The organism is Pseudomonas knackmussii B13 (assembly GCF_000689415.1).
Lineage (GTDB): Bacteria > Pseudomonadota > Gammaproteobacteria > Pseudomonadales > Pseudomonadaceae > Pseudomonas > Pseudomonas knackmussii.
On record NZ_HG322950.1, the window covers coordinates 6,041,314 to 6,098,558 of the forward strand.

At 65.3% G+C, this 57,245-nt stretch carries 48 protein-coding genes and 2 pseudogenes (2 of these 50 only partly in view); 24 read left to right on the top strand and 26 right to left on the bottom strand.

The window, feature by feature from the left end; translation table 11 throughout:
* The 3 genes from PKB_RS28140 to PKB_RS28150 all read left to right on the top strand — a co-directional run.
* Positions 1-386: the 3' portion of a GNAT family N-acetyltransferase gene (locus tag PKB_RS28140; RefSeq protein ID WP_043256551.1), read on the top strand. The gene continues 64 nt to the left of window position 1, outside the view; only the last 386 of its 450 coding nucleotides appear in the window; its start codon lies beyond the left edge, outside the window; it ends in the stop codon at positions 384-386.
* A gap of 13 nt (positions 387-399) precedes the next feature.
* Positions 400-1,083 (top strand): GNAT family N-acetyltransferase, encoded by a 684-nt coding sequence (locus PKB_RS28145; RefSeq protein ID WP_043256559.1) that lies wholly within the window; start codon positions 400-402, stop codon positions 1,081-1,083.
* 82 nt (positions 1,084-1,165) lie between these two features.
* Complete coding sequence (locus PKB_RS28150) at positions 1,166-2,077, top strand: D-hexose-6-phosphate mutarotase (RefSeq protein WP_043256561.1); 912 nt, start codon at positions 1,166-1,168, stop codon at positions 2,075-2,077.
* A gap of 124 nt (positions 2,078-2,201) precedes the next feature.
* Here PKB_RS28150 and PKB_RS28155 read toward each other — a convergent pair whose 3' ends face one another.
* The 4 genes from PKB_RS28155 to purE form a co-directional block, all read right to left on the bottom strand.
* A complete protein-coding gene (locus PKB_RS28155) occupies positions 2,202-2,744 on the bottom strand; it encodes a DUF3299 domain-containing protein (RefSeq protein WP_043256562.1) in 543 nt (180 codons plus the stop codon).
* Positions 2,745-2,912: 168 nt separating this feature from the next.
* Complete coding sequence (locus PKB_RS28160) at positions 2,913-3,158, bottom strand: GlsB/YeaQ/YmgE family stress response membrane protein (RefSeq protein WP_043256563.1); 246 nt, start codon at positions 3,156-3,158, stop codon at positions 2,913-2,915.
* Positions 3,159-3,264: 106 nt separating this feature from the next.
* Positions 3,265-4,350: a 5-(carboxyamino)imidazole ribonucleotide synthase gene (locus PKB_RS28165; RefSeq protein WP_043256564.1), complete on the bottom strand. Its 1,086-nt coding sequence runs from the start codon at positions 4,348-4,350 to the stop codon at positions 3,265-3,267.
* Positions 4,351-4,406: 56 nt separating this feature from the next.
* A complete protein-coding gene (gene purE / locus PKB_RS28170) occupies positions 4,407-4,898 on the bottom strand; it encodes a 5-(carboxyamino)imidazole ribonucleotide mutase (protein WP_043256566.1) in 492 nt (163 codons plus the stop codon).
* Between the two features lie 311 nt (positions 4,899-5,209).
* Between purE and adhP the strand changes: the two genes are divergently transcribed.
* The gene (gene adhP / locus PKB_RS28175; protein WP_043256567.1) at positions 5,210-6,244 is read left to right on the top strand and encodes an alcohol dehydrogenase AdhP; all 1,035 of its coding nucleotides are present in this window, start codon (positions 5,210-5,212) and stop codon (positions 6,242-6,244) included.
* A 269-nt stretch (positions 6,245-6,513) separates the two neighbouring features.
* Here adhP and PKB_RS28180 read toward each other — a convergent pair whose 3' ends face one another.
* The 4 genes from PKB_RS28180 to PKB_RS28195 form a co-directional block, all read right to left on the bottom strand.
* Positions 6,514-8,934 (bottom strand): TonB-dependent siderophore receptor, encoded by a 2,421-nt coding sequence (locus tag PKB_RS28180; RefSeq protein WP_043256570.1) that lies wholly within the window; start codon positions 8,932-8,934, stop codon positions 6,514-6,516.
* Positions 8,935-9,048: 114 nt separating this feature from the next.
* A complete protein-coding gene (locus PKB_RS28185; protein WP_043256572.1) occupies positions 9,049-10,041 on the bottom strand; it encodes a FecR family protein in 993 nt (330 codons plus the stop codon).
* Positions 10,031-10,621: an RNA polymerase sigma factor gene (locus PKB_RS28190; RefSeq protein ID WP_043256578.1), complete on the bottom strand. Its 591-nt coding sequence runs from the start codon at positions 10,619-10,621 to the stop codon at positions 10,031-10,033. Before PKB_RS28190 ends, PKB_RS28185 begins: the two co-directional genes overlap by 11 nt.
* Positions 10,622-10,731: 110 nt before the next feature.
* Entirely contained in the window at positions 10,732-11,646 is a 915-nt protein-coding gene (locus PKB_RS28195) for a LysR substrate-binding domain-containing protein (RefSeq protein ID WP_043256579.1), read from the bottom strand.
* A 222-nt stretch (positions 11,647-11,868) separates the two neighbouring features.
* Here PKB_RS28195 and aspA point away from each other — a divergent pair, with 222 nt between their 5' ends.
* A complete protein-coding gene (aspA, locus tag PKB_RS28200) occupies positions 11,869-13,293 on the top strand; it encodes an aspartate ammonia-lyase (protein WP_043256580.1) in 1,425 nt (474 codons plus the stop codon).
* Between the two features lie 1,060 nt (positions 13,294-14,353).
* Here the strand turns inward: aspA and zapA are convergent.
* From zapA to gbcA, 9 genes are all read right to left on the bottom strand, one after another.
* Positions 14,354-14,650, bottom strand: coding sequence for a cell division protein ZapA (gene zapA, locus PKB_RS28205; RefSeq protein WP_043256581.1), 297 nt, complete (start codon positions 14,648-14,650; stop codon positions 14,354-14,356).
* The gene (locus PKB_RS28210) at positions 14,647-14,877 is read right to left on the bottom strand and encodes a hypothetical protein (RefSeq protein ID WP_043256583.1); all 231 of its coding nucleotides are present in this window, start codon (positions 14,875-14,877) and stop codon (positions 14,647-14,649) included. The genes zapA and PKB_RS28210 overlap by 4 nt, the downstream gene beginning before the upstream one ends.
* Before the next feature lie 309 nt (positions 14,878-15,186).
* Positions 15,187-15,960, bottom strand: a complete 774-nt coding sequence (gene etfB / locus PKB_RS28215) for an electron transfer flavoprotein subunit beta (protein ID WP_043256587.1) — start codon at positions 15,958-15,960, stop codon at positions 15,187-15,189.
* A 108-nt stretch (positions 15,961-16,068) separates the two neighbouring features.
* A complete protein-coding gene (etfA, locus tag PKB_RS28220; RefSeq protein ID WP_043256588.1) occupies positions 16,069-17,301 on the bottom strand; it encodes an electron transfer flavoprotein subunit alpha in 1,233 nt (410 codons plus the stop codon).
* 133 nt (positions 17,302-17,434) lie between these two features.
* A complete protein-coding gene (gene dgcB / locus PKB_RS28225; RefSeq protein WP_043256590.1) occupies positions 17,435-19,399 on the bottom strand; it encodes a dimethylglycine demethylation protein DgcB in 1,965 nt (654 codons plus the stop codon).
* Between the two features lie 151 nt (positions 19,400-19,550).
* Entirely contained in the window at positions 19,551-21,611 is a 2,061-nt protein-coding gene (gene dgcA, locus PKB_RS28230; protein ID WP_043256594.1) for a dimethylglycine demethylation protein DgcA, read from the bottom strand.
* A gap of 84 nt (positions 21,612-21,695) precedes the next feature.
* Positions 21,696-22,226, bottom strand: coding sequence for a DUF5943 domain-containing protein (locus PKB_RS28235; RefSeq protein ID WP_043256596.1), 531 nt, complete (start codon positions 22,224-22,226; stop codon positions 21,696-21,698).
* 92 nt (positions 22,227-22,318) lie between these two features.
* Entirely contained in the window at positions 22,319-23,296 is a 978-nt protein-coding gene (locus PKB_RS28240) for a dipeptidase (protein WP_043256598.1), read from the bottom strand.
* 461 nt (positions 23,297-23,757) lie between these two features.
* Complete coding sequence (gene gbcA, locus PKB_RS28245; protein ID WP_043256600.1) at positions 23,758-25,047, bottom strand: glycine-betaine demethylase subunit GbcA; 1,290 nt, start codon at positions 25,045-25,047, stop codon at positions 23,758-23,760.
* Between the two features lie 424 nt (positions 25,048-25,471).
* Between gbcA and gbcB the strand changes: the two genes are divergently transcribed.
* The 9 genes from gbcB to PKB_RS29815 all read left to right on the top strand — a co-directional run bounded on the left by gbcB (position 25,472) and on the right by PKB_RS29815 (position 35,588).
* Positions 25,472-26,572 (top strand): glycine-betaine demethylase subunit GbcB, encoded by a 1,101-nt coding sequence (gene gbcB, locus PKB_RS28250; RefSeq protein ID WP_043256602.1) that lies wholly within the window; start codon positions 25,472-25,474, stop codon positions 26,570-26,572.
* 205 nt (positions 26,573-26,777) lie between these two features.
* Positions 26,778-27,557 (top strand): NYN domain-containing protein, encoded by a 780-nt coding sequence (locus PKB_RS28255; protein ID WP_043256604.1) that lies wholly within the window; start codon positions 26,778-26,780, stop codon positions 27,555-27,557.
* 103 nt (positions 27,558-27,660) lie between these two features.
* Positions 27,661-28,947, top strand: coding sequence for an NAD(P)/FAD-dependent oxidoreductase (locus PKB_RS28260; protein ID WP_043256607.1), 1,287 nt, complete (start codon positions 27,661-27,663; stop codon positions 28,945-28,947).
* Between the two features lie 45 nt (positions 28,948-28,992).
* Positions 28,993-29,418 carry a GNAT family N-acetyltransferase gene (locus PKB_RS28265; protein ID WP_043256608.1) on the top strand — a complete coding sequence of 142 codons (426 nt, stop codon included), beginning with the start codon at positions 28,993-28,995 and terminating at the stop codon, positions 29,416-29,418.
* Positions 29,419-29,652: 234 nt separating this feature from the next.
* Positions 29,653-30,972 (top strand): type II toxin-antitoxin system HipA family toxin, encoded by a 1,320-nt coding sequence (locus tag PKB_RS28270; RefSeq protein ID WP_043256610.1) that lies wholly within the window; start codon positions 29,653-29,655, stop codon positions 30,970-30,972.
* Positions 30,969-31,334, top strand: a complete 366-nt coding sequence (locus PKB_RS28275; protein WP_052355404.1) for a helix-turn-helix transcriptional regulator — start codon at positions 30,969-30,971, stop codon at positions 31,332-31,334. Before PKB_RS28270 ends, PKB_RS28275 begins: the two co-directional genes overlap by 4 nt.
* A gap of 1,228 nt (positions 31,335-32,562) precedes the next feature.
* On the top strand, positions 32,563-33,036 hold the full coding sequence (locus tag PKB_RS28280; RefSeq protein WP_043256612.1) for a BRO-N domain-containing protein: 474 nt from the start codon (positions 32,563-32,565) through the stop codon (positions 33,034-33,036).
* 178 nt (positions 33,037-33,214) lie between these two features.
* Positions 33,215-34,351 (top strand): nucleoid-associated protein, encoded by a 1,137-nt coding sequence (locus tag PKB_RS29475; protein ID WP_084166757.1) that lies wholly within the window; start codon positions 33,215-33,217, stop codon positions 34,349-34,351.
* The gene (locus PKB_RS29815; RefSeq protein WP_156958101.1) at positions 34,344-35,588 is read left to right on the top strand and encodes a hypothetical protein; all 1,245 of its coding nucleotides are present in this window, start codon (positions 34,344-34,346) and stop codon (positions 35,586-35,588) included. The genes PKB_RS29475 and PKB_RS29815 overlap by 8 nt, the downstream gene beginning before the upstream one ends.
* A gap of 47 nt (positions 35,589-35,635) precedes the next feature.
* Here the strand turns inward: PKB_RS29815 and PKB_RS28285 are convergent, their stop codons facing one another.
* The 3 genes from PKB_RS28285 to aptA form a co-directional block, all read right to left on the bottom strand.
* Positions 35,636-37,132 carry a CoA-acylating methylmalonate-semialdehyde dehydrogenase gene (locus PKB_RS28285; RefSeq protein WP_043256615.1) on the bottom strand — a complete coding sequence of 499 codons (1,497 nt, stop codon included), beginning with the start codon at positions 37,130-37,132 and terminating at the stop codon, positions 35,636-35,638.
* 172 nt (positions 37,133-37,304) lie between these two features.
* The gene (locus PKB_RS28290; RefSeq protein ID WP_043256617.1) at positions 37,305-37,613 is read right to left on the bottom strand and encodes a cupin domain-containing protein; all 309 of its coding nucleotides are present in this window, start codon (positions 37,611-37,613) and stop codon (positions 37,305-37,307) included.
* A 1-nt stretch (position 37,614) separates the two neighbouring features.
* Positions 37,615-38,961, bottom strand: a complete 1,347-nt coding sequence (aptA, locus tag PKB_RS28295; protein WP_043256620.1) for an omega-aminotransferase AptA — start codon at positions 38,959-38,961, stop codon at positions 37,615-37,617.
* A 137-nt stretch (positions 38,962-39,098) separates the two neighbouring features.
* Between aptA and PKB_RS28300 the strand changes: the two genes are divergently transcribed.
* The 6 genes from PKB_RS28300 (at position 39,099) to argE (ending at position 45,013) form a co-directional block, all read left to right on the top strand.
* Positions 39,099-40,019 (top strand): LysR family transcriptional regulator, encoded by a 921-nt coding sequence (locus PKB_RS28300; RefSeq protein ID WP_043256622.1) that lies wholly within the window; start codon positions 39,099-39,101, stop codon positions 40,017-40,019.
* Between the two features lie 357 nt (positions 40,020-40,376).
* On the top strand, positions 40,377-41,066 hold the full coding sequence (locus tag PKB_RS28305) for a PIN domain-containing protein (protein ID WP_043256624.1): 690 nt from the start codon (positions 40,377-40,379) through the stop codon (positions 41,064-41,066).
* A 232-nt stretch (positions 41,067-41,298) separates the two neighbouring features.
* A complete protein-coding gene (locus PKB_RS28310; RefSeq protein ID WP_043256626.1) occupies positions 41,299-42,636 on the top strand; it encodes a flavin-containing monooxygenase in 1,338 nt (445 codons plus the stop codon).
* A 4-nt stretch (positions 42,637-42,640) separates the two neighbouring features.
* Positions 42,641-43,063 carry a RidA family protein gene (locus tag PKB_RS28315; protein ID WP_043256628.1) on the top strand — a complete coding sequence of 141 codons (423 nt, stop codon included), beginning with the start codon at positions 42,641-42,643 and terminating at the stop codon, positions 43,061-43,063.
* 10 nt (positions 43,064-43,073) lie between these two features.
* Positions 43,074-43,748, top strand: coding sequence for a DUF1028 domain-containing protein (locus tag PKB_RS28320; protein ID WP_043256630.1), 675 nt, complete (start codon positions 43,074-43,076; stop codon positions 43,746-43,748).
* Between the two features lie 113 nt (positions 43,749-43,861).
* The gene (gene argE / locus PKB_RS28325) at positions 43,862-45,013 is read left to right on the top strand and encodes an acetylornithine deacetylase (protein WP_043256631.1); all 1,152 of its coding nucleotides are present in this window, start codon (positions 43,862-43,864) and stop codon (positions 45,011-45,013) included.
* Positions 45,014-45,384: 371 nt separating this feature from the next.
* Here argE and PKB_RS28330 read toward each other — a convergent pair.
* Positions 45,385-46,179: pseudogene (locus PKB_RS28330) on the bottom strand (AraC family transcriptional regulator); the annotation flags it as partial.
* A 75-nt stretch (positions 46,180-46,254) separates the two neighbouring features.
* Between PKB_RS28330 and PKB_RS28335 the strand changes: the two are divergent.
* The 4 genes from PKB_RS28335 to PKB_RS28350 all read left to right on the top strand — a co-directional run bounded on the left by PKB_RS28335 (position 46,255) and on the right by PKB_RS28350 (position 50,639).
* Positions 46,255-47,871: a gamma-glutamyltransferase family protein gene (locus PKB_RS28335; protein WP_043256633.1), complete on the top strand. Its 1,617-nt coding sequence runs from the start codon at positions 46,255-46,257 to the stop codon at positions 47,869-47,871.
* Between the two features lie 477 nt (positions 47,872-48,348).
* Complete coding sequence (locus PKB_RS28340; RefSeq protein WP_043256635.1) at positions 48,349-49,185, top strand: outer membrane protein OmpK; 837 nt, start codon at positions 48,349-48,351, stop codon at positions 49,183-49,185.
* A gap of 198 nt (positions 49,186-49,383) precedes the next feature.
* On the top strand, positions 49,384-50,052 hold the full coding sequence (locus PKB_RS28345) for a TetR/AcrR family transcriptional regulator (protein ID WP_043256637.1): 669 nt from the start codon (positions 49,384-49,386) through the stop codon (positions 50,050-50,052).
* A complete protein-coding gene (locus PKB_RS28350; RefSeq protein ID WP_043256639.1) occupies positions 50,049-50,639 on the top strand; it encodes an IMPACT family protein in 591 nt (196 codons plus the stop codon). The genes PKB_RS28345 and PKB_RS28350 overlap by 4 nt, the downstream gene beginning before the upstream one ends.
* A 928-nt stretch (positions 50,640-51,567) precedes the next feature.
* Here PKB_RS28350 and PKB_RS30665 read toward each other — a convergent pair.
* The 5 genes and pseudogenes from PKB_RS30665 to xdhA all read right to left on the bottom strand — a co-directional run.
* A complete protein-coding gene (locus tag PKB_RS30665) occupies positions 51,568-52,305 on the bottom strand; it encodes a methyl-accepting chemotaxis protein (RefSeq protein ID WP_422613542.1) in 738 nt (245 codons plus the stop codon).
* Positions 52,306-52,434: 129 nt separating this feature from the next.
* A pseudogene (locus PKB_RS30670) lies at positions 52,435-53,496 on the bottom strand (HAMP domain-containing protein); the annotation flags it as partial.
* A gap of 196 nt (positions 53,497-53,692) precedes the next feature.
* Positions 53,693-54,529, bottom strand: a complete 837-nt coding sequence (xdhC, locus tag PKB_RS28360) for a xanthine dehydrogenase accessory protein XdhC (protein ID WP_043256642.1) — start codon at positions 54,527-54,529, stop codon at positions 53,693-53,695.
* Positions 54,526-56,892: a xanthine dehydrogenase molybdopterin binding subunit gene (gene xdhB, locus PKB_RS28365; protein ID WP_043256643.1), complete on the bottom strand. Its 2,367-nt coding sequence runs from the start codon at positions 56,890-56,892 to the stop codon at positions 54,526-54,528. Before xdhB ends, xdhC begins: the two co-directional genes overlap by 4 nt.
* On the bottom strand, positions 56,885-57,245 hold the 3' portion of the coding sequence (xdhA, locus tag PKB_RS28370; protein ID WP_043256644.1) for a xanthine dehydrogenase small subunit. The gene runs 1,064 nt beyond the window's last position; the window shows 361 of its 1,425 coding nt (coding positions 1,065-1,425); the start codon falls outside the window, past its right edge; the stop codon is at positions 56,885-56,887. The genes xdhB and xdhA overlap by 8 nt, the downstream gene beginning before the upstream one ends.

Consider the following 57,245-nt stretch of genomic DNA (forward strand, 5'->3'; position numbering starts at 1 on the left):
GGCAGGGCTACCAGCGCTTCTACAAGACCAGCATCGACGAAGCCACCACAGCCCTCACCTGGCAGCGCTTCCTCGACCCGGCCGAACCCATGCACGCCGCCCTCGCCTGGCGCGATGGCAAGGCCATCGGCATGGTCCACTACATCTTCCACCGCTCCTGCTGGACCCAGGGCGACTACGTCTACCTGCAGGACCTGTACGTCGACGAGAACCTGCGCGGTGGCGGCGTCGGCCGCGAGCTGATCGAGCACGTCTACGCCATGGCGCGCGCCGCCGGCGCCTCGCGGGTGCACTGGCTGACCCACGAGAGCAACACCGACGCCATGTTCCTCTACGACCGGATCGCCGACCGCTCCGGCTTCGTCCAGTACCGCAAGATCCTCTGACCGGAGAAGCGCCATGACCGACTCGCACCCGCTGCTGCACTGGCAACCGGTATCCGCTCCGGCCCACGAGCCAATCAAAGGCCGCTACCTGGACCTGGAGCCACTGGACCTCGCGCGCCACGGCAACGACCTCTGGGACGCGCTGCAAGGACCGGAGTCCGACGCGCTGCTGTGGGACTACCTGCCCTACGGCCCCTTCCCCGGGCGCGCCGCCTTCGACGCCTGGATCGCCGGCAACGCCGCCAGCGCCGACCCGCAGTTCTACGCCGTGCGCGAACGCCGGAGCGGGCGCGTCACCGGCCTGCTCAGCTTCCTGCGCATCACCCCCAAGGACGGCGTGATCGAGATCGGCCACATCGCCTTCGGCCGCGTCATGCAGCGCAGCCCGGCCTCCACCGAGGCGGTCTACCTGCTGGCCAAGCGCGCCTTCGACCTGGGCTACCGCCGCCTGGAATGGAAGTGCAACTCGCGCAACGCCCGTTCCATGCGCGCGGCGGAGCGCCTGGGCTTCGTCTACGAGGGCACCTTCCGCCAGCACATGGTGGTCAAGGACCAGAACCGCGACAGCGCCTGGTTCTCCATCCTCGACAGCGAATGGCCGGTGCGCCAGGCCGCCTTCGAGCAGTGGCTCGCGCCGGAAAACTTCGATGCCGAAGGCCGGCAGAAACGCGGCCTGGAAACGCTGCGCGGCGCCTGAAAAAAGCCTTTTCGGGGAACTGCCAGGCCGCAAGGGGATCGGTGATACTGAATCCTTTCCCCTTGCTGTGCCGGAGGCCCCCATGAGCAGCGCATACACCACACCCCGCGTCGAACAGCTGACGATCGACGAGCTGCCCTGCTGGCGCATCCACACCGAATTCGGCGAAGCACTGATCGCCCAGCAGGGCGCCCAGATGCTCAGCTACCAGCCCCACGAACAGCCGCCGCTGGTGTGGCTCAGCGAACAGGCCGAGTACAAGCATGGGCAATCGCTGCGCGGTGGCGCGCCGGTGTGCTGGCCCTGGTTCGGCGACCTCGCGCGCAACCCGGTGCAAGTACGCACCGAATTCGACGGCGAGAAAGCCCCTGCCCACGGCCTGGTGCGCGGCATCGACTGGCAACTGGAAGACATCGCCGACGAACAGGGCGCGCTCTCCGTGCACTGGAAATTCGACGCCCACCACGGCCTGCCGGGCTGGCCGCACGCGGCGGAACTGAGCCTGGTGATGCGCTTCGGCGAACGCCTGGGCCTGGAGCTGACCACCCGCAACCTCGGTGACAAGCCGCTGGCCGTGAGCCAGGCGCTGCACACCTACTTCGCCGTCAGCGACAGCCGCGAGATCAGCATCGACGGCCTGCAGGGCTGCCGCTACATCGAGACCCTGGAGAACTGGGAGGAACGCCGCCAGGACGGCGTGGTGCGCATCGAGGGCGAAACAGACCGCATCTACCTCGACGTCGACCGCACCCTGGTGATCCGCGATCCGCAGTGGCAGCGCGGCATCCACATCCAGGCCAGCCACTCGCGCTCGGCGGTGGTGTGGAACCCCTGGGTGGACAAATCCCAACGCCTCTCGCAGTTCGCCAACGACGCCTGGCAGGACATGCTCTGCATCGAGACAGCCCGGGTCTGGGACGATGTACTGAACGTCGCGCCGGGACGCAGCGAGACCATGAGCGTGGAGATCTGGAGCGCGCCGCTGTCGGCCTGACAGCCACGCCGCATCCTTGTAGGAGCGCGCCATGCGCGCGAATCGCGGCCATGGGCCGCTCCTACAGGGAACCTCGGTGCGTCGAGGTTCGCGGACAAGGTCCGCTCCTACGGGGGCGGTGCCTTTACAGGTCGCTGTCCTGCACCGCCCGCACCTTGGCGTCGTCCATCGCGTAGGCCGCATCGGCCATGTCGTTGCTGACCTTCTCCACCTTCAGCGTGCCGGTCACCCAGTACGGGCTGTAGATGTCGTCGATCTTGATGCCCTTGGGGTAGCGCACCAGCACGATCTGGTTCGGCGGCGGCGGCGGTACGTGGATGCAGGCGCCCGGGTAGGGCACCAGGAAGAACTCGGTGACGCGGCCCTTGGCATCGTTGGCCAGCGGCACCGGGTAGCCGCCCAGGCGGATCTGCTTGCCGTCCAGCGCGGCGACCGTCTTGGTCGAGTACATCACCGGCGCGAGTTTGCCCTTCTGCTTCAGGCCGCCCTTCTTCTGGGTGAAGGTACCGGCGGACTCGGGGCTGTTGTGGTCGATGTCCGGCATCGCCTCCAGCGCCTTGCGGTCGCTGGGCGGCATCAGCTGCAGCCAGTCGGTTTCCGGGAGGTCGGCGGCATGGGCCAGGCCGGTGAGCAGCGCCAGGCTGCAAGCGATGAGGATACGACGCATGAAAACGGCTCTCGGGCGCCGCGAGGGGGCCCATGCAACGAATGGATGAGAAAAGACTTCACCACCCGCCTCCCCGGGCGGGCAGGCGGTAAATCGGCGCACATTCTTGAAGATCGGTGGGCAAATGACCAGCGCCAGGCGCGTTGCCCGCCGACCGACAGGCGTGGCTCAGCTCTTCTTCAGGCTGTTGTAGATCACCAGCAGGATCACGGCACCGACCACCGCGCCAATGAAGCCGGCGGTCTGTCCGGCCTGGTAGATGCCCACGGCCTGGCCGCCGTAGGTGGCCAGCAGCGAGCCGCCGATACCGATCAGGATGGTCATGATCCAGCCCATGCTGTCGTCGCCCGGTTTCAGAAAACGGGCGATGAGGCCGACGATCAGGCCGATGACGATGGTTCCGATGAAGCCCATGGCATTCCCTCCTGTGAATGGACGCGCCCGACGGCGCGCCCCTTTCAGACAGTGTAGGAAAGCCCGACGTTCAACGTAGGAGATCGAGAAAAGACCTCCGTCGCCGTCAGCCCTTGGCGATCAGTGCCTCGACCTCGGCGATGCGCGCCTTCAGGGTCGGCAGGTCGGCGCTGCGCAGGGTGGCGTGGCCGACCTTGCGCCCGGCCTTGAAGGCCTTGCCGTAGTGATGCAGGTGGCAGTCGGCGATGTTCAGCACCTCGGCCACCGGCGGCACTTCGCCGATGAAGTTGAGCATGGCGCTCTCGCCCACCTTGGCGGTGGAGCCCAGCGGTAGGCCGGCGATGGCCCGCACATGGTTCTCGAACTGGCTGCACTCGGCGCCTTCGATGGTCCAGTGCCCGGAGTTGTGCACGCGCGGGGCGATCTCGTTGGCCTTCAGGCCACCGTCGACCTCGAAGAACTCGAAGGCCAGCACACCGACGTAGTCCAGCTTGTCCAGCACGCGGCCGACGTAGTCCTCGGCCAGCGCCTGCAGCGGGTGCTCGGAGCTGGCGACGGACAGGCGCAGGATGCCGTTCTCGTGGGTGTTGTGCACCAGCGGGTAGAAGCGCGTCTCGCCGTCGCGGGCGCGTACCGCCACCAGCGAGACTTCGCCGGTGAAGGGCACGAAGCCTTCGAGGATGCAGGGCACGCTGCCCAGTTCGGCGAAGGCGCCGACCACGTCCTCGGGCTTGCGCAGGACCTTCTGGCCCTTGCCGTCGTAGCCCAGGGTGCGGGTCTTCATCACCGCCGGCAGGCCAATGCTGGCCACCGCGGCGTCGAGATCAGCCTGCGACTGCACGTCGGCGAAGGCCGGGGTCGGGATGCCCAGGTCCTTGAACATGGACTTCTCGAACCAGCGGTCGCGGGCGATGCGCAGGGCTTCGGCGCTCGGGTAGACCGGCACGAACTGCGAGAGGAAGGCCACGGTCTCGGCCGGCACGCTCTCGAACTCGAAGGTCACCAGGTCGACTTCGTCGGCCAGCTGGCGCAGGTGGTCCTGGTCGCCGTAGTCGGCGCGGATGTGCTCGCCCAGGGCCTGGGCGCAGGCATCCGGCGCCGGATCGAGGAAGGCGAAGTTCATGCCCAGCGGGGTACCCGCCAGGGACAGCATGCGGCCGAGCTGGCCACCACCGATGACACCGATTTTCATGTTCGAGCCTGTGCTTCCTAACGCTGTTCAGGGCCGCCCGGCCGGGCAGCCGTTGCTCACGCTTCGCGCGGGTCCGGGTTGTCCAGGACCATGTCGGTCTGGGTCGTGCGGAATTCCTTCAGCGCCACGTGGTACTTCGGATACTTGCCGCCGAGGATGCTCGCCGCCAGCAGAGCGGCGTTGGTCGCGCCGGCCTTGCCGATGGCCAGGGTGGCGACCGGGATGCCCGCGGGCATCTGCACGATCGACAGCAGCGAATCGACGCCCGAGAGCATGGACGACTGGACCGGCACGCCGAGCACCGGCAGGTGGGTCTTGGCCGCGCACATGCCCGGCAGGTGGGCGGCACCGCCGGCACCGGCGATGATCACCTCGATGCCACGGCCTTCGGCCTCTTCGGCGTACTGGAACAGCAGGTCGGGAGTGCGGTGGGCGGAAACCACCTTCACTTCGTAGGGAATGCCCAGCTTGTCCAGCATGTCCGCGGTGTGACTGAGGGTGCTCCAGTCGGACTTGGAGCCCATGATCACGCCAACCAGTACGCTCATCATCGTGCCTCTAGGTAGTGCGCTCGGGTGCGCGTCAAAAACCAACAAGCCACGCAATCCGGACCCGGGCGTGGCTTGTACATGGACGAACCGACGAGCGGGGTCGGTTCGGAGGCGGCGCAGTATACCGCAAGCCCGCGCCGTTCGTGGAGTCCGCGCGTCAACCGTTGAGCAGGCCGGGATATCGGCGAATCGCCGCGGACTTGCGTCAGCTCAATGAGTGGTCTGGGCTCATGGGTCCAGACTGGAACGATCCTGCGGTGCAGCCGGTTTTCGCCCGCTTCTCGTTTGTTCGCACAAGGAGAGCACGCATGTCCACGACCCTGCCACAAACCATGAAAGCCGCGGTGGTACACAGCTTCGGCGCGCCGCTGCGCCTGGAAGAAGTCATGGTGCCACTGCCCGGCCCCGGCCAGATCCTGGTGAAGATCGAGGCCTCCGGCGTCTGCCACACCGACCTGCACGCCGCCCAGGGCGACTGGCCGGTGAAGCCGAGCCTGCCGTTCATTCCCGGCCACGAGGGCGTCGGCTTCGTCGCCGCGGTGGGCGCCGGGGTGACCCGCGTGAAGGAAGGCGACCGCGTCGGCGTGCCCTGGCTGTACACCGCCTGCGGCTGCTGCGAGCACTGCCTGACCGGCTGGGAAACCCTCTGCACCCACCAGCAGAACACCGGCTACTCGGTGAACGGCGGCTATGCGGAATATGTGCTGGCTGACCCCAACTTTGTCGGCATCCTGCCGAAAAATGTCGGCTTCCTCGAAATCGCCCCGATTCTTTGCGCCGGCGTCACCGTGTACAAGGGTCTGAAGGAAACCAAGGCCCGGCCCGGCCAGTGGGTGGCGATTTCCGGCATCGGCGGCCTCGGCCACGTAGCCGTGCAATACGCCCGCGCCATGGGCCTGCACGTGGCGGCCATCGACGTCGACGACGCCAAGCTGGAACTGGCGCGCAAGCTCGGCGCCACGCTGACGGTCAACGCGAAGAAAGAAGACCCGGTCGAAGTGCTCCAGCGCGACATCGGCGGCGCCCACGGTGTGCTGGTCACGGCGGTGTCCAACAGCGCCTTCGGCCAGGGCATCGGCATGGCCCGCCGCGGCGGCACCATCTCCCTGGTCGGCCTGCCGCCAGGCGACTTCCCCACGCCGATCTTCGACGTGGTGCTCAAGGGCCTGCACATCACCGGCTCCATCGTCGGCACACGCGCGGACCTGCAAGAGGCCATCGACTTCGCCGGCGAAGGCCTGGTGAAAGCCACGGTCAGCTCGGACAAGCTCGACAACATCAACGCCATCTTCGACAAGATGAAGGCCGGGCAGATCGAGGGGCGGATCGTCGTTGAGATGTAGGCCCAAGCTCTTGTAGGAGCGAGCTTGCTCGCGAACCCGCGTGGCATGGCGCTATCTGGGAGAACACCCGCTCCCTGACCCTCTCCCTGAAGGGAGAGGGGACCGTTCGGTGCGCTCGGGGATCCCAGCGTCAGCCGGCAGCTCCAGCGTTTCCAGCTAAAGCCGTTATCGACGCTGGCACTGACTGCTCCCTCTCCCTTCAGGGAGAGGGCTGGGGAGAGGGGCGGCGTCGCACTGAGCACCGAGCCTTCCGGGAGAACGCCCCCCCCTCAGAACCCCACCGTAGCCGACACCTCGAACTGCCGCGGCTCGCCCACTGCCACGTAGTAGGTATTGGCTGCCGACGGGTAGTAGGTGCGGTCGAAGAGGTTCTTCACGTTGAACTGGAACCCCACGTCATGCCCGCCGAGCCGGGTGTCGTAGCTGGCGAAGGCATCGGCCACCGTGTAGGACGGCAGCTCGAAGGAGTTGGCCGGGTCGCCCGCGCGCTTGCCGACGTAGCGGGCGCCGCTGCCCAGGCGCAGCTTGTCGCCACCGAAGATCGAGCCGGCGTCGTACACCGCCGACAGCGAGGCGGTCTGCTTGGCCACGTTCTGCAGGCGGTTGCCTTCCAGCTCCGGGTCCTCGGTGACTTCCGCGTCGAGCCAGGCGTAACTGCCAATCAGGCTCCAGCGCTCGCTGAGCTGGCCCGCCAGGTCCAGTTCCGCGCCGTAGGAGCGCACCTTGCCGGCGGTGCGCACGACGGTGTCGCCATTGCTGTCGAGCTGGTTGACCAGCACGTTGCGCTTGCGGATATCGAACAGCGCCAGGTTGCCGCTGAAACGCTCGGGCATGTCGAGTTTTGCGCCGATCTCCCAGGAAGTGGCCTCCTCCGGCTGGATCGACGAGTCGATCACCTGGCCGGTGGAAAGCGGCGCGATGGTCGAGTTGGGCTTGAACGACTTCGTGTAGCTGCCATACAGCGACAGCTCATCGTCGATCTTGTAGACCACGCCGGCGCGCGGCACCCACTTCTGCCCGTTGATGTCGGTGTTGGCCTGGAACGGCCGCCCACGTCCGGCGTACTGGTCGTACATCTGGTAGCGCCCGCCGGCGACCAGGATCCAGTGTTCGTCGAGGTGCCAGGAATCCTGCAGGAACAGCGAATCGCTGCGCAGCTTGTCGGTCTGGTCGCTGTCGCTGGCGCTGACCGTCGTGGCCGGTGCTACCTGGCCGTAGACCGGGTCGTTGTAGTCCAGCGTATTGGTCCTGGTGCTGCGGATCAGGTCGGCGCGGAAGATCTTGCGCTTCTCGCTGTCCACGCCCAGCAGCAGCTCGTGGCGAAAGCCGCCCCATTGCAGGTCGCCGTTGAGCCCGGCGGTGGCGAAGCTGTCGCTGCTGACCGCGCCGTGGGTGCCATCCACGCGGCGGGTGACGGTGCCCTTGCTGCTATTAACGGCGGTCACCCGCGCCTGGTTGTCATCGTAGGTTTCGCGGGTCCAGCCGTAGGCGAAATGCGCCTTCCACTGCTCGTCGAGCTGGTGCTCGATGTCCAGGCGGGTCAGGTCGGAGCGGCCCTCGGTGATGTTGAAGGGCTCGTCCAGGCGCCGCGTGCGCGGGATGTCCAATGGCTTGTTGGTGCGCGGGTCGATGGCCGTGCCGCGATCGAAGGGCGTCTTGAACTCGCGATGCTCGTAGCTGAGGTTCACCGTGGTGGCGTCGCCGTACCAGGCGAGCGAAGGCGCCACCAGGGTTTCGCGCTGCTGGCCGAAGTCGCGCCAGTAGTTCTCGTCCTGCTGGTCGACGATCAGCCGATAGGCCAAACCCGAATCGCCCAGCCCGCCGGTAGTGTCGAGCTGACCGCCGCTGCCCTGCTTGCCGTGGGCATAGGTCGAGCCGCGCAGGGTGACTTCGTTGTGCTGCTCCAGCTGCGGCTTCTTGCTGACCACGTTGACCACCCCGCCCGGGTCCTGGATGCCGTAGAGCAGCGAGGCCGGGCCCTTCAGCACCTCCACATGGTCGGCGCTGGCGGTGAGGTTGCGGCCCAGCACCGAAGGCAGGCCGTCGCGCATGATCGAGCCGTCGCGGTTGTCGCCGAAGCCACGCTTCATCACCGCGTCCTGGGTGCCGCCGAGGGTGTTGGCCTGGGTGATGCCGCTGACATTGCCGAGGGCGTCGTCGAGGTTGCGCGGCTTCTGGTCGCGCAGCACCTGCTCCGGCACGCTGACGATGCTCTGCGGGGTCTCCAGCACCGGCGTGTCGCTGCGGCCGATGGCGCTGACCGGCGCCGGCAGGTAGCCCTGCGCTTCGGCCTGCGCGGAAACCGTGGTCTCGCCCAGGTTCAGGGCGTCGCCGGGAATGCGTTCCAGGGTCAGGCTGCGGCCATCGAGAGCGCGGTAGCGCAGGCCGGAGCCGCTCAACAGATGCTCCAGTGCCTCGGTGGCGCTGTACTGGCCGCGCAACGCCGGCGCCTGGACGCTGTAGGGCGCTTCGTCGCTGTAGACCAGGCTCAGCCCGGTGACGCGGCTGAAAGCACCCAGCGCCTGGGGTAGAGGCTGTGCCGGCAAATCGAAGGCGAAGCGCGCCTCGAACTGCGCACCGGGCTGGGCCGCGCTCGACGGCAACGCGGCAGCGCCGGCCAGGGCGCTGAACAGCGCCAGCGCGAGGGGTTTCAGGGGCAGTGCGGGACGACGGGACGGCTGCGCTTTCATGGGGCTCTCGGTGGGCGAAAGGGAAACAACAACTGCGAATAAATCGCATTCATACCCACTACACGGAGCAGCCCACGAAGTACCTCAGCAACCAACGAAGAATTTTTCAGGTGCTCAGCGAATCAGCACCCAACGCCCGAGCCAATGCTGCTGGCGGAAGCCGACCACCGCTTGCAGCGCATCCAGCGCGGCCTGCGGGTCGCCACTGGGGAAGCTGCCGCTGACCCGGCGCTGCGCCAGCTCGCCATCGAGCAGCAGGATGCGTCCCGGGTAGTAGGGCGCCAGACGCTCCAGCACCTCGCCCAGGGGCACGCGGTAGAAGTTCAGCCAGCCCTGGCGCCAGGCCAGCGCGGCGCGGCTGTCGGCGCTTTCCGGCGTGCCCAGTTGCGCCGCGAAGGCCACCTGCTCGCCAGCGCCGAGCACCACTTCGGGCGCGCCGGCAGCCCGGCTGGCGCGCACGGCGACGCGTCCCTCGGCCACGGTGACGCGGGTCTGCTCGCCCAGCCGGCGGACTTCGAACTCGGTGCCCAGCACCTGCGCCTCGCCTTCTCCCACGCACACCACGAAAGGCTTGGACAGGTGCTTCACGGCGAAGGAAGCAGCGCCGCGCAACAGCTCGACACGGCGCGTGTGGCCATGGAGGGACACCGCCACCGCGCTGTCGGCGTCGAGGGTCAGTTGCGAACCGTCCGCCAGCGTCAGTTCGCGCACTTCTCCGGGCGCGCTGACGTAGTCGGCGGACAGGTCGGTCAGCCAATGCCCCGGCGTCCACCAGCCACCGGCCCAGAGCATCGCGAGCAGGCAGGCGGCGCTGGCGAGCGGGTAAACCCAGCGCCGGGGATTGCTGCGGCGGCGCTGCGGCGCTCGCTGCATGGCGTTGAGATAGCCCTGCAAGGCATCCGCCTCTTCCGCCGCCAGGGCCTGCGCCGGGTGCTCGCAGGCACGCCAGAGTGCTTCGGCCTCGGCGTAGGCCGGTGCATGTGCCGGATCGGCTTCCAGCCAACGCTGAAACTCGGCGACGCCCTGCCCCGCCTCTTCGCGCCGGCGCAGCAGCCACTGCCGCGCTTGCTGCCGGGCAGCCGGGGGAATCAGGGTATCAGGCGTCATGGTCGGTGGCTCCGCGGCGGGGCGCCGCTGCGGCGGGCTCCAGGCTCGCCTTGCAGGCGTCGAGGGCGCGCATCATATGTTTTTCCACCGCGCTGCGGGTGACGCCCATGGCCTCGGCGATCTCGCCGTAGGTGCGGCCATGCACGCGGCTGAGCAGGAACACGTGACGGGTGCGCTCGGGCAGCGCTCGCAACGCAGCCTCGATGCGCGCCAGTTCGGCGCCAGCCTGCACCGCCTGTTCCGGGGAAGGTTGCGCCTCGCCCTCGTCGGGCAGCAGTGCGCTCAGGGTGCGCCCGCGCGAGTCCTCGCCGCGCAGGTGGTCGATGGCCAGGTTGCGCGCGCTGCGCAGCAGGTAGCTACCCAGCTCCTCCACCGGCGCCTGCGGGCGCTTCCAGAAGCGCAGGAACAGCTCCTGGACCAGGTCCGCAGCCGTCGCCCGGCAGCCGACGCGGCGCTGCACCAGGGCCTCCAGGCGCGGTCGCTGGCTGAGGAACACGCGCAGGAAGTCCTCGCGCTGCGCCGTATCACCGGACGCCGTCGAATCGGCCAGCGGCCGGACGGGGAGTTCGTGGTTGGACATCGGGGGACTGCAGGCTCGCCAGGGGCCGCGCCGGACTGGCGCTGGGAGAGGCCCGGGAAAGGCGCGAATGATAATGCTTATCAAGTAAACCTGTCAGTCCCCGGAGCGACTCAGGCTGTCTCGCCCAGCCCCAGCCCGCCTTCCAGCTTGCGCCAGAGCAGGCGGATCTGCGCCTTCTTCACCAGTGCGCAGCGGTACAGGCGGATCTCCTGCGGCACGATCCAGTGCGGGCCGCCGCATACGGCCAGCTCGCCGCGCGCCAGCTCCGACTCCATGCTCAGGCGCGGCACCCAGGCCACGCCCATTCCCTGCAAGGCCATACTTTTTAGGCTGTCGGCCATCGCCGTCTCGTAGACCGTGGTGTAGCGCAGGTTGCGCTGGCGCAGCAGCAGGTTGACGCCGCGGCCGAGGAAGGCGCCGGCGCTATAGGCCAGCAACGGCACGCTCTGGCCACCGTCGAGGTCGTACAACGGCACGCCGCCGGAATTCACCGCGCACACCGGCAACATCTCGGTGCGGCCCAGGTGCAGAGAGGGGAAGACTTCCGGGTCCATCTGCAACGCGGCGTCCGGGTCGTAGAACGCCAGCATCAGGTCGCAGCCGCCTTCGCGAAGCAGGTGCACCGCCTCGCCGACGTTGGTCGCGACCAAACGGCTGGCGATATTCAGCCCTTCGTTGCGCAGGCGCGCGATCCAACTGGGGAAGAAGCCCAGCGCCAGCGAGTGCGCGGCGGCGAACTGCAGCACTTCGCCCTGCCCGCCCTCCAGGTGATGCAGGTGGCGCACGACCTGGCCGAGCTGCTCGACCACCGCCCGCGCGGTGACCAGGAACAGCTGCCCGGCCTCGGTCAGCTCGATGGGCGTGCGCTGGCGGTTCACCAGGGTCAGGCCGAGGGCGTCTTCGAGGCTGCGGATGCGCCGGCTGAACGCCGGCTGCGTGACGAAGCGTTTTTCCGCCGCCTGGGAGAAACTGCGGGTGGTGGCGAGGACGCTGAAATCCTCCAGCCATTTGGTTTCCAGGTTCACGTCGGTTCCTCTCGCGCAGGCGGGGCGGTCTTGATCGATTGGTCAGATGAAGAGCGGGCACGCGTAGCATGCCGACACGCTCGCCGTCATCAGGTCGTCACAGAATACATTATGCCGATTGTGCATGAGGCAGCTTCCAACAGCATTGGCCGACAATCGGCGTAATCCTTAGTCTTATGGGCATCGCGGCGCTGGCCGTGTCCTCCTGAGACAAAACACGTCATGTCCCCTGTTGCATCGTTCCGCATCGAGAAAGACCTCCTCGGCACCCTCGAAGTACCTTCTGACGCCTACTACGGCATTCAGACCCTGCGCGCTGTGAACAACTTCCGCCTGACCGGTGTGCCGCTGTCGCACTACCCGAAACTGGTCGTCGGGCTGGCGATGGTCAAGCAGGCCGCGGCCGATGCCAACCACAAGCTGGGTCACCTGTCGGACGAGAAGCACGCCGCCATCAGCGAAGCCTGCGCTCGCCTGATCCGCGGTGACTTCCACGACCAGTTCGTGGTGGACATGATCCAGGGCGGTGCCGGTACTTCCACCAACATGAACGCCAACGAAGTGATCGCCAACATCGCCCTCGAAGCGATGGGTCACGCCAAGGGCGAGTACAAGTACCTGCACCCGAACAACGACGTGAACATGGCGCAGTCGACCAACGACGCGTACCCGACCGCCATTCGCCTGGGCCTGCTGCTCGGCCACGACACCCTGCTGGCCAGCCTCGACAGCCTGATCCAGGCGTTCGCTGCCAAAGGCAAGGAGTTCGCCCACGTACTGAAGATGGGTCGTACCCAGCTGCAGGACGCCGTACCCATGACCCTCGGTCAGGAATTCCAGGCCTTCGCCACCACCCTGGGCGAAGACCTCGACCGCCTGCGCCGCCTGGCTCCGGAACTGCTGACCGAAGTGAACCTCGGCGGCACCGCCATCGGCACCGGCATCAACGCCGACCCGGGCTACCAGAAGATCGCCGTCGAGCGCCTGGCAGCCATCAGCGGCCACCCGGTCGTCCCGGCCGCCGACCTGATCGAAGCCACCTCCGACATGGGCGCCTTCGTGCTGTTCTCCGGCATGCTCAAGCGCACCGCGGTCAAGCTGTCGAAGATCTGCAACGACTTGCGCCTGCTCTCCAGCGGCCCGCGCACCGGCATCAACGAGATCAACCTGCCGGCTCGCCAGCCGGGCAGCTCGATCATGCCGGGCAAGGTCAACCCGGTGATCCCGGAAGCGGTCAACATGGTCGCCTTCGAGATCATGGGCAACGACCTGGCGCTGACCATCGCTGCCGAAGGCGGCCAGCTGCAGCTGAACGTGATGGAGCCGCTGATCGCCTACAAGATCTTCGACTCGATCCGCCTGCTGCAACGCGCCATGGACATGCTGCGCGAGCACTGCATCACCGGCATCACCGCCAACGTCGAGCGCTGCCACCAGCTGGTGGAGCACAGCATCGGCCTGGTCACCGCGCTCAACCCGTACATCGGCTACGAGAACGCCACCCGTATCGCCAAGACCGCGCTGGAAACCGGCCGCGGCGTCCTGGAACTGGTGCGCGAGGAGAAGCTGCTGGACGAGGAAACCCTGGCGGACATCCTGCGCCCGGAGAACATGATCGCTCCGCGCCTGCTCCCGCTCAGCGCCTGATACACCGCCCGGCGCGAGCCGGGCACGTCTCACCGGTCGGAGAGCAGTACCCGCTCTCCACCCTTCAGGGTCGGGTCACCCCCCTTCCCTTCTTTTATGCCCGGCGCGACGGGTTCACCCGAAGCGCCACGTCTCACCGGTCGAGAGGACATTCAGCCCTCTCTCCATTCACGGGGATGCCACGGAAGTGGTGTCCCCTTTTTTTGTCTGCGATTTGGTGGCGAATAACCGCGAACGGTCATACGCCCAACACCCAGCCATGCCTCCGGCTCCGGCTCCGGCTCTTGAGACTTCCAGAGAAACCTCCGAGCACGCCGAACGCCCCTTTCAGAAGGCCGAGCGAAACCCCCGTAGAGGAGGTCGGGCGACATGGATGTCGCACAAGCCCCGATTTGTACAGGGACGTACTTTCGGGGCGGGCCTCCGGTGCGGGGGAGTTCGTGAGGGTAGCCCGGCTTCATCGGGCCCGTATGGTGGGGCACAGACCTTTGCCTACTTTGGGCCGGGGTGGCGTCCCACCGCTTGCCAAAGTAGGTCGCCCGAGGGGGCGAAACAAAAGACATCCACAAACGCCAATGCGGCGCGCTACGCCGGACAAGACGCTTGGCCCCCCATTTACGAAAAAGGCATTTATAGCCCTGTGTGTATGCGCCGCTTCGGCGTGCTCGGATGTTTCTTGTTTCGCCCCCTCGGGCGAGTCACTTTCTCAAACGCCAGAAAGTAACCAAAGCGCCGGAGGCCGCCCCGACAGTACGTCCCTGTACTGATCGTGGCTTTTGCGACATCCATGTCGCGCAACCTCCTCTGCGAGGGCTTAGCTCGGCCTTCTGTAAGGGGCAGTCCGGAGTGCGCGGACGTTTCTCTGGAAGTCCCAAGAGCGAAGCGCGCTTACGCTTTCGTAGGAGCGGACCTTGTCCGCGAATCGCGCGAACGGCGCGCTCCTACAGGCCGGAATCGGTGCTGGGATTTTCGCGGATGAGATCCGCTCCTACGGGGGCCGAAGCGGGTGGCGTAGGGGGATAACCGCGAAGCGGTTATCCGCCATGCCGAGACGCGGGGGTCAATCCTGCGACTGCAGGTGCGCGAGGATGCGCCGGTTGAGGGCGGTCAGGCGTTGCACCGCCTCGCCCTCGTCGCCCTCGTCCTCGCGCGGCGCCAGCTGGCGCGCGCAGAGGTTCAACGCGCTGAGCAGCAACAGCTCGTTGGCGGTGACGTAGGGGAATTTCTGCTTGTTGGCGGAGATTTCCGCCTGCAGCAATGCGGCGGCCTCCTGCAGGGCGCCCTCCTCGCCGGCCGGCGCCTTGACGCTGTACTCGCGGCCGAGGATGCGCAGGACGCGCACGCCGTCGTTCTTCATGCGCTGGCGCGGCTATCGCTGACGCGCTGGACCAGGGCCTGCAGGCGCACGGCGGTGGCGCTGTGCTTCTCTTCCTGTTCCATCAGTTGCAGCTGCAGGGCGTCGTTTTCTTCGCTGGCCTTGCCCAGGCTGTCGCGCAGTTGCGCGTTGTCGTTGGCCAGTTGCTGGTTCTGCTGCAGCAGCTCAGCCACCAGGGTTTCGAGCTGTTCGATTGTGCTGTCGAGCATGGGAGTCTCCGAGGCCGTTTGAAAGGTCGCGGAGGATAAAGAAAAGCACCCGTTCCGGCCAGGGAAAATCACGTTTTCCGGACGGAAAGTATGCTGTCAATTCAATGGCTTAGACGCGATTTTTCGCGCCATTTCAACCACATGGCGACGTAGGATGGCGTTGAGCGAAGCGAAACCCATGCTGCAACGAGCGCCGTGCCGAATTGGACATCTGGATAGGTTCACGACCTGTCCAAATACAACCGTAGGAGCGCGCCATGCGCGCGAATCGCGGGCATGGCCCGCTCCTACAGTAGTGAGCTACGCGATTCAGCGGATAACGCCTTCCTCGCGCAGCAGCTTGAAGATGGCTTCGGCGCCCGCTTCCGCGCTGAGGTCCTTGAGCACCTGCCCGCCGCCGCCGGAAGCCTTGGCAGTCGCGGCCTTCATGCGTTCGGCGCCAGTCTTGGCCTTGATCACCTTGAGCCGCTTGGGCCGCGGGCGGGCCGGTTGCAGGCTGCTGTCGGCGAGCAGTTCGTCGTCGAGGATTTCCACTTCGTGGGCCTCGATGAAGCCACGTCGCGCCGGGCCGAAGGCGCTCTGGCGCGCCACGGGTGCGGCGTTGTCGACGCTGGCGACGAAGGGCAGGCGCACCTTCAGCCGACGCCGTTGGCCGCGCGGCAGGGCCTGCAGGACCTGGGCGCTGCCGCCTTCGACTTTCTCCACTTCGGCCAGGCCCACCACCAGCGGCCAGCCCAGGCGCTCGGCGAGCAGGAACGGCAGCATGCCGGAGCCTTCGCCGGTTTCCGCCTGGCTGCCGGTGAGCACCAGCTGGGCCTTGGCGTTGTCCAGGTAGTCGGCGAGCGCCGGCAGGGCGTCGGCGCCGGCCGGTTGTTCGAGTACGGCCAGCTCGTCCAGGCCCATGCCCAGGTAGCTGCGCAGCGCTTCTTCCTGCGGGTTGCCAGCGTGCAGCACCTGCAGGCGCTTGCCGGCCAGGCGCAGGCCGAGTTCGACCGCGCGGGCGTCCTGCTCGGCGCGGCGCGCGCGGCCGGAGGCCGGGTGGGCGCCGATGGAGACCAGGGCGATGATGTTCAGGTCGGTCATACCGCAACCTCGAAGTAGGGCGAATAACCCGCAGGGTTATCCGCCGAAGTACCGGGGACGGCGCATGACCGCCTTGCGGTCATGCGCCCTACGGGATTCATCCCGCACTCAAGCTGCATCGCGCGCCGCTCCATCGCGGTACTCCTCGGCCAGGCGGATCAGCGCCTGGAGGATCGCCGAGGAATCGCCGATCACCGACAGGTCGGCGCGCTTGATCATGTCGCAGCCGGCATCGAGGTTGATCGCCACCACCTTGTCGCAGGAGCCGATGCCCTGCAGGTGCTGGATCGCCCCGGAGATGCCCACCGCCAGGTAGACCCGCGCGGTGACCCAGGTGCCGGTGGCGCCGACCTGGCGCGCGCGCGGCATGTGCCCATCGTCCACCGCCACGCGCGAGGCGCCTTCGGTGGCGCCAAGGGCGACGGCGGCGCGGTGGAACAGGTCCCAGTCCTTGATGCCGTTGCCGCCGGAGAGGATGAACTCCGCCTCGGCCATGGGAATCTGCGCCGGGTCCACGGCCACCGGGCCGAGGTCTTCGATGCGCGGCAGATTGCGTGCGACGCCGCCTTGCAGCTCGACGACGCGGGCTTCGTGGCGAGTCTCGCTGACCGGCTCGGCGCACTCGGCGGCAGCCAGGATCAGCCGCGCCAGCGGCCGGTGGATGTCCTGCTGGCCGGCACCGGCGCGACCGATGCAGCGCTCGCCCTCGGCCTGCCAGACGCGCGTGGCCGGGCGTTCGCCCAAGCTCGCCGCCAGGCGCCGACCCAGCTCGCCGCCACCGGTGCGGCTGTCGGGCAGCAGCCAGTGGCGCGGGGCGAACTGGCTTTCCACGGCGCGCAGCGCCAGCACCCGTTGCTCCGGCGCGTAGCCGGCGTACTCGTCACCTTCGACCAACAGCAGGCGGTCGACGCCAGCCGTGTCGAAGGCCGATTCCTTGTGCTCGCCGAATACAACCGCCAGCACCGCGCCGTCGTTGCCGGCGAGCTTGCGGGCCAGGCCCAGCAGGTCGCGGTCGTGGCTGGAGAGGCGGCCGCCGACCATGTCCGGTACCACGGCGATGTGGAAGGCCGGTTGCTCGACGACATGCAACGGCAGCTGCACGACCTCGGGCGCGCTGCTGCGCTTGCCGAGACCACCCTGCTGGCCGCCGGAACGGTCGATGCGCTTGACCCCGTTGGGGCCGACGAAGCCGACGGCATGGGGATTCTTGCGGATGACGCCATGGGGGCCCATCCAGCGTGCCTCGCCGCCCTGGGCGGACTGCATGGCCGCATGCAGCGGGTGCAGGCGGTTGCGGGCGATCCACTCGGCGCGGGGATCGCGGCGGATGATGTCGCTCATGACAGGGCCTCCAGGGCACGAATGCTTTTCGTAGGAGCGAGCTTGCTCGCGAACAGCCCAAGCGCCTGCGCCAACCCGTTCGCGAGCAAGCTCGCTCCTACAGGTTCACGCCGCGGGGTGTTGCATGCGTTCATCAATGCACCTCCGCCGCTTGTTCACGCTTGGCCGGCGACTTTTTTGCCGGGGCCTCCGCGGACTCGATCAGCACTTCGGCGACCAGTTCGGCGATGTCCTTGATCTCCGGGCGCGGGGCTACCACGCCTTCGAGCATCGCGGTGCACTGCGGGCAACCCACGGCCACCAGTTCCGCACCGGTCTCCTTGATGTCGACCATGCGCATGTCCGGAATCCGCTGCTTGCCGGGGATGTCGGTGATGGGCGCGCCGCCGCCACCGCCGCAGCAGCGCGAGCGGAAGCCGGAGCGTTGCATCTCCTTCACCTCGATACCGATGGCCTTGAGCACGTTGCGCGGCGCTTCGTACTCGCCGTTGTAGCGGCCCAGGTAGCACGGGTCGTGGTAGGTCACGCTGTCGGCCTTGCTCTGGCCGAGCTGCAGCGAACCAGCCTTCACCAGCTCGTCGATGAAGGTGCTGTGGTGCAGCACGTCATAGCTGCCGCCCAGTGCGCCGTACTCGTTCTTCAGCACGTGGAAGCTGTGCGGGTCGCAGCTGACGATCTTCTTGAAGCGGTACTGCGCCAGGGTCGCGATATTGCGCTTGGCGAGGGTCTGGAAGGTCGCCTCGTCACCCAGGCGGCGAGCCACGTCGCCGCTGTCGCGCTCTTCCAGGCCGAGCACGGCGAAGTCGACGTTGGCGGCCTTGAGGATCTTCACGAAGGCGCGCAGGGTGCGTTGGTTGCGCATGTCGAAGGCGCCGTCGCCGACCCAGAACAGCACCTCGGCCTGCTTCTTCTCGCTCATCAGCGGCAGGTTCAGGTCAGCCGCCCAGTTCAGTCGGCCGCCGGGGGCGAAGCCGCCGGGGTTGTCGGTGGCGATCAGGTTCTCCAGCACCTCGGCGCCCTTGTTCGGGGTCGCGCCCTTCTCCAGGGTGAGGTGGCGGCGCATGTCCACGATGGCGTCGACGTGCTCGATCATCATCGGGCATTCCTCGACGCAGGCGCGGCAGGTGGTGCACGACCACAGCGTCTCGGCGTCGACCAGGGCCTTGCCCTCCAGCGACACGATCGGCTGGTGCGGGCCGCCGCTGTGCTCGCCGAGCGGCTTGCCCGGATAGGGCGAGCCGGCGAAGTTCGCGTCGTTGCCGCCGGCCAGGCCGATGACCATGTCCTGGATCAGCTTCTTCGGGTTCAGCGGCTGGCCGGCGGCGAAGGCCGGGCACACGGCCTCGCACTTGCCGCACTGCACGCAGGCGTCGAAGCCGAGCAGCTGGTTCCAGGTGAAATCGGTGGGCTTCTCCACGCCCAGGGGCGCGGTCGGGTCGGTCAGGTCCAGGGCCTTCAGGCCGGTGGAGCGGCCGCCACCGAAGCGTTCGGCGCGGCGGTGCCAGGCCAGGTGCAGGGCACCGGCGAAGGCGTGCTTCATCGGCCCGCCCCAGGTCATGCCGAGGAACAGCTCGGACACGCCCCAGGCCACGCCGATGGCGAGCAGGCCGGCGACGAACCAGCCGCCGAAGCCTTCCGGGAGGATGCCGGCCACCGGCAGGGTGGCGATGAAGAAGCTCGCGGAGAACATCAGCAGGCTCTTCGGCAGGCGCATCCAGGGGCCTTTCGACAGCCGCGACGGCGGGTCGAGGCGGCGTTTGGCGACGAACAGCGCACCGGTGAACATCAGCGCGGTGGCCGCCAGCAGGGCGAAGCCGAGGATCCGGCTGTGCAGGCCGAAGCCATGCACGACGATGGCCAGCAGCGCGGCGAGCACGAAGCCGCCGGCGGTGGCCACGTGGGTCTTGGACATGTACTTGTCGCGCTCGACCACGTGGTGCAGGTCCACCAGGTAGCGACGCGGCATGGCCAGCAGGCCGCCGAGCCAGTCGACCTTCGACGGCCGCCCGCGGCGCCACATGGCGAAGCGCTTCACGGCGCCCAGCACGGCCAGTGCCAGGGCGGCGAAGAGCAGGATGGGAAGGAGGGTGTTCAACATCAGTCTGTCCTCACCAGGACGAGATCTGTAGGAGAGTCTGTCCTCACCAGGACGAGATCTGTAGGAGCGGGGCCATGCCCGCGAATGGCCGGCATGGCTCGGTGGTTCCATCGCGGGCATGGCCCGCTCCTACGATTCGATAGCGCCGCTTTTAGAAATCCTTGCACAGACGCAGTGCGTCGTAGATCGCCGCGTGGGTGTTGCGCTGGGCCACGCAGTCGCCGATGCGGAACAGCAGGTAGCCGTCGCCGGGCTGGCTCAGGCAGGGCTGCGGCTGGATGGCGAACAGCGCTTCGACGTCGATCTGGCCCTTGTTGCGCGAGCCCTGCTTGAGCGCGTAGTACAGGGTCTCGTCCGGACGCACGCCGTTCTCGACCACGACCTGGTCGACCACCCGCTCTTCCTTCGCGCCGGTGTATTCGTTCTCCAGCACCGCCACCAGCTTGTCGCCCTCGCGGTAGACCTTCTCCAGCATCAGGTCCCCGGTCATGATCACTTCCTTGGGGTACATGCTGCGGTAGTAGGTCGGGAAGGTGGTGCCGCCGATGGCCACGCCCGGCTTGATGTCGTCGGTGACGATCTCCACCAGCGAGCCCTTGTCGGCCAGGAAGTCGGCCACGGACATGCCGCTGAATTCGCAGATGGTGTCGTACACCAGCACGTTCTTGCCCGGCGCGACCTTGCCGTCGAGGATGTCCCAGCTGCTGACCACCAGCCCTTCGGCGGCGCCCCAGTGCTCGTTCTGCTCGAGGAACGGATGGCCGCCGTTGGCCAGCACCACGATGTCCGGGCGCAGGTCCATGATGGTGTCCGGATCGGCTGCGGTGCCCAGACGCAGGTCGACGTTCAGCCGCGCCAGCTCCAGCTGGAACCAGCGGGTGATGCCGGCGATCTGGTCGCGCTGCGGCGCCTTGGAAGCCGTGGTGATCTGGCCGCCCAGTTGGTCTTTCTTCTCGAACAGGGTCACGTCGTGACCGCGCTCGGCTGCCACGCGAGCGGCTTCCATACCGGCCGGGCCGCCACCGACGACCACCACCTTGCGCTTGGGTCCGGTGGACTTCTCGATGATGTGCGGCACGCCCATGTATTCACGGGAAGTCGCGGCGTTCTGGATGCACAGCACGTCCAGGCCCTGGTACTGGCGGTCGATGCAGTAGTTGGCGCCGACGCACTGCTTGATCTGGTCGACCTGGCCCATCTTGATCTTGGCGATCAGGTGCGGGTCGGCGATGTGCGCGCGGGTCATGCCGACCATGTCCACGTAGCCGCCTTCGAGGATGCGCGTGGCCTGGTTCGGGTCCTTGATGTTCTGTGCGTGCAGCACCGGCACGTTGACCACTTCCTTGATGCCCGCCGCCAGGTGCAGGAAGGGCTCCGGCGGATAGGTCATGTTCGGGATGACGTTGGCCAGGGTGTTGTGGGTGTCGCAGCCCGAGCCGACCACGCCGATGAAGTCGAGCATGCCGGTGTCGCTGTAGTACTTGGCGATCTGCTTCATGTCTTCATGGGTCAGACCGTCCGGGTGGAATTCGTCGCCGCAGATGCGCATGCCGACGCAGAAGTCGTCGCCGACTTCCTTGCGCACGGCCTTGAGCACTTCCAGGCCGAACTTCATGCGGCCCTCGAAGGTGCCGCCCCACTCATCGGTACGCTTGTTGACGCGCGGGCTCCAGAACTGGTCGATCATGTGCTGGTGCACGGCCGACAGCTCGACGCCGTCCAGGCCGCCTTCCTTCGCGCGGCGTGCGGCCTGCGCGTAGTTGCCGATCACGCGCCAGATCTCTTCCGGCTCGATGGTCTTGCAGGTGGCGCGGTGCACGGGCTCGCGGATACCCGAGGGCGACATCAGGGTCGGCCAGTGCTCGCCGTCCCAGCGGGAACGACGGCCCATGTGGGTAATCTGGATCATGATCTTGGCGCCGTGCTTGTGCATGGCGTCGGCGAGGTTCTGGAAGTGCGGGATGATGCGGTCGGTGGACAGGTTCACCGACTTCCACCAGCCCTGCGGGCTGTCGATGGCAACCACCGAAGAACCGCCGCAGATGGCCAGGCCGATGCCGCCCTTGGCCTTCTCCTCGTAGTACTTCACGTAGCGCTCGGTCGTCATGCCGCCATCGGTCGCGTAGACCTCGGCGTGAGCGGTGGAAAGTACGCGGTTGCGGATGGTCAGTTTGCCGATCTGGATCGGCTGGAACATTGCCTCGAAAGCCATTGCGGCGTCCTCACGGAATCAGAGGTTCTTGTTGTGGAAGCGGGCCGAGCCCGCTTATCGCGGCCATGGGCCGCTCCTACAGGGTCAGAGGGGTTTGACGATGAACAGGCCGTCGTCGTGGCCTTCTTCCGAACCGCTGTACACCTGCTCGGCGACGGTGCGGATGCTGCTGCCGCGGGCCTGGAGAATCTGGTCCATGGCGCCGGCGAACCAGCCGGTGAACATGTAGTCGACCTTGCGATTGACCTTGCCGTAGACGTACACGAAGGCCGAGTGCTTCAGGCGGACCTGGGCGGTGCCCTTGTCGAGGTCGATCTGCTCGATCTGGAACAGGCCCCAGCCGCGTTGCGACAGGCGCTTCATGTAGTGCTCGAACACCGCCACGCCTTCGATGCCGTGGCATTCGGCTTCCTTCTCGCACCAGTGCCAGGCGGACTTGTAGCCGGCCTTGTAGAGGATCTCGGCATAGCGCTCGGCGCCCAGTTCTTCCTCGATGCCCATGTGGTTGTTGACGAAGAAATGCCGCGGAACGTACAGCATCGGCAGGGCGTCGGTGGTCCAGACACCGGTTTCGCTGTCGACTTCGATGGGCAGTTCGGGGGCGTGTTTGGCCATGGTGATAAAGCTCCGGATTCTTTGGGCGCCCTCTCCGGTCGGGGGAGAGGGCTGGGAAGAGGGAATTAGGGAGAAGAGGACTGCGAGGCGCGTTACTCGCCCCAGACATCCGCCAGGACGCGGACCCAGTTCTCGCCCATGACCTTGCGCACCACGCGCTCGGGCATGCCGCGCTTGAGCAGGGTCTCGGTCAGGTTGGGGAACTCGCCCACGGTGCGGATGCCCAGCGGGTTGACGATCTTCCCGAAGTTGGTCAGGCGGCGGGCGTAGCCCTTGTCGTGGGTCAGCCACTCGAAGAACGACTGGCCGTGGCCCTGGGTGAAGTCGGTGCCGATGCCGATGGCGTCCTCGCCGACGATGTTCATCACGTACTCGATGGCCTCGGCGTAATCGTCGATGGTCGAGTCGATGCCCTTGGCCAGGAAGGGCGCGAACATGGTCACGCCGACGAAACCGCCGTGGTCGGCGATGAACTTCAGCTCTTCGTCGGACTTGTTGCGCGGGTGCTCTTTGAGGCCCGAGGGCAGACAGTGGGAGTAGCAGACCGGCTTCTTGGACTCGAGGATGACTTCCTCGGAAGTCTTGGAGCCGACGTGGGACAGGTCGCACATGATGCCGACGCGGTTCATCTCCGCGACGATCTCGCGACCGAAGCCGGAGAGGCCGCCGTCACGCTCGTAGCAGCCGGTGCCCACGAGGTTCTGGGTGTTGTAGCACATCTGCACGATGCCCACGCCCAGTTGCTTGAACACCTCGACGTAGCCGATCTGGTCCTCGAACGCATGGGCGTTCTGGAAGCCGTAGAGGATGCCGGTCTTGCCCAGCTCCTTGGCCTTGCGGATGTCGGCGGTGCTGCGTACCGGGATCACCAGGTCGCTATTCTCGCGGATCAGCTTGTTGCTCGCGGTGATGTTGTTCACCGTGGCCTGGAAGCCTTCCCACACGGACACGGTGCAGTTCGCGGCGGTCAGGCCACCCTTGCGCATGTCCTCGAAGAGTTCGCGGTTCCACTTGGCGATGATCAGACCGTCGATGACGATGCTGTCGGCGTGAAGTTCGGCTGGGCTCATCTGGCATTACCCCTTGTCAGGCTGGTGGCGCCGGCGCTTTGGCCGACGCTTTGGAGGCAGCATATCCCCGGCCATCCGGGCGACCCGGTTCGAAAACGACTAGGGTCGTACCGAAAGCGTCAAGGCAACGACATGGGCGACGGCAACCGCGTCGCACAGGCGCATGCGGGCATGAGCGCGACGTTTTAGAGAGCGCGGGGGAATGAGGAAGGACGAACAGGGAGCACCTTGTAGGAGCGAGCTTGCTCGCGAACGACTCCGCTGCGGGGCAGGTTCGCGAGCAAGCTCGCTCCTACGAAGAGCAGGGCTTCGCTGCGACTAGCGCTTGCGCCAGCAGACGAACAGGTTCCACGCCAGCAGGGCGCCGACGAAGGTGGAACTGGCGTAGAAGAGCAGGCTGTCCATGCGGACCTCTGCGAAACGCAGGCGCCCCCGCGAAGGGGGCGCCGGGTGGTAGGGGCTTACTCGCCGGCGACCAGTCGCGCGTGGGCGGACTCTTCGCCGAGGTTGTTGAGCAGGCGCTCGCTGTACCAGTCGAGGAAGTTGATCACGCCGAACTCGTAGGTCTTCGAGTACGGGCCCGGCTGGTAGGCGGTGGAGTTGATGCCGCGCTGGTTTTCCTCGGCCAGGCGACGGTCCTGGTCGTTGGTGGCGTCCCAGACTTCGCGCAGGCGCTGCACGTCGTAGTCGACGCCTTCCACGGCATCCTTGTGCACCAGCCACTTGGTGGTGACCATGGTTTCCTGCGCGCTGATCGGCCACACGGTGAAGACGATGATGTGGTCGCCCATGCAGTGGTTCCACGAGTGCGGCAGGTGCAGGATGCGCATCGAGCCCAGGTCCGGGTTCTTGATGCGGCCCATGAGTTTCTTCGAGCCCTGCTTGCCGTCCATGGTCATGGACACGGTGCCGTCGAGCAGCGGCATGCGCACGATACGGTTGCGCAGGCCGAAGCTGGCGTGGGCGTAAGGGATCTTCTCCTCGTCCCAGGCCTTGGTGCAGGCCGCGACCTGGTCCTTGAACGCTTGGCTCGCGCGCGGGTCGGTGACGTCGTCCCACTCCAGCAGGGTCTTCAGCAGTTCCGGGTGCGAACCGTTGCAGTGGTAGCACTCGCGGTTGTTCTCGATCACCAGCTTCCAGTTGGCCTTTTCCATCAAGGTGGTCTGCACCGCCACCTTGGTGTTCTCCATGTCGTAGGGCTCCATGTAGTGAGCCAGGGTGGCGAGGAAGTCGTCGATGGCCGGCGGGTTCTCGGCTAGCGAGATGAAGATGTAGCCACCAGCGGTCTTAACGTGCACCGGCTTCAGGCTGTAGTCCTTCATGTCGAAGTCGTCGCCCATCTCGGTGCCGGCGAACAGCAGGCGGCCGTCCAGCTCGTAGGTCCACTGGTGGTACGGGCAGACCAGCTTGGCGACCTTGCCCTTGTCGCTCACGCACAGGCGCGAGCCACGGTGGCGGCAGACGTTATGGAAGGCGTGGACCTTGCCCTCGGCGCCGCGCAGGACGATCACCGGGTTGTCGCCGATCTGCACGGTGAGGAAGTTGCCCTTGGCGGGGATCTCGCTGGTCATGCCGGCGATCAGCCATTCCTTCTGGAAGATCTCCTGCATGTCGATCTGGAACAGGCGCTCGTCGTTGTAGAACGGCTGCGGCAGCGAGAAGGAATGGTCGCGAGTGCGCAGCATCTCGGCGGTGGCCTTGCGGGCCGGTTCCAGCGGATCGCCCAGACTCAGGGTGGTGGTGACGTCCATCGGTAGGTCCTCATGCCGCAGCCGCGTGGCTGCTGGCGGAAATAAGTGGCTGATACGGTGTGCCACGCAGGGCATGGCGGCGGATGCGAGGCGCGCCGAGTGCGCGTTCTCCACCGTCCTCGTTCAAGGCATAGCGTTGCTCGGCTGGCGACCAGTGTGGCGCTGCCGGCGACAAACACCCTTATCCATGGGCGACACGACCGCATCCGTTTCCGACGCGGCAGCCCCCGCCACAGGCGGCAGGTCGCGATAAGCATGCAAATGTCGCAGGCAGGTAAATGGGTGGCACGGGGCGTGCGCACAATCGGTTCCATCAGGCATGCCGAATGGCCGGGGCCTGAGCCGCCCTCGCAAGAGCGACGCTCCCCCCGCCCGGCGCTGCCCCTACAAGGCCGACGACGGCCGGCGTGCGCGGAGAGACATCATGTCGAGCAACTTCCTCAATCCGGTGAACACCCAGACCTGGACCAACGGCCGCCACCTGGTGCGCTGCGTGAAAGCCATCCAGGAAACCTGGGACGTGCGCACCTTCTGCTTCGCCGCCGACCAGCCGCTGATGTTCTTCTTCAAGCCCGGGCAGTTCGTCACCCTGGAGCTGGAAATCGACGGCGTGCCGATCATGCGCTCCTACACCATCTCCAGCTCGCCCTCGGTGCCCTACAGCTTCTCCATCACCATCAAGCGCGTGCCCGGCGGCAAGGTCTCCAACTGGCTGCACGACAACCTCAAGGAAGGCGACGTGCTCCCGGTGCACGGCCCGGTGGGCAACTTCAACGCCATCGACTTCCAGGCCGACAAGGTGCTCTACCTCTCCGGCGGCGTCGGCATCACCCCGGTGATGTCCATGGCGCGCTGGTTCTTCGACACCAACGGCAACGTCGACATGATCTTCGTGCACAGCGCGCGCACGCCGAAGGACATCATCTACCACCGCGAGCTCGACCACATGGCCTCGCGGATCAACAACTTCAAGCTGCACCTGATCTGCGAGAAGTACGAGATCGGCGAGACCTGGGCCGGTTATCGCGGCTACCTGAACAAGGCCATGCTGCAGCTGATCGCCCCGGACTTCATGGAACGCGAAGTCTTCTGCTGCGGCCCGACGCCCTACATGCACGCGATCAAGCGCCTGCTCGAAGCCGAGGGCTTCGACATGTCGCGCTACCACGAGGAAGCCTTCGGCCCGACCCCGCCGGAAGTCCGCCAGGAAGTGAACGAACTGGCCGCCGAAGCCGCCGACGCCCCGGCCGTGCCCGCCGCCGACCTGCACCTGGTGGACTTCTGCGAAACCGGCAAGAGCATCCGCGTGGCGCCGGGCGAAACCGTCCACGCCGCCGCCGCCAAGCTCGGCCTGCACATCCCCAAGGCCTGCGGCATGGGCATCTGCGGCACCTGCAAGGTGATGAAGCGCGCCGGCGAAGTGGACATGGAGCACAACGGCGGGATCACCGACGAGGATGTGGCCGAGGGCTACATCCTGTCGTGCTGCAGCGTGCCCAAGGGCGATGTGGTGATCGAGTACTGATCGCCCACGGCGCATAACCGCCTCGCGGTTATGCGCCCTACCAATCCCCCTCCCACGCCGAGATATCGCGCGACGCCATACCCGTAGGGCGAATAACCCCGAAGGGGTTATCCGCCATTTTCGTGCCGGGCTGCGCCAACCTCTGCACTCGCACCCCACCCGCTCCCGGTCTAAGGTCCATGCACACCCGACCGCCGGAGCCCGCATGGCCATCAAGTCCCCCAGCCCCCGCCAGCAGACCCACCTCGCCGTCCTGATCGACGCCGACAACGCCCCCGCCGCCATCGTCGAAGGCCTGTTCGAGGAGATCGCCAAGTACGGCGTCGCCAGCGTCAAGCGCATCTACGGCGACTGGACCCAGCCGCAGCTCGGCCGCTGGAAGCAGGTGCTGCTCGACCACTCCATCCAGCCGATCCAGCAGTTCGCCTACACCAAGGGCAAGAACGCCACCGACAGCGCGCTGATCATCGACGCCATGGACCTGCTCTACACCCGCCGCTTCGACGGCTTCTGCCTGGTCTCCAGCGACAGCGACTTCACCCGCCTGGCCGCGCGCCTGCGCGAAGAGGGGCTGATGGTCTATGGCTTCGGCGAAAGCAAGACGCCCGATCCCTTCGTGCGCGCCTGCGACAAGTTCATCTACACCGAGATCCTCCGCCCCGAGCCCGAAGTCCAGCCCGAGCCCGCCGAAGCCGGCCAGCCCCAGGCGCCCAAGGCCGAAGCCAAGCCCAAGCCGCAGAAGGCGCCGCTGGACTTCATCGCCAAGCTGCTCGACGACATTGGCGACGACGAGGACGACTGGGTCGGCCTCGGCGCCCTCGGGCAGAGCATCAGCAAGCTGCGCCCGGCCTTCGATGCGCGGCTGTACGGCTTCAAGAAGCTCAGCGACCTGATCAAGAGCCAACCCAAGCGCTTCGAGCTGCAGGCGCGCGGCGGCAGCAATGGCGGCGGCAAGGACTTCTACGTACGCAATGTGCGCAAATGAGCCCTGCATGACGCCAGGGAATGACATGCGGAGGAATTTTCAGTTGTCCCGCCCCGCCCGCGACGCTAAACAGTCGTTCAAATAACTCAATCGAACCGCACCCATGCCCGCCTTCAGCCAGACCTACTACGAAGCCACCGCCGAACGCCCGCCCTTCGCCGCCCAGCGCGGCCGCCTCGATGCCCGCGTGTGCATCCTCGGCGGCGGCCTCGCCGGCCTGAACACCGCACTCGGGCTGGCCGAGCGCGGTGTCAGCGACGTGGTGCTGCTGGAGTCGCACCAGGTCGGCCACGGCGCCTCCGGGCGCAATGGCGGCTTCGTCTTCGGCGGCTACAGCCTGGGCAACGCCGACCTGCTCGCCACCCTCGGCGCCGAGGAAGCGCGGCGGCTCTACCACCTGACCCTCGAAGCGGTCGACCTGATCCGCCAGCGCGTGCGCCACTACGGCATCGACTGCGACCTGGTGGACGAAGGCGTGATCCTCGCCAACTGGTTCAACGAACCCTCGCGCCTGGAAAAACCACGCCAGCTGATGAAGAGCGCCTACGGCGTGGACTGGGAGCCGATCTCCACCGCCGCGCTGCGCGAGCAGCTGAAAAGCGCCCACTATTTCGGCGGCCTGCTGGAACGCAACGCCTTCCACTTCCACCCGCTGAAATACTGCGGCGGCATAGCCCGCGCGGCAGCCGGCCTGGGCGTACGCATCCACGAAGGCAGCCCGGCGCAAGGCATCGAGAAGCGCGACGGACGCTACGTCGTACGCACGGCCGACGGCGAAGTGCATGCAGAGCAAGTGGTGTTCTGCGGCGGCGGCTACGCACGCGGCGTCTACCGCCCCATCGAGCGTTCGGTACTGCCGATCGCCACCTACGTCATGGCCACCGAACCCCTGGGCGAACGCCTGAAAGACGCCATCGCCACCCGCGCGGCGGTCTACGACACCCGCTTCGCCTTCGATTACTACCGCCCGCTGGCCGACACGCGCATCCTCTGGGGCGGCCGCATCTCCATCCTCAACCGCGGCCCGGAGGCCATCGCCGGCCTGCTCCAACGCGACCTGCTGGCGGTTTATCCACAGCTCGAAGGCGTGAAGGTCGAATACTCCTGGGGCGGCCTGATGAGCTACGCCCGCCACCTGATGGCGCAAATAGGCCAGGACGAAGCCGGCATCTGGCACGCCATCGGCTTTGGCGGCCACGGCATGGCACCAACCACGGTAGCCGGCGAAGTGCTCGCCGACGCCATCAGCGGCAAGCAAGCGGTGCCGGCGGGCTTCAAACGCTTCGGCCTGCCCAACGCCTACGGCCTCGCCGGCATGGCCGCCGCCCAGGCGACCTACACCGCCTACGAGCTGCGCGACGCGTTCGACGTACGACGTCTCAACGGCTGAACGGGTTTCGCCTAAACTCGCGCCTTTGCCCTACCGGAGCCCCCCATGCCGCAGTACCAATTCAACCTCGGCGCCGACGCCCAGGCCCGCGAAGTCGTGACCCAGGGCCTCGAGGCCTACAACCTCGAACAGATGAAAACGCCCGGCGGCTACATCGACATCGAACTCTACGCCCGCGACGAAAGCGGCCAGGTGGTCGGCGGCCTGTTCGGCCACTCGGGCATGGGCTGGATGTACATCGACTACCTCTGGCTGCAATCCGACCAACGCGGCTCGGGCCTGGGCGCCCAGCTGATCGCCCTCGCCGAAGAAGAAGCCCGCCGCCGCGAATGCGTGGGCGTGTTCCTCTACACCTACAGCTTCCAGGCGCCGGGCTTCTACCAGAAGCAAGGCTTCGAAGTGATGGGCGTGCTGGAAGACTGCCCGCCGGGCCATCAGCGCATCTACCTGAAGAAACGCCTCAGCGCCTGACCCTCTGTTCGTAGGGCGAATAACCCCGAAGGGGTTATCCGCCGCCAATCACCAGCGCAGAGCAACGGCAGATAACGCGTAGCGTTATTCGCCCTACGGGTATAGGCAGAGGCCACCCACAAACTGGAACTATACTTCCAGATAATCAACAAAGCAGACCGTATCAAGAAATATATTGCTCGAAAATGAAGGGAGAACTAGGATTTCGAGAAATATATTTCTGGTTCAGTCCTCATGCCCGAGCAGCTGACGATCCAAACCTTCGTTGAAGGCCACTGGCACGATGCTCTCGTGCTCACCGTGGACTCCCCCGCCGCTGTCGAGCGCAGCAAGTGCTCGACGGCGTACCTCGGTGATTACCTCCTCACCTTCATCGACCGCATCGAATCTCCCTTCGAGCCAGCCGTCAGCGTGAACTTGCCGATGAACTGGAATGCCGTTCGCACCGACGGCTATCCAGCGTTCATCTACGACATCATCCCCGCCGGCGCGGCCCGGAAATCGCTCATTCGCCGATTCGAAAGCGAAAAGCCCCGGGACGTCGAGCTGGACCTGTTCCTGCTGAAGCGCTGCACCCCGGCCCCCATAGGGCATTTGCGCGTGAAGGAGTCGTTCGAGCAGCTCGATATGAGCCGAATCGTCGCCTTCCCCCGCAGCGAGGTTATCCAGCGCACGAACACCTTCCTCGAATACGCCTACGAACAAGGGGCTGCCATTGGCGGAGCCACTGGCGCTCAGGGCGAGGCGCCCAAGCTGCTGATGACCGAAGACCAGGACGGCGCCCTGCATGCCGACGCAACGCTGCCGGATCGCCAGGCTCGCAGGCACTGGCTGGTGAAGTTCGCTCGCAACAATGTCAGCGAGCGCGACAAGAACATCCTGCGAGCCGAGTACCACTACTACCGCGCGATTGCCGAGTTGGGCCTGGATACCGTTTCCACCAAGGGTCTGGTCCTGGAAGAAGCGGAAAAGCCCAGCCTCTGGATGCCCCGCTTCGACCGCGAGGTTCGGCCAGACGGGGCTGTCGAGCGCATTGCGATGGAGTCGATCTACTCCGTTTGCGGCAATACTCTCCCCGGTTCGCACATGCGCCATGAAGAGGTGATCGGCCGCCTGATCAGCCTCTGGCGAGGCAACAGCCAGGAAGAAGAGATCGAAGACCTGGTGTTCGAGTACATCCGCCGCGACCTGCTGAACCGCATACTCGGCAACTCCGACAACCACGGCCGGAACCTGTCGATACTCCGCCACCAGGGTCGCTTCAAGCTCGCGCCCATCTACGACCTGGCCCCCATGGTGCTCGACCCCGAGGGCGTCACCCGGGTCACCAAATGGGCAAGCGAAATCGCCGGCGCCCCCGACTGGCGGGCGGTCTGCGGTCAGTTCGGACAACTGATGAGCGAAGTCGACCTTCATGACCGCCTGCGCAAGGCAGCCCAGGATTTCCGCGCCCTCCCTGGGCTTCTGAAAGACATGCCGGAAGAGATTCGAAGCGCCCAGTCGATCCCCGTGAACAACCTGGATGCCCGCCTGAAGGAGTGGGGCCTGCTATGAAAATTCTCAGCCTGGAAGAACGCCAAAACCTCCTCGATGACATCAAGGCCCGGAGCATGGCGGGGCAGGAAAGCCTGGGCACCTCGATCCGGCGGATACGCCTGGAGATCACCGGGCTGGACCAGGCGTCGTTCGCGAAGATCTGCAAGATGACCGTGAAGACCCTGTCCTCCCTGGAGAACGACAAGGGCAACCCGACCGTCAACACCCTCAACAGCATCCTGAGGCCGTTCGGCATGGGCATGACGCTCGGCTCGATCTACCGCGACGAAAACGACCACAAGCTCGGCAAGGAGCCGGCAACACCGCAAAAGCGCGGGGCGAACCTGAAGCGCCTGGCAAGCAAGAAGACCGGCGCCTAGCGGACAGGCAAGACCACTCGCGCTCCCACCGGCACCCGCGATCTCCCGTAGGGCGAATAACCCCGAAGGGGTTATCCGCCGCCAAACACCGGCGCGAAGCAACGGCGGATAACGCGTAGCGTTATTCGCCCTACGAAAAGCGCTCTGGCTCAGGCTCTTCAGACTTCCAGAGAAACATCCGCGCGCACCGGACTGCCCCTTTCAGAAGGCCGAACGAAACCCACGCTGAGGAGGTCATGCGACATGGATGTCGCGAGAGCCCCGCGGGCTACAGGGACGTACTTTCGGGGCGGGCCTCCGGTGCGGGGGAGTTCGTGAGGGTAGCCCGGCTTCATCGGGCCCGTATGACGGGGCAAGCGCTTTGGTTACTTTCTGGCGTTTGAGAAAGTGACTCGCCCGAGGGGGCGAAACAAAAGACATCCACAAACGCCAATGCGGCGCGCTACGCCAAACGAGATGCTTGGACCTGCCCTCGCATGAAGAGCACAAATGGCCCGGTGTGCATGCGCCGCTCCAGCATGCTCGGATAGATCTTGTTTCGCCCCTCGGCGAGTCACTTCTTTCAAACGTCGGGGAGCCGAACCTCAAAGAAGTAACCAAGAACGCTTGCCCCGACATACGGGTCCGGCGGAGCCGGACTTCCCTCGCACATCCCCACGCACCCGGAGGCCCGCCCCGACAGTACGTCCTTGTACTGATCGTGGCTTTTGCGACATCCATGTCGCGCAACCTCCTCTGCGTGGGCTTAGCTCGGCCTTCTGTAAGGGGCGGTCCGGTGCGCGCGGATGTTCCTCTGGAAATCCATTTTCTGGGTCCCCGCATTCGCGGGGATGACGTGAAGGGAAAACACGGCACAACCCTGTAGGAGCGGCCCATGGCCGCGATTCGCGCGCATGGCGCGCTCCTACACCGCCCCCTGAGACATTCGCGCCCTTGCCCCCACCCAACCACCTCCCTATCCTGCGGCGGTCACGGTCAATCCCGTGATCCGGGTTTGGCGACTCGGAGCTAATAGGCGCGATAGCGCCAGCTGGTGCATGCGGAAACGGCGAATGTTTCTGCAGGCCCCCGCACGATTGCAGGAAACTGCAACGCTCAATGGCGGATCGCGCGGGGAGACCTTCGGGTCTGCCGGGTCCTATTAGCCGGTTCGCCAACCCCGCGCGGTCTGCCACCCTCCGTTTGGCGACGTAGGTGGCAGCTCTGATCGACTAATAGGAGCTTCACCATGCACGACGCATACACCCCCACCTTCTTCACCCGCCACAACCGCCCCCTGCGCGGCGTAATGATCGACAACCAACCCTGGTTCGTCGGCCACGACGTGGCCCGAATGCTAGGCCTGCAACACCCCCAATCCCTGCACCGCCGCCTGCAACCCCACGAAACCCAACGCATCCACCTGCGCTACGCCACCGAAAGCGAAGAACCCGTCGACGTCATCAACGAAGCCGGCCTCTACAAAGCCCTGGTCCGCTTCGGCCACCCGGAAAGCCTGCACCTAGATAGCTGGCTGACAAGAGAAGTCATCCCCACCCTCCGTGACCAATACGCCCCGGACGGCCCCGCACCTCGGCGCGTGATGATGAGTTGGCAGCAGCGGCAGATGATGTTGCTGGAGTGGCAGGGGGAGCTTTGGGTGGCTTGGGAGGAGATGCCGAGACTTGTATGCGATGAAAGCTCGACTCCCCTAGAGCTATGAGCTTCAACCACCCTGCCTAACCCCAAAAAATTCCCGCTGACATATGGCAGAAAGCCAAAGCAATGCGTAAGGTCATACAAGAGTCAACGAAATATACTTACTCTTAAATTAAATTTGAAAACCCACAAGTTACAAAGATTACCCCACGAGCAAACCTTAATAATTTCAGGGACCGAAAATGGCATTTGAACTATATTTTGCAGTTATCCACAGCTTCGAAAAGGAACAATTTAAAAAGGGCGTAAATCACAATAAAACCGTAATACAGCCGCTTTTCAACCCACAAAAACCCGCCGTAATAAAGCTTGTCCAAGACATTCACACGTTATTAGGGAAAGAAAAGAACAAAGTTTTCTGGGGGCAATTTTCCGACGGAAAGCGTGAAGGGCTCTTCCCTGATGGAATTAGGAAGTATATTTCATCCCCGAATGATACAAAAATCTTTGAGGATCTTTCCAAAACGGTTCTCTCTGAACTAATAAAACAAGCAGATGACTCGTTACTGGCAACTGGCGGACACATTCTGATATCCGCATACAGAAGCGAGGGGAGACATTTTCTGCTTGTAACTAGCGTAAAAGAAAAAGACGGATTGCGATTGGGGAAAAACTATGAGCCAATCGAATCCGCTAATATCGATTTTTCTCAAATCGCTCATGCGGCAAGAATCAACATAGATAAATTTAAATCTTACGGACAGCCAATGCATTTAGCCGAAGCTGAGGAAACCGATAAGACTTATTTGTGCTTCATAAGCAAAGGCAAAAGTGACGCATCTCGTTACTTCATTGAGGCGCTAGGCTGCGAAAAAGGGATTACATCTGCTAGAGCAACAAAAAAGGCAATAGACTTAGTTTATGAATATTTCAAAGGAAATGAAAAGCTCAGCCCTTTTAAAAAGCCAGCCAAAGAAGCCGTAATACGATATCTCAGGGCAAAGCTTGACAGCGAGCACGAGGAAAGTGAAAAGAAAGCAAGTCTAGATGGAATTATTAATGCCGCAAAATCAGCAATTCCTGCAGAATTTGCCGAGCTAGCATCTGAAATCGACTCACTTAGTGACGAACTAAATAGCGAAGAAAATCAACTTCCACAAGAATTTACTGTAAACCGAGCCGAACTCAACAAACGTATAAAGATGAAAGGAAGCACTTCGAACTGGGAGTTAGAATTTGAAACCAGTGCTTTAGGAGATACAGCGAACAGTTCAGTATTCTATGACAAGGACCACCAAACGCTAACTCTCTCTTCCATCCCTGACGACTTAAAAATAAAAATAGAAAAGCAACTTTTCGGCGAAGAAAAAAATGTTTAGCGAACTGGTAAAGGTCTATAGGGCCTCAGGAAAGCCAAAAATATCGGGAGGGGAAATACACTATAAAGGACCATACAGCGATGAGCTATGGAGGCATCTCAAGTTAATTGAATCTGATAACAAATTAGGCTTCTTTGAAGAACAACCCAAACACTCAAATGACGAAATAGAATATTCGTTCCGAATAGCATCTGACGGAAAAGTCGGATTCTATGAGACTTTCGAAGAACTGGTGAAATCATCCCGAGCCCTCGGAAAATGCCAATGCCCAGAACACTTCTATATTACAAGCGAAGATTGGGCAACATCAGATAATAAAGCCAACCAGAAACACACAAAACTTAAGAATGCACTAGAAATAATTAAAAACCTAAGCCTATTAGCCACAACCTCCGACACAACCTCAAGCGCAAACAGTTATACCTTATTTTTTTCGGCGCCCGGAGAGAACGAAAGAACCTTAAAGACCTTTAGCGTCAACACAAAAGTCTCAGAAGAGATATTTAATTACAAAATAAGACACCCCCACTTGCTTTCGCTCCTAACGAATAAAGTCGCCGAGCACAAACTAAACATGGAAGAAAGAAAGCTAATATTTTGTGCAGCAATAATAGAAAATGTACCTCATGAAAAAAATCGCCACATCGAACTAATGTCGATCCTTAAATATTGGGACGACATTCTGCAAAGCTACTGGGTGAACCTTCAAACTTTTGTATATGGATTCTCTTTTGCAAAAATACGAGACGATATTGCAAAAGCCGAATTAGAATATGGAGCCAAGCTGAGTTCGACTTTTAGTGACATATCCGGGAAGCTATTAGCACTTCCAGTTTCTTTAGTTGGCCTGATAGGGTTAGATAAATCAGAAAACCCTGTAGAAATAACCGCCATCATCATTGGCATGATAATAGTATCAGTAGTCTCATTTGGGACCTTGTACAATCAAAAGCTAAGTATCGATAGAATCAAAAGCGGGATAAGAATAATTTTTGACCAATTCAACAAGAAGGCCGTAACGCAACGACGGGAAATACGCGAGCTTTTTAAAAAATCCTATGACGAAATAGATAAACAAGAACGATTTCTTTCCAAAATCCTATTTATTTTCTTCGCAATTAGCATGATCCCCACGATTGGAACAATTGCAGTCTGCTATGAAAAATGGCACACAGGAATCAATGCTTTTTTAAGTAGCCTTATAAAGGCAGCCTTTGGCTATAAGCTATGTATATAAAAAAGGCCGGTCAAACTGACCGGCCTTTTCGTACCCCCTAACCCCAATCAGCTATTGCTGGGGAAAGCGAACTGCGCAGCTTCGTGGGACTTACGCTGCGGCCAACGCTGGGTAATGGCCTTGCGCTTGGTGTAGAAGCGCACGCCGTCCGGGCCGTAGGCGTGGAGGTCGCCGAAGAGGGAGCGCTTCCAGCCGCCGAAGCTGTGGTAGGCCACCGGGACCGGCAGGGGTACGTTGACGCCGACCATGCCCACTTCGATTTCGTCGCAGAACAGGCGGGCCGCTTCACCGTCGCGGGTGAAGATGCAGGTGCCGTTGCCGTATTCGTGGTCGTTGATCAGCTTCATGGCTTCTTCGAGGCTGTTCACGCGGACGACGCAGAGCACCGGGCCGAAGATTTCTTCCTTGTAGATGGTCATCTCCGGGGTCACGCGGTCGAACAGGGTGCCGCCGACGAAGAAGCCATTCTCGTGGCCAGCCACTTTGAAGCCACGGCCATCTACTACCAGCTCGGCGCCTTGCGCCACGCCGCTGTCGATGTAGCCGGTGACCTTGGCTTGCGCAGCGCCAGTGACCAGCGGGCCCATGTCGAGGCCGCAGGAGGTGCCGGCGCCGATCTTCAGGCCTTTGACTTGCGGAACCAGCTTCTCAACCAGTGCGTCGGCAACCTGGTCGCCTACGCAGACGGCCACGGAGATGGCCATGCAGCGCTCGCCGCAGGAGCCGTAGGCCGCGCCCATCAGTGCGCTGACGGCGTTGTCGAGGTCGCAGTCGGGCATCAGCACCGCGTGGTTCTTGGCGCCGCCCAGGGCCTGGACGCGCTTGCCGCGCTTGGTGCCTTCGGAATAGATGTATTCGGCGATCGGGGTCGAGCCGACGAAGCTCAGGGCCTTCACTTCCGGTGCTTCGATCAGCGCGTCCACGGCTTCCTTGTCGCCGTGCACCACGTTCAGCACGCCTTTGGGCAGGCCGGCTTCTTCGAAGAGTTCGGCGATCAGCAGGGTCGAGCTCGGGTCACGCTCGGACGGCTTCAGGACGAAGGTGTTGCCGCAGGCGATGGCCAGCGGATACATCCACAGCGGAACCATCGCCGGGAAGTTGAACGGGGTGATGCCGGCAACCACGCCCAGCGGCTGGAAGTCGCTCCAGGCGTCGATGTTCGGGCCGACGTTGCGGGTGTATTCGCCTTTCAGGATTTCCGGAGCAGCGGTGGCGTACTCGACGTTCTCGATGCCGCGCTTGAGTTCACCGGCGGCGTCTTCGATGGTCTTGCCGTGTTCTTCGCTGATCAGCTGGACGATGCGCTGCTCGTTGGCTTCGAGCAGTTGCTTGAAGCGGAACAGCACCTGAGCGCGCTTGGCCGGCGGGGTGTTGCGCCAGGCCGGGAAGGCGGCCTTGGCGGCGTCGATGGCCTTCTGCACGGTGGCGCGGCTGGCCAGCGGGACCTTGCGCACGGCTTCGCCAGTGGACGGGTTGAAGACGTCGGCGCTGCGGCCGGTGTCGGCGATCATTTCGCCGCCGATCAGGTGCTTGACGGTAGTCATGGGAATTCTCTTCTCGCTAAGTGGGTCGGGGCGAGGCTCTTTCAGGAGCCCCTTTCCCTAGCCCGCGCCCAGAAGGGAGCGGGGATTGTTCGGTTTGCGGTGGGCTGCAAGGGACGCCGGGAAGCACTCTAAGGTGACTCGCCCGGCGCCGCTTTCTTGCGTGCCCGCGCGCTCAATGATCGTGCGGCTGCCCGTCCTTGAGCTCGATCTCGATGAAGGCCACTTCGTGGTCGCACGGGTTGATCACGTTGTGCTCGGTGCCGATCTGGCGGGTGTAGCTCTGGCCCAGGACCAGCGGCGCGCGCCGCTCGCCCTCGGGGGTTTCCAGCAGCAGCTCGCCGCCGGTCACCGGGACCACCACGTACTCCATGCCGTGACGGTGCCAGCCGGTCTCGGCACCGGGCGGGAAGCGCCATTCGGTGACCAGGACCTTGGCATTGTCGATCTGCACGGTCGGGATGGCCTTGGGACGCTGGCTCACCTTACGCGACCCCGTTCAGGGCTTCGCCGACGGCGTTGAACAGGCGGTCCAGGTCTTCGGGCTTGGCGTTGAAGGTCGGGCCGAACTGCAGGGTGTCGCCGCCGAAGCGCACGTAGAAGCCTTCTTTCCACAGCTTCATGCTGGCTTCGAACGGACGCACGATGGCGTCGCCGTCGCGACCGGCGATCTGGATCGCGCCGGCCAGGCCGCAGTTGCGGATGTCGATGACGTTCTTCGCGCCCTTCAGGCCGTGCAGCGCTTTCTCGAAGTGCGGCGCCAGCTCCAGGGACTGCTGGATGAGATTCTCTTTCTCCAGCAGGTCGAGGGCGGCCAGGCCGGCGGCGCAGGCGACCGGGTGCGCGGAGTAGGTGTAGCCGTGGCCGAATTCCACCGCGTATTCCGGCAGGTTCTGGCCCATGAAGGTGTCGTAGATCTCGCTGCTGGCGATCACCGCGCCCATCGGGATGGCGCCGTTGGTGACCTGCTTGGCGACGTTCATGATGTCCGGCTTCACGCCGAAGAACTCGGCGCCGGTGGCCTTGCCCATGCGGCCGAAGGCGGTGATCACTTCGTCGAAGATCAGCAGGATGTTGTGCTGGTCGCAGATTTCGCGCAGGCGCTGCAGGTAGCCCTTGGGCGGCACGATCACGCCGGCGGAACCGGACATCGGCTCGACGATCACGGCGGCGATGTTGGAGGCGTCATGCAGTTCGATCAGCTTGAGCAGCTCGTTGGCCAGCTCCACGCCGCCGGTCTCGGCCATGCCCTTGGTGAAGGCCAGGCCCGGCTGCAGGGTGTGCGGCAGGTGGTCGACGTCCATCAGCTGGCCGAACATCTTGCGGTTGCCGCCGATGCCGCCCAGGGCGGTGCCGGCGACGTTCACGCCGTGGTAGCCACGGGCGCGGCCGATCAGCTTGGTCTTCTGCGCCTGGCCTTTGATGCGCCAGTAGGCGCGGGCCATCTTGATCGAGGTGTCGGCGCACTCGGAACCCGAGCCGGTGAAGAACACGTGGTCCAGGCCCGCCGGGGTCATCTGGGCGATCTTCTCGGCCAGCTTGAAGGACAGCGGGTGGCCGTACTGGAAGGCCGGGGAGTAGTCGAGGGTGGTCAGCTGCTTGGCGACCGCGTCGGCGATTTCCTTGCGCGAGTGACCGGCGCCGCAGGTCCACAGACCGGACAGGCTGTCGTAGATGCGACGGCCCTTGTCGTCGACCAGGTAGCTGCCTTCGGCGCCGACGATGATGCGCGGGTCTTTCTGGAAGTTGCGGTTGGCGCTGAAGGGCATCCAGTGGGCCTTCAGGTTCAGTTCGCTGGCCACCGACGGGGTGACGTTCACTTGCTGGTTCATGGAGCTCGTCCTCGACGACTGTCTTGTTGGGCGCGCAGGCCGCGTCACACCTGCTGCGATGACACAAGATTGGGCCTGACTTAACGTGAGTTAAAGCCTATTCTTCTCACGCTCAGTTTCGATTCGGTAAAACTAAAATGGCGAAACCCCGTAGCCCTTCCCTGGGCCAGGTCAGCGACTTCGAGATCCGCCTCCTGCGGATATTCAAGACCATCGTGGAATGCGGCAGCTTCTCGGCCGCCGAAAGCACCCTCGGCATCAGCCGCTCGGCTATCAGCCTGCACATGGGCGACCTGGAGAAGCGCCTGGGCATGCGCCTGTGCCAGCGCGGCCGCGCCGGCTTCGCGCTGACCGACGAAGGCCGCGAGGTGTACCGCGCCACCGGTTCGCTGCTGGCAGCGCTGGAGGGCTTCCGCGCGGAGGTCAACGAGCTGCACCAGCACCTGCGCGGCGAGCTGAACATCGGCATCATCAACAACCTGGTGACCCTGCCGCAGATGCGCATCACCCACGCCCTGCGCGCGCTCAAGGGCAGCGGGCCGGGCGTGCGCATCAACATCGGCATGACCACGCCCAACGAGATCGAGCTGGGCGTGCTCGACGGCCGCCTGCACGTCGGCGTGGTGCCGCTCATCAGCCCGCTGTCGGGGCTGGAGTACTCGGCGCTGTACGAGGAACGCTCGCTGCTCTATTGCAGCCAGGAGCACCCGCTGTTCGAGCGCGACGACGCGAGCATCACGGTGGCGGAAATCCATGCCTGCGACGCGGTGGCACCGAGCTACCGCATCCCCGCCGAAGCCCAGGAAAGGCACCAGGAGCTGAACGGCAGCGCCAACGCCTCTGACCGCGAGGGCATGGCCTTCCTGATCCTCACCGGCAGCTATATCGGCTACCTGCCCGACCACTACGCGGCGGATTGGGTAGCCCAGGGCAGCATGCGCGCGCTGCGCGCGGAGCGCTTCCACTACGACATCCCGCTGACCGTGGTGACCCGCAAGGGCCGCCGGCCGAACCTGGTGCTGGAGCGCTTCCTGGAGGCGGTGGCGGAGAGCCGCTGATGGCGGCGCACCGGCTCCCTGTAGGAGCGGATCTCATCCGCGAAAATCCCCGCACCGGTTCCAAGCTGTCGGAGCGCGCCTTGCGCGCGATTCGCGGACAAGGTCCGCTCCTACACCGGTACAACCCCCCGTGCGGTTCGCGAGCAAGCTCGCTCCTACGAAGAGCCGCAATGCGGCGAAGTTGGACGTTCCTTGTGAGCCCTTTCACTCAACTGATTCCGGTTGACAGCTTTTGCGCTCGTTCCCTAGCATCTCTTCTACGACTCAGCCCCGTACGCAGCGATTCAGTTCGCTGGCCGTTGGGGTGAAAAAACCGGCCCGCTGGCCGGTTTTTTCGTTTCTGAGGATTGGAAAACTGTGCGTACCGCCTTCTTCGTCGACGGTTACAACCTCTTCTACGGCCTGCTGGCCGGCACCGAATTCAAATGGCTGGACCTCCCCGGCCTCCTCCAGCATGTCCTGCGGGTGCAGGACCCTTCCGCCCAGACAGCGGCGATCCGCTACTTCACTGCCAGCGTGAAGCCAGATCTGGCGTCGCGAGGCGTGGCCTCCAAGGAAGCCCAGGACACCTACATCCGCGCCCTGAAAGCGCGTGGTGTAGAGGTATTTCTTGGGCGGCACCGCCTCGAGCCCGGTCGCGCTCCGCGATTCATCAGCAAGCACATTCCGGCTTCGCGGGCGGATCAGGTCGATATCTGGGAACTGGAAGAAAAGGAAACCGACGTCCATCTGGCCATCAGCATGTATCGACTGGCCTCACGCCAGGCCACTCTCGGCCCGAACGAGCGAATCGGGCAGATCGTTCTGGTGTCTGCCGATACGGACATGGCGCCAGCCCTGAGGGCAATGCGGGAAGACTTTCCTGAACTGCGCCTCGGCGTAATCCTTCCCCACCGCGAAGGCCTGAAGCGCGAACCACCGGGTTCCCTGCAGGAACATTCGCACTGGATGCGCCGAATCATCACCAAGGAAGAGCTGCGGGCGCACCAGTTTCCGCCACGGGTTCCGACCCGCAAACGCCCGGCCTGCAAGCCCGATTACTGGTGACGTAGCCAACCGCCCATCACCAGCCCAGCGCTTTCCTCTGCCCTGAGCGCAAAAATCCTATAACCCCTGCCCGCCGCCCCGCAGGCCGCGGGCTTGGGGCTCGTGCAGCTTTTCCCTAGCCAGCGACTACAAAAAACATAATTTCGCTATTGCCCGGCTCTGAACAGAATGCGGCCAACCCGGCAGACAGCCGCTTAGAACAACAACGATCAGAGTCGGAAGGAGGCAGTCCATGACCGAGCTGAATCAAACCGCCCTGCACAGGACGGTAGGCAACATGGAAATCGATACCCTGGTGGTCGGCGCTGGCCAGGCCGGCGTGGCCGTCAGCGAACACCTGACCAAGCTCGGTGTCCCGCACCTGGTCCTGGAGAAGAACCGCATCGCCGAAGCCTGGCGCACTGGGCGCTGGGATTCGCTGGTCGCCAACGGCCCGGCCTGGCACGACCGCTTCCCGGGCATGGAATTCGACATCGATCCGGACGCCTTCGCGCCCAAGGAAACCGTCGCTGCCTACTTCGAGGCCTATGCCAAGCAGTTCAACGCGCCGATCCGCACCGGCGTGGAAGTGAAGAAGGTGACCCGCAATGCCGACCGTCCCGGCTTCACCGTCGAGACCTCCGAAGGCACCATCGTCGCCAACCGCGTGGTTTCCGCTACCGGCCCGTTCCAGCGCCCGGTGATCCCTGCCATCGCGCCGAAGGACGAGGGTCTGTACCAGATCCACTCCGCCGCCTACTTCAACCCGCAGCAGCTGCCCGAAGGCGCCGTGCTGGTGGTCGGTGCCGGTTCCTCCGGCGTGCAGATCGCCGACGAGCTGATGCGCGCCGGCAAGCAGGTCTACCTCTCCGTGGGCGCCCATGACCGTCCGCCGCGCTCCTACCGCAACCGCGACTTCTGCTGGTGGCTGGGCGTGCTGGGCCTGTGGGATGCCGAGGAAGTGCAGCCCGGCCGCGAGCACGTGACCATCGCCGTGAGCGGTGCGCGTGGCGGCGAGACCATCGACTTCCGTCGCCTGGCCAACGAGGGCATGACCCTGGTCGGCCTGACCCAGTCCTTCCAGGACGGCAAGGTGAGCTTCCGCGACGACCTGGTGGCGAACCTGAAAGCCGGCGACGAGAACTACCTCGGCCTGCTCGACGCTGCCGATGCCTACATCGCCCGCAACGGCCTGGACCTGCCGGAAGAGCCTGAGGCGCGCCGCGTCTACCCGGACGCCGAGTGCATCCGCAACCCGATCCGCGAGCTGGACCTGGCCGCCGCCGGCATCACCTCGATCATCTGGGCCACCGGCTATGCCGTGGACTTCAGCTGGCTGCAGGTGGACGCCTTCGACGACAAGGGCAAGCCCAAGCACCAGCGCGGCGTCTCCCGCGAGCCGGGCGTGTACTTCGTCGGCCTGCCGTGGCTGTCGCGCCGTGGTTCCTCGTTCATCTGGGGCGTGTGGCACGACGCCAAGCACGTCGCCGGGCACATCGCCACGCAGCGCCAATACCTCGAATACCGCGACGCCGGGCAACGCCAGTCCGACGCCAGCGTACCCGTACAGAAAGCCGCATCCTGGGAGTAAGACGATGCCTACCCACACTCGCATTCGCATGTTCAACACCAAGGACACCTACCCGAACCAGACCCTGAACAACGACCTGTGCCAGGCCGTGCGTGCCGGCAACACCGTGTACGTGCGCGGCCAGGTCGGCACCGACTTCGAGGGCAAGCTGGTCGGCCTGGGCGACCCGGCGGCGCAAGCCGAGCAGGCGATGAAGAACGTCAAGCAACTGCTGGAAGAAGCCGGCAGCGACCTGTCGCACATCGTCAAGACCACCACCTACATCATCGACCCGCGCTACCGCGAGCCGGTCTACCAGGAAGTCGGCAAGTGGCTGAAGGGCGTGTTCCCGATCTCCACCGGCCTGGTCGTCTCGGCCCTCGGCCAGCCGCAGTGGCTGATGGAAATCGACGTGATCGCGGTCATCCCGGACGACTGGGAAAAATAAGGAGCGGCCCATGACCTTCTCCATCGTTGGCCGCTGCGCCGAGACCGGCCAGTTGGGCATCGCCATCAGTTCCTCGAGCATCGCCGTCGGCGCCCGCTGCCCCTGGGTACGCGCCGGCGTCGGCGCGGTAGCCACGCAGAACGTGACCCTGCCGGCCCTCGGCCCGCAGATCCTCGACCAGCTGGAGGCCGGCCTCGACCCGGCCGCCGCGCTGGACAAGGCGCTGTCGAGCAACGGCTACAGCCAGTTCCGCCAGGTGACGGTGATCGACCAGCACGGCAAGGTCGCGCTGTTCACCGGCAGTGAAGCGCTGGGTGTGAACCACGCGGTGGCCGGCGAGAACTGCGTGGCGGCGGGCAACCTGCTCTCCTCCACGGCGGTGATCGAGGCGATGACCCAGGCCTTCGAGAACGCCTCCGGCTGCCTGGCCGAGCGCCTGATCGCGGCCATGCAGGCGGCCATGGCCGCCGGCGGCGAAGCGGGGCCTGTGCATTCGGCGGCGCTGAAGGTGGTCGGCGACCTGGTCTGGCCGATGGTCGACCTGCGCGTCGACTGGGCCGACGAGGCGCCGATCGACGAGCTGGAGAAGCTCTGGGTGGCCTACAAGCCGCAGATGCAGGACTACATCACCCGCGCGCTCGACCCGACCAAGGCGCCGAGCTACGGCGTGCCGGGCGACGAGTGACGTAACCCTGTAGGAGCGAGCTTGCTCGCGAACGGCCTCGCAGCGGGGCGGATTCGCGAGCAAGAACTGGGCGTCCCCCTCGCTCCTACGTTTGAAGAACACAGGAACCGAGCATGCCTTCCAGCCGTGAAATCCTCGCCAAGCTGATCGCCTTCGACACCGTCAGCCGCAACTCCAACCTGGCGCTGATCGAGTACATCCGCGACTACCTCGCCGACCTCGGCGTGGAAAGCGAACTCTTCCACGACGCCGAAGGGCGCAAGGCCAACCTGTTCGCCACCCTCGGCCCGCGCGATCGCGGCGGCGTGTGCCTGTCCGGGCATACCGACGTGGTGCCGGTGGACGGCCAACCCTGGACGGTGCCGCCGTTCGAGCTGACCGAGAAGGACGGCCGCCTGTACGGCCGCGGCAGCGCCGACATGAAGGGCTACATCGCCTGCGTGCTGGCCGCCGTTCCGCAGTTCCTCGCACAACCGCTGCGCGTGCCGCTGCACCTGGCCTTCTCCTACGACGAGGAAGTCGGCTGCCTGGGCGTGCGTTCGCTGCTGGCCGCGCTGGAGAAGCGCGAGCACAAGCCCATCGCCTGCATCATCGGCGAGCCCACCGAGCTGAAACCGGTGCTCGGCCACAAGGGCAAGCTGGCCATGCGCTGCCAGGTGCACGGAGCGCCCTGCCACTCGGCCTACGCCCCGCAGGGGGTGAACGCCATCGAATACGCGGCGAAGCTGATCAACCGCCTCGGCGAGATCGGCACCCGCCTGGCGGCCGTGGAGCGCCACGACGCGCGCTTCGACCCGCCCTACTCCACCGTGCAGACCGGCGTGATCAGCGGCGGCCGCGCACTGAACATCGTCCCGGCGGAATGCCAGTTCGACTTCGAAGTGCGCGCGCTGCCCAGCGATGATCCGCAGCAAGTCGCCGACGCGCTGCGCGACTATGCGGAAACCGAGCTGCTACCGCAGATGCGCGCGGTGAAGGCGGAAACCGACATCCGCTTCAGCGAGCTGTCGGCCTACCCGGCGCTGGCCACCGACCCGCAGAGCGAAGTCGCGCAGCTGCTGGCGCAACTGAGCGGTTCGGAAGAGTTCAGCACCGTGGCCTATGGCACCGAGGGCGGCCTGTTCGACCAGGCCGGCATTCCCACGGTGGTCTGCGGCCCGGGCAGCATGGACCAGGGCCACAAGCCCGACGAGTTCGTCAGCATCGCGCAGCTCAATGCCTGCGATGAGCTGCTGGCTCGATTGGCGGCATGGATGAAGGCCTGACGGCCTGCGGCGGATAACCGCCTCGCGGTTATTCGCCCTGCACCGATTTCCACCGCGGGATGATGTTGCCCGGCGCTTCACGGCCGTCGGGGGCATCGTCTCGCGGTCCCTCTTCGCGCTCATGGCCCGCCCTGGCGGGGTTAACGACGGGGCTCCGTCGGGGTTCGCCATGTGCGCGATTTATTCACCGCCGCCGCACCACGCCTTTGTAGGAGATTCTATGTCAATGACGGCTCCTGCTTTGGAGGCTGGTAGCTGGTCTGGGATTGCATCAGGGCAAAGGCAATTCGGGCCAATTTGCGGGCGAGGATAGTCAGGGCCTCGATCTTCTTCAGGCCGCGCGCCAGGTAGCTTTGGTAAAGGGCCTGCCAGCGCTGCTTGAACAGTTCGCCGGGCGTGAAGCCGAACAATCCCTTGAACGCCGCGATATAGGCCGAGGTGGAGTCGTAGCCGCAATCCAGCGCGGCGGCGGTGACGCTGTCGCCTTTCTCCAGGGTGTTGAGCGAGGCCAGCAGGCGCTGGCGTTGGCGCCAGAGTCGGAAGCTCATGCCGGTCTCGCGCTGGAACAGCCGCGACAGGGTCTTCTCCGATGTCCCCAGGCGCTGCGCCCAATCGCCCAGGGTCAGGCTCGCCGTGGGTTGCTCGATCAGCGCCTGGCACAGCTGCAGCAGGCGGGCTTCCTGCGGCATGGGCAGGGAGAAGGCGACTTCCGGCAGGGTGCGCAGCTGGTCCAGCAGCACGCCCACCAGGCGCTCTTCGGGGGTTTCGCCCTGTGGATAATCCACCGGCAGCTCGCAGAAGCTCTTGATCAGCTCGCGCGCCAGGGGCGTCACCTCCAGCACCCGGCAGCGCTCCGGCGCCCAGGCGCTGGCGTCGTCGCGCAAGTATAGGCTGCGCATCTCGGCGCGGCCCGAGGTCACCACTTCGTGCTCCAGGTAGGCCGGTATCCAGATCGCGCGCTGCGGCGGGGCGAAGAAGCTGCCCTCCGCCGTGTGCACGCCAAGCACCCCGCTGATGGCGTAGGACAGCTGCACCCAGGCGTGGTGGTGGCGGCCGGTCCAGGAGCCGGCGCGCAGGCTTTCGGCGCGGGCGTAGACCGGGCGCGGCAGGCCGTCGAGGACCGGGATCAGGCGTTGCAGTTCGGGAGGCTGTCCGTTCATCGCTATGCTTTGGCTTTGTGTCGCTAGTCGACGGAGTCTGGCAGGGCTCCCCTGCCGCCTCAAGCCGCCCCGGAGCCTGCCATGCTGAATTTCTCCGCCCAGGAATACCCCTACGCCTCGCAACGTTCGCTGGTTTTCGCGCGCCGGGGCATGGTCGCCACTTCGCAGCCGCTGGCGGCGCAGATCGGCCTGGACATGCTCAAGCGCGGCGGCAACGCGGTGGACGCAGCAGTGGCCACGGCGGCAGCGCTGACGGTAGTGGAACCGACCGGCTGCGGCATTGGCGGCGATGCCTTCGCCCTGGTGTGGATCAAGGACCGCCTGTACGGCCTCGACGCCAGCGGCCAGGCGCCGGCCGCGCTGAGCATCGACGCGGTGCGCGGCGCGGGCCACTCGCGCATTCCGCTGCATGGCTGGACGCCCGTTACCGTGCCTGGCTGCCCGGCGGCCTGGGCCGAGCTGTCGGCGCGCTTCGGCCGGTTGCCTTTCGCCGAGCTGCTGGCGCCGGCCATCGAGCTGGCGGAGGACGGCTTCCCCGTCTCGCCGGTGATCGCCGGGCTGTGGCAGGGCGGGCTGGATAAATTCCGAGCAGTACGCGGTGACCACCCCGAACTGGACGCTTGGTTCACCGAATTCCTCATCGACGGCCGCGCCCCGCGCGCCGGCGAGATCTTCCGCAACCCGGCCCAGGCCGACACCCTGCGCGAACTGGCAGCGACCCGCTGCGAGAGCTTCTATCGCGGCGAACTGGCACGACGCATCGCCGCGCATGCCGAACGCAGCGGCGGCTACCTACGCGCCGACGACCTGGCTGGCTACCGGGCGCAGTGGGTCGAGCCGATCTCGCTGAACTACCGCGGCTACGACGTCTGGGAAATCCCGCCGGCCGGCCAGGGCCTGGTCGCGCTGATGGCGCTGAACATCCTCAAGGGCTTCGACTTCGCCGACCGCGACAGCCCGGACACCTGGCACCGTCAACTGGAGGCGATGAAGCTCGCCTACGCCGACGGCCGCGCCTATATCAGCCAACCGGACTGCATGCGCGTGAGCGTTGCCGAGCTGCTCAGCGAAGGCTACGCCGCACAGCGCCGCGCGCTGATCGACGAGCGCGCCCTGGAGCCGCATCCGGGCAAGCCGCGCGCCGGCGGCACCGTGTACCTGGCCGCCGCCGATGGCGAGGGCAACCTGGTCTCCTTCATCCAGAGCAACTACCACGGCTTCGGCTCCGGCGTGGTGATCCCCGGCACCGGCATCGCCCTGCAGAATCGCGGCGCCGAGTTCAGCCTCGACCCCGCGCATGTGAACGCCCTGGCGCCGGGCAAGAAGACCTTCCACACCATCATCCCCGGCTTCCTCAGCAAGGACGGCGTACCGCTCGGCCCGTTCGGCGTGATGGGCGCCTACATGCAGCCGCAAGGGCACGTGCAGATGGTGATGAACCTGGTCGATTTCGGCCTCAACCCGCAGGCGGCGCTGGACGCCCCACGCTGGCAGTGGCTGGGCGACAAGCGCATCGGCATCGAGCACGGCGCGCCGCGCAGCCTGGCGGCGGTGCTGACGCGGCGCGGTCACCACGTCGAAGTCGCACACGACCTGACCAGCTACGGGCGCGGCCAGATCATCCTCCGCGACCCCGTCAGCGGCGTGCTTTGCGGCGGCTGCGAGCCGCGCACCGACAGCCAGATCGCCGCCTGGTAACGGCGCCGTCCGGCCGGCGGGGATGCCTGGGCGGCGTGGCTCTGGCATTATCCGCCGCCGGATTGCGCGACCATCCGTCACTGACGGAGCGCGCGGGCAGATGTGTAGAATCTTCACAGCATCTTTGTATACAAGTTTCTCGTTGACTCAATTCAACCGGACAGAATCCTGTATTCAATTCCGCCATGCGTTGCTCGCCAAATTGGCGCCCCGACCGACGGCCGTGCCCTCTTTGAAGGCATGACCTGTCCCGCTGGTCAGGTTTCTGCCGCTGTGTCGCCCTTTTGAGCGCACGCATGCCACCGGCACTGCATTGCGGCGACCCCATGAAAAGGGCTGGCCCGCAGCGATCCGAACACTAAAAACCAGCCGACGACGAGCGTTGGCCCCGATCTTGCCTTGGCAGGCCAAGCCTGACTGATTGGACAGGTTCCTATACCAACGAGATCGCAGCACTTCAAAACCTAGGAGCTCCACATGACTCGCACCCTCGCATCCCTGCTGCTCGCCGGCGGGCTGCTCACCGCAGGCCAGGCCATGGCCGGCGGCGAAGACCTGACCCCCGCACCGGCGGTCAACAACGGCCCGCTGATCTGGCACAACGAGAGCCTGACCTACCTGTGGGGCAAGGACTACAAGGTCAACGCGCCGATCCAGCAGACCGTCACCCTCGAGAGCGCGAGCGCCTGGACCTGGGGCGACATCTGGTTCTTCGTCGACAACACCCGCTACAACGGCAAGGAAGACAGCCAGAACGGCCGGTACAGCTACTACGGCGAGTTCAGCCCGCGCCTGTCGTTCGGCAAGATCACCGGCACCGACCTGTCCTTCGGCCCGATCAAGGACGTGCTGCTGGCCTCCACCTACGAGTTCGGCGAAGGCGACGTCGAGTCCTACCTGCTCGGCCCGGGCTTCGACCTGGCCCTGCCCGGCTTCGACTACTTCCAGCTGAACTTCTACTACCGCAAGCCCGACGGCAACCGCGTACCGTCCGGCGCCTGGCAGATCACCCCGGCGTGGGCCATGACCTTCCCGGTCGGCAACTCCGACATCCTCTTCGACGGCTTCATGGACTGGGTCGTCAACAACAAGAGCGCCAGCTCCAGCGAGCGCGGCCAGAGCGACTACCACGCCAACCTGCACTTCAACCCGCAGATCAAGTACGACCTGGGCAAGGCCATGGGCTACGAGGCCAAGCACCTGTACGTCGGTGTCGAGTACGACTACTGGTCCGACAAGTACGGCATCAAGGACTCGCAGTTCTTCACCACCGACCAGAACACCGCCAGCCTGCTGGTCAAGTACCACTTCTGATGCACCCCGCCCCGCCTCCCCGGCGGGGCTTCGCCAGCGGGACCGATGCGGTTCCGCCGGGCGTTCCGCGCACCCTTGCGGTGCAATGCCAGGCAGCCCTTCCCGGCGCTGTCAGAAAAAACCCTAGGAAACTTGAATCGCCCGCCCCGCCTGGGTTATCCATGCTCCGCCCCTTTCGCTGAAGCATGGACACGCCGTATGACCTTCCCAGTGCCAGCCCACCTCGCCGACGGCCAGGAACGCCCCGCCGGCCGCATTCGCCAGAAGAACGAGGAAACCATCCTCGCCGCCGCCGAAGAAGAATTCGCCCGCCACGGCTTCAAGGGCACCAGCATGAATGCCATCGCGCTGCGCGCCGACCTGCCCAAGGCCAACCTGCACTACTACTTCAGCAACAAGCTGGGGCTGTACACCGCGGTGCTCGCGAACATCCTCGAATTGTGGGACAGCACCTTCAACCACCTCACCGCCGACGACGACCCGGCCATCGCCCTGGCCGGCTACATCCGCGCCAAGATGGAATTCTCCCGGCGCTACCCGCAGGCCTCGCGGATCTTTGCCATGGAGATCATCAGCGGCGGCGAATGCCTGAGCAGCCACTTCAACCAGGACTATCGCAGCTGGTTCCGCGGCCGCGCCGCCGTGTTCGAGGCGTGGATCGCCGCCGGCAAGATGGACCCGGTGGACCCGGTGAACCTGATCTTCCTGCTCTGGGGCAGCACCCAGCACTACGCGGACTTCGCCACCCAGATCGCCTTCGTCACCGGACGCAAGCGCATGTCCAAGCAGGACTATGCCGACGCCGCCGACAACCTCATCCAGATCATCCTCAAGGGGTGCGGGCTGACGCCGCCGCCCAAGGCATGAGTTTCACCCTCGCCGCCCCGGCCAGCTACGCCGAGGACATCCGCAAGAGCCGCTTCACCTGCCTCGCCGCGCCGATTGCCAGCGAGGCCGAAGCGCAGGCCTTCCTCGCTGCCCACCGCGACGCCAGCGCCGGGCATAACTGCTGGGCCTGGAAGCTCGGCACGCAGTACCGCTTCAGCGACGACGGCGAGCCCGGCGGCACTGCCGGGCGGCCGATGCTCGCGGCCATCGAGGGCCAGGACATGGACCGCGTGGTGGTGCTGGTCAGCCGCTGGTTCGGCGGCATCAAGCTCGGCACCGGCGGCCTCGCCCGCGCCTACGGCGGCTGTGCGGCGAAATGCCTGCAGGATGCCGCGCGCATCGAACTGGTCGCCAGCACGCGCCTGGGCTTCGCCTGCGCCTTCGCCGAGCACGCCCTGCTCAAAGCCCGCGCGCTCGCCCTGGGCGCCTCCATCGAGGACGAAGCCTACGGCGCCGAGGGCGTGGAAGTCCGCCTAAGCCTCCCCAGTGCCCGCGTGGACGAGCTGCAACGCCTGCTCGGCGACCTCAGCCGCGGGCGCATCCAGGCTCAAGTCCTGGAAGACTGAATCGCCCCTCCGGTTATCCCCAACCGATTTCCCACAATTCCTGTGCAGCGACCTGTGGACAAACTGTCCACTCCCTTGCAGGGCCCACGAACTGCGGGCCCTGGCGCCTATTGAGCAAAATTTATGCAACCGTGAAAAAGGCTACTCACAGCTATCCCCGGTAGCGGTGGGGAAAAGTGTGGATAAGCTGTCCATCAACCCCGCTGAGGCACGCCTGGCGCGGCTTGGACGAGACTGTACGTTTTTTGCTCACAAAATCGCTAAAAGCCAGTAAAGACAAGGGCTTGAGCGAAGCCGAAAGAGACTGGCCCGGCGCTGGTGAAAAGCCTTTGGAAAGGCTCTGCGCAGGCTGTGAATAAGCTGGTTAAAAGTCTGCAGCGCAGTAGCCATGCGGGCTAGCCAAGATGAAAGGGCTGCATGAAGCGGCCTGCGCGCAGTTTTCCCCAGCCCGGGCGCGCATTCCCCACAGATAGCGTGGACAGTGTTGTGGATATCCTCTGGGGAACAGTCCCGGTGCCAGACCCATCGCAGCCTGGCGAAAACTGTTCGTTTTTTGAGCGAATCCCGCGAAATCAGTGGCTTGCAGGCGAGTATCCACAGATCGAGGCGGGCGCCAGAGGGGACGCGCAGGCCCTAATCCTCCTTCGCCAAGGGCAAGGCGCCTGTGGATAGTGAAACGGGTGTAGGCGGTGGGGATAACTGTGTAGGAGCGGCCCATGGCCGCGATTCGCGCGCATGGCGCGCTCCTACAGGGAAACTTCGGTGTGGGGCGCTTCGCGGATGAGATCCGCTCCTACAAGGCGGAGCGGCGCATGGCACGGACGGCAGCGGCCAACCCTGTAGGAGCGGCCCATGGCCGCGATTCGCGCGCATGGCGCGCTCCTACAGGGGGGCTTCGGTGCGAGGCTATCGCGGATGAGATCCGCTCCTACAGGCGGAACTGCCCCATCTGCCGCTGCAGGTCGTCGGCCAGGCTGCGCAGGGTCTGGCACTGTTCGCGGCCCTGGTGCACTTCGCCGGCGGTGGCGCGGGCGAGGTCGGCGATGCCCTGGACGTTGCGGTTGATCTCCTCGGTGACCGCCGACTGTTCCTCGGTGGCCGCGGCGACCTGGTGGTTGATGTCGCTGATGCGCTCCACCTGGTCGGCGATGGAGCCGAGGGACTCGCCGGCGCGGCGGCTGGCCTGCAGGCCCTCGCCGGTGGCCGCCTGGCCCGACTGCATGGAGCTGACGGCGAGGTCCGCGCCCTGCTTCAGGCGCTGGATCATGGCCTGGATCTCGTCGGTGGAGCCCTGGGTGCGCCCGGCCAGGGTACGTACCTCATCAGCCACCACGGCGAAGCCGCGACCCAGTTCACCGGCGCGCGCCGCCTCGATGGCGGCGTTGAGCGCCAGCAGGTTGGTCTGCTCGGAGATGCCACGGATCACCGCCAGCACCTGGTCGATGCCGGCAACCTGATCGGCGAGGTCGCCGACCACCCCTGCCGCGTGGCCGATCTCGTCGGACATGCGCTGGCTGTGCTGCAGCGAGCCGCCGACCACCTGGCGAGCCTCGCCGGCCTCGCTGCGCGCTTGCTGCGAAGCGCTGGCAGCCTGTTCGGCGTTGCGCGCGATTTCCTGCACGGTGCTGCCCATTTCGTTGACCGCAGTGGCCACCATGTCGGTCATGTCCTGCTGGCGGCCGGCGCGCTCGGCGGTGTTATCCACAACCCGGGCGACCTCGCCGACGCTGCGCTGCAGTTGCTGGCTGGTGGCGAGCACCGCGCTGATCAGCGCGCGCTGGCCTTCGAGGAAGCGGTTGAAGCCGCGCGCCAGGTCGCCCAGCTCGTCGGCACGGGAGTCGTCCAGGCGGCGGGTCAGGTCGCCACCGCCGGCGCCGATTTCCAGCAGCGCGGCGGTGACCTGGCGAATCGGTCGCGCCAGGCCGCGCGCCAGCAGTACCACCAGCAGCAGGCAGAGCGCCGCGACCGCCGCACCGGCCAGGCCGGAGAGGCGCAGCGCCGAATGCGCGTCGGCGTAGATTTCTGCTTGCGGCACCTCGCTGACCAGGGTCCAGCCCAGGTCGTGCAAAGGCAGGCTGGCGGCCAGGTAGTCCTCGCCGTCGCGCTCGAATTGCGCACTCTGGAAGTCGCGGTGGCCGAGCAGCGCGGACGCCGCCTCGCGACCCACCAGGTCGGCCAGCGCCTTGCCCTTGGCCTGTGCCGGGTCCGGATGGATCTGTACCTGGCCGTCGTTCTTCACCAGGTACACGCGGCCGGACTTGCCGAAACGGAAGTCGCGGATCAGCTGCGACAGCTCGTCGACATTCAGGCCCAGGCCGGCGATGCCCAGCAGCTTGCCGTCGCGCTCGATGCGGCGGTCGATGAACAGGGTCAGCTTGCCGCTGCCGACATCGGTGTCGATGTTCAGCACCTGCGCCTGGCCGCTCTCGATGAAGTGGAAGTACCAGGTGTCCTGCGGGTTGTCGCGGCTGAGCGTGCGCTCCTTGCCCTTGTCGCTGTAGTAGGCGCTGCTCGCCTGGCCGACCATCAGCGCGGCGAAGGCGTTCTGCGAGGTCCGCACGCCGCCCAGGTAGCGGACGAAGTCGGCCTGCCGCGCCGGGTCTTCGCCGGCGGCCAGCCAGTCCTGCGCCAGGCTGTTGCCGGCGATATCGGCGGCGGCGGTGAGCGGGCCGGTGAGCTGGCGCTCGAAGTCGTTGCGGATCGCCGCGATGCTCGCCGGCAACGCCTGGTCGAGCAGATAGCGTTCGCTCAGGCGGTTGACCAGCACGGCATAGAGGCCGAGCACGATGAGCAGGCTGATCAGCAGGGCGGCGCCCATGCTGAGGATGAGTTGGGTCTGGATGCTGCGAAGGCGCATGTTCTTGTTGTCCTCGTACGCGCGGCGAGTCCGTTCGCGAGTAGGGTCCTGGGCAGGGGGAATGGGGCTTGAGTGTTATCGGCAACAAGGCGACCAACTGTTGTCCGGTTGGTCAGCTTTTTCGACGAACGGCAGAGGAATTCGCCCAACCGCAGGGCGGATGACGTTCGACGTCATCCGCGAACGGTTGTACGTCCTACGTGTGCGCTGTCTCGCTGCAGAGGGCCTTCCATTCGACACCGCTGCGCGTTGCACGCATCGGCGCATCCTGGTGGTAACGGGCGACGACCTGGGCGGCGACGGCGATGGCCACTTCCAGCGGGCGCTTGCCGGGGATGCCGGGCAGGCCGATGGGGCAATGCATCGACTCGATCGCCCCTGTGGAAAAGCCGCGTTGCTCCAGGCGCAAGCGGAAGCGCTGGGCCTTGGTCTGCGAGCCGATCATGCCGAGGAAGCCGGCGTCGCCACGCTTGAGCACCGCTTCGGCGAGGGCGTAATCCAGCGGGTGGTTGTGGGTCATGATCAGGTAGTAACTGCCCGCCGCGGCTTTATCCACAGCCTCCAGCGGATCGTCGAGCAAGCTCGCGCGCACGCCTGTGGGTAACTCGGCGGGGAATTCGCCGGCCCGGCTGTCGACCCATTCCAGGCGCAATGGCAAACCGGCCAGCAACGGCGCCAGGGCACGGCCGACGTGCCCGGCGCCGAATAGCAGCACCTGCGGCCCGCGCACCGCGAAGCACTCGAACAACAGGCTGGCGCGGCCGCCGCAGCACTGGCCGAGGCGCGCGCCGAGGGGGAAATGTTCCAGGCTTTGCGCGTCCTTGCCGGCCAGCAGCAGCTGGCGCGCGTGCTCGGTGGCGGCCAGCTCCAGGTGGCCGCCACCGATGGTGTCGTAGCAGGTGTCGGCGGTGACCAGCATCTTGCAGCCGGACTCGCGCGGGGTGGAGCCCTGCACGCCGACCACCGTGACTAGCACGTAGGGCTCCGCGCCGTCGCGCAGGCGGGCGATGGCATCCATCCAGGTCGGGGTCATACCGGTTCCTCCACGGCGACGGTCTTGGGCTTATCCACAGCGCGCAGGGCCTCGCACGCCCAGAGCACCCGTTCCGGCGTCGCCGGGGTGTCGAGCGCCGGGCTCACGCGGTAGTCGGCCAGGCTGGCGATGGCGTCGCGCAGGGCCGACCACACCGAGATGGCGAGCATGAACGGCGGCTCGCCGACGGCCTTGGACAGGTACACGCTGTCTTCCTCGTTGGGGCGGTCGAACAGGGCCACGCGGAAGTCCTCGGGCACGTCGCTCGCCGCCGGGATCTTGTAGGTCGCAGGCCCGGTGGTGAGCAGGCGGCCCTTGGCATCCCATTTCAATTCCTCGGTGGTCAGCCAGCCCATGCCCTGGACGAAGCCGCCTTCGATCTGGCCGATGTCGATGGCCGGGTTCAGGCTGCGGCCGACGTCGTGGAGGATATCCACACGCAGCAGGCGATATTCACCGGTCAGCGTATCGACCTCCACCTCCGACACCGCCGCGCCGTAGGCGAAGTAGAAGAACGGGTGGCCCTGGCCGGTCTCGCGGTCGTAGTGGATTTTCGGCGTGCGGTAGAAGCCGGTGGCCGACAGCTGCACACGGGCGAAGTACGCCGCCTGCACCACTTCGGCGAAGTCCAGCGCCTTGCCGGCGACCCGCACCTGGCCGTGCTCGAAGCGCACTTCCTGGGGCGTCCCGCCCTCACGCGCGGCGAGGAACTCGGCGAGCCGCCTCTTGAGCGTACGCGCCGCGTCGCGAGCGGCCATGCCGTTCAGGTCAGTGCCGCTTGAGGCCGCGGTGGGCGAGGTGTTGGGGACCTTGTCGGTGCGCGTCGCGGTGATGCTCACGCGCGCCAGCGGCACCTGGAATTCCTCGGCGACTATCTGCGCCACCTTGGTGTTCAGGCCCTGGCCCATCTCGGTGCCGCCGTGGTTCAGCTGGATGCTGCCGTCGGTGTAGAGGTGGACGAGCGCCCCCGCCTGGTTCAGGTGCTGCGCAGTGAAGCTGATGCCGAACTTCACCGGGGTCAGCGCCAGGCCACGCTTGAGCACCGGGCTGGCGGCATTGAACTGGCCGATGGCGGCGCGCCGAACGCGGTAGTCGCTGCTCACCTCCAGGCGCTCGATCAGCTCGCCCAGCAGGTTGTGCTCGACGCGCTGGTGGTAGGGCGTGAGGTCGCGCCCGCTGCCGCCGTAGAGGTTGAGCTTGCGCACGTCGAGCGGGTCCTGGCCGACGGCGCGGGCGATGTCGTCCATGGCGCGCTCGATCAGCATCATCCCCTGCGGCCCGCCGAAACCGCGGAAAGCGGTGTGCGAAACGATGTTGGTGAAGCTGCGATAGCCGGCGATGCTCACCGCCGGGATGAAGTAGGCGTTGTCGGCGTGGAACATGGCGCGATCGACGATAGCGTCGGAGAGGTCCGGCGAGTGGCCGCAGTCGCCGACCACCTCAAGCTGCGCGGCAAGCAACCGGCCTTCGGCGTCGAAGCCGACCTGGTACTGGTTGTGGAACGGGTGGCGCTTGCCGGTCAGGCGCATGTCGTCGGCACGCGGCAGGCGCAGCTTCACCGCGCGCCCGGTCTGCCGCGCCAGCAGCGCGGCCAGGCAGGCCCAGGGCGCGGCCTGGGTTTCCTTGCCGCCGAAGCCGCCGCCCATGCGGCGCACTTCCACCGTGACCTTGGCCAGCGGAATCGCCAGCACCTCGGCCACCAGTTTCTGCACTTCGCTCGGGTGCTGGCTGGAGGTGAAAACGAACATGCCCCCGTCGTCGGTCGGCACAGCCATTGAGGCCTGGCCTTCGAGGTAGAAGTGCTCCTGACCGCCGACGAACTGGCCCGCGTGAAGCACATAAGGCGAGGCGGCCAGCGCATGCTCGGCATCGCCCCGGCGCATGAAATGCGGTGGGCGAACGAAGCGCTCCTCGGCCTTGGCCTGCAGCGGATCGAGCAGCGGCGTTTCCTCGGTGTATTCGACCTTTGCCAGGCGTGCAGCGCGACGGGCCTGCAGCTGGGTCTCGGCAGCCACGGCGAACAGCGCCTGGCCGTGGTGCTTCACGCGGTCGCCCGCCAGCAGCGGATCGCCAGGGAACACCGGACCGATGTCGGTGTGCCCGGGCACTTGGTCGAGGGTCAGCACCGCCACCACGCCGGGCGCGGCACGCACGGCATCGAGATCGAGGCTGTGGATGGCGCCGCAGGCGATCTCGCTCAGACCGACAGCGGCGTAGAGCAGGTCGCGCGGCTCCTTGATGTCGTCGACATAGCGCGCCGCGCCGCTGACGTGCAGTTCGGCGCTGTCGTGGGTCTTGGGTCGGCCGGCGCTGTGGATATCTTCCACGGCGCCGTTGCTGGCCAGGGGAGGCAGGCTACGCATGGCGCACCTCCGCGATGACGGGAGTCCATTCGAGTAATGCGCGCTGCAACAGGTTCTGCGCCACCTTCAGGCGATAGGCGGCGCTGGCGCGCAGGTCGTCGATGGGCTGGAAGTCCTCGGCCAGCGCGGCTTGCGCGGCAGCCACGGCAGCGGCGTCGAAGGGCCGACCGCACAATGCGGCTTCGGTTTTCCGCCCACGTAACGGTGTTGCCGCCATGCCGCCGCAGGCTAGGCGTACGTCGCGGACGCTGCCCTGCTCGTCGAGGTCCAGGCGCAAGGCCAGGCAGACGGCGGAGATGTCGTCGTCGCGGCGCTTGGAAATCTTGTCCACACGAAAAAGTTGTCCACCGCCC

What these genes read in the sequence shown, in the direction of transcription:
- PKB_RS28145 (WP_043256559.1), top strand. Translation starts at nt 400, where the DNA reads ATGACCGACTCGCACCCGCTGCTGCACTGGCAACCGGTATCCGCTCCG.
- PKB_RS28150 (WP_043256561.1), top strand. Translation starts at nt 1,166, where the DNA reads ATGAGCAGCGCATACACCACACCCCGCGTCGAACAGCTGACGATCGAC.
- PKB_RS28155 (WP_043256562.1), bottom strand. Translation starts at nt 2,744, where the DNA reads ATGCGTCGTATCCTCATCGCTTGCAGCCTGGCGCTGCTCACCGGCCTG.
- PKB_RS28160 (WP_043256563.1), bottom strand. Translation starts at nt 3,158, where the DNA reads ATGGGCTTCATCGGAACCATCGTCATCGGCCTGATCGTCGGCCTCATC.
- PKB_RS28165 (WP_043256564.1), bottom strand. Translation starts at nt 4,350, where the DNA reads ATGAAAATCGGTGTCATCGGTGGTGGCCAGCTCGGCCGCATGCTGTCC.
- purE (WP_043256566.1), bottom strand. Translation starts at nt 4,898, where the DNA reads ATGAGCGTACTGGTTGGCGTGATCATGGGCTCCAAGTCCGACTGGAGC.
- adhP (WP_043256567.1), top strand. Translation starts at nt 5,210, where the DNA reads ATGTCCACGACCCTGCCACAAACCATGAAAGCCGCGGTGGTACACAGC.
- PKB_RS28180 (WP_043256570.1), bottom strand. Translation starts at nt 8,934, where the DNA reads ATGAAAGCGCAGCCGTCCCGTCGTCCCGCACTGCCCCTGAAACCCCTC.
- PKB_RS28185 (WP_043256572.1), bottom strand. Translation starts at nt 10,041, where the DNA reads ATGACGCCTGATACCCTGATTCCCCCGGCTGCCCGGCAGCAAGCGCGG.
- PKB_RS28190 (WP_043256578.1), bottom strand. Translation starts at nt 10,621, where the DNA reads ATGTCCAACCACGAACTCCCCGTCCGGCCGCTGGCCGATTCGACGGCG.
- aspA (WP_043256580.1), top strand. Translation starts at nt 11,869, where the DNA reads ATGTCCCCTGTTGCATCGTTCCGCATCGAGAAAGACCTCCTCGGCACC.
- zapA (WP_043256581.1), bottom strand. Translation starts at nt 14,650, where the DNA reads ATGAAGAACGACGGCGTGCGCGTCCTGCGCATCCTCGGCCGCGAGTAC.
- PKB_RS28210 (WP_043256583.1), bottom strand. Translation starts at nt 14,877, where the DNA reads ATGCTCGACAGCACAATCGAACAGCTCGAAACCCTGGTGGCTGAGCTG.
- etfB (WP_043256587.1), bottom strand. Translation starts at nt 15,960, where the DNA reads ATGACCGACCTGAACATCATCGCCCTGGTCTCCATCGGCGCCCACCCG.
- etfA (WP_043256588.1), bottom strand. Translation starts at nt 17,301, where the DNA reads ATGAGCGACATCATCCGCCGCGATCCCCGCGCCGAGTGGATCGCCCGC.
- dgcB (WP_043256590.1), bottom strand. Translation starts at nt 19,399, where the DNA reads ATGTTGAACACCCTCCTTCCCATCCTGCTCTTCGCCGCCCTGGCACTG.
- dgcA (WP_043256594.1), bottom strand. Translation starts at nt 21,611, where the DNA reads ATGGCTTTCGAGGCAATGTTCCAGCCGATCCAGATCGGCAAACTGACC.
- PKB_RS28235 (WP_043256596.1), bottom strand. Translation starts at nt 22,226, where the DNA reads ATGGCCAAACACGCCCCCGAACTGCCCATCGAAGTCGACAGCGAAACC.
- PKB_RS28240 (WP_043256598.1), bottom strand. Translation starts at nt 23,296, where the DNA reads ATGAGCCCAGCCGAACTTCACGCCGACAGCATCGTCATCGACGGTCTG.
- gbcA (WP_043256600.1), bottom strand. Translation starts at nt 25,047, where the DNA reads ATGGACGTCACCACCACCCTGAGTCTGGGCGATCCGCTGGAACCGGCC.
- gbcB (WP_043256602.1), top strand. Translation starts at nt 25,472, where the DNA reads ATGTCGAGCAACTTCCTCAATCCGGTGAACACCCAGACCTGGACCAAC.
- PKB_RS28255 (WP_043256604.1), top strand. Translation starts at nt 26,778, where the DNA reads ATGGCCATCAAGTCCCCCAGCCCCCGCCAGCAGACCCACCTCGCCGTC.
- PKB_RS28260 (WP_043256607.1), top strand. Translation starts at nt 27,661, where the DNA reads ATGCCCGCCTTCAGCCAGACCTACTACGAAGCCACCGCCGAACGCCCG.
- PKB_RS28265 (WP_043256608.1), top strand. Translation starts at nt 28,993, where the DNA reads ATGCCGCAGTACCAATTCAACCTCGGCGCCGACGCCCAGGCCCGCGAA.
- PKB_RS28270 (WP_043256610.1), top strand. Translation starts at nt 29,653, where the DNA reads ATGCCCGAGCAGCTGACGATCCAAACCTTCGTTGAAGGCCACTGGCAC.
- PKB_RS28275 (WP_052355404.1), top strand. Translation starts at nt 30,969, where the DNA reads ATGAAAATTCTCAGCCTGGAAGAACGCCAAAACCTCCTCGATGACATC.
- PKB_RS28280 (WP_043256612.1), top strand. Translation starts at nt 32,563, where the DNA reads ATGCACGACGCATACACCCCCACCTTCTTCACCCGCCACAACCGCCCC.
- PKB_RS29475 (WP_084166757.1), top strand. Translation starts at nt 33,215, where the DNA reads ATGGCATTTGAACTATATTTTGCAGTTATCCACAGCTTCGAAAAGGAA.
- PKB_RS29815 (WP_156958101.1), top strand. Translation starts at nt 34,344, where the DNA reads ATGTTTAGCGAACTGGTAAAGGTCTATAGGGCCTCAGGAAAGCCAAAA.
- PKB_RS28285 (WP_043256615.1), bottom strand. Translation starts at nt 37,132, where the DNA reads ATGACTACCGTCAAGCACCTGATCGGCGGCGAAATGATCGCCGACACC.
- aptA (WP_043256620.1), bottom strand. Translation starts at nt 38,961, where the DNA reads ATGAACCAGCAAGTGAACGTCACCCCGTCGGTGGCCAGCGAACTGAAC.
- PKB_RS28300 (WP_043256622.1), top strand. Translation starts at nt 39,099, where the DNA reads ATGGCGAAACCCCGTAGCCCTTCCCTGGGCCAGGTCAGCGACTTCGAG.
- PKB_RS28310 (WP_043256626.1), top strand. Translation starts at nt 41,299, where the DNA reads ATGACCGAGCTGAATCAAACCGCCCTGCACAGGACGGTAGGCAACATG.
- PKB_RS28315 (WP_043256628.1), top strand. Translation starts at nt 42,641, where the DNA reads ATGCCTACCCACACTCGCATTCGCATGTTCAACACCAAGGACACCTAC.
- PKB_RS28320 (WP_043256630.1), top strand. Translation starts at nt 43,074, where the DNA reads ATGACCTTCTCCATCGTTGGCCGCTGCGCCGAGACCGGCCAGTTGGGC.
- argE (WP_043256631.1), top strand. Translation starts at nt 43,862, where the DNA reads ATGCCTTCCAGCCGTGAAATCCTCGCCAAGCTGATCGCCTTCGACACC.
- PKB_RS28335 (WP_043256633.1), top strand. Translation starts at nt 46,255, where the DNA reads ATGCTGAATTTCTCCGCCCAGGAATACCCCTACGCCTCGCAACGTTCG.
- PKB_RS28340 (WP_043256635.1), top strand. Translation starts at nt 48,349, where the DNA reads ATGACTCGCACCCTCGCATCCCTGCTGCTCGCCGGCGGGCTGCTCACC.
- PKB_RS28345 (WP_043256637.1), top strand. Translation starts at nt 49,384, where the DNA reads ATGACCTTCCCAGTGCCAGCCCACCTCGCCGACGGCCAGGAACGCCCC.
- PKB_RS28350 (WP_043256639.1), top strand. Translation starts at nt 50,049, where the DNA reads ATGAGTTTCACCCTCGCCGCCCCGGCCAGCTACGCCGAGGACATCCGC.
- PKB_RS30665 (WP_422613542.1), bottom strand. Translation starts at nt 52,305, where the DNA reads ATGACCGACATGGTGGCCACTGCGGTCAACGAAATGGGCAGCACCGTG.
- xdhC (WP_043256642.1), bottom strand. Translation starts at nt 54,529, where the DNA reads ATGACCCCGACCTGGATGGATGCCATCGCCCGCCTGCGCGACGGCGCG.
- xdhB (WP_043256643.1), bottom strand. Translation starts at nt 56,892, where the DNA reads ATGCGTAGCCTGCCTCCCCTGGCCAGCAACGGCGCCGTGGAAGATATC.